The sequence below is a fragment of the Microbispora sp. NPDC049125 genome (assembly GCF_040802045.1).
Classification (GTDB): domain Bacteria; phylum Actinomycetota; class Actinomycetes; order Streptosporangiales; family Streptosporangiaceae; genus Microbispora.
The window spans coordinates 1-56,508 of the sequence record NZ_JBEZDW010000021.1 but is presented as its reverse complement, the minus strand read 5'-3'; the positions used below and the strand labels follow the sequence as shown (position 1 = coordinate 56,508).

Below are 56,508 nucleotides of genomic sequence, written 5' to 3'. Positions count from 1 at the left end.
TTGCCGCCGCTCGCCGCGAACTTCGTGCTGACGATCTTGTCGAGCAGGTACGGCGGGTAGTCGCACTTGATCTTCTGGGGATCGGCGTCACACCCGATCGCGTACGGCGGAAGGTTGATCTTGACGAGCTTGAGCTGGTTGAACAGCCACTGCGGCTCGTAGAAGTACATGAGCAGCGGCGTCTTCTTCTCCGTCGCCTGGCGTGCCGCCGCGATGAGCGCGTCCTCGCTGCCGGAGTAGACCACCTTGTACGGCAGGCCGAGGTTCTTGATCAACGCCGCGTCGCTGGTCACGAACGACGGGTCACCGGCGAGGAACTGGCCCAGGTCACCACTCTTGTCGGTCTTGAACAGGTCCTTGTACTTCTCCAGGTTGGTCCAGTTGGTGATGTCGGGGTACTTCTCGGCCATCCACTCGGGGACGTACCAGCCGATGACGCCCTTGTTGCCGTTCTCCCCGGCGGTGACGGCGACCTTCTTCTGGTCGATGTACTCCCGCTTCAGCTCCGGGTGGGCCCAGTTCTCCAGGACGACGTCGACCGTGCCCTTCTCGAAGCCCTTCCAGGAGTCGGCCTCTCCGCTCTCGACCCGCTGGACCTTGTAGCCGAGCTCGTGCTGCAGCAGGTAGGCCACCACCGCGGCGCTGGCCTCGTACCCGATCCAGGGGTTGATGGCCAGCCTCACCGTGCCGGAGCCGCTCGCGCCCCCCACAGGGGCCTCCTCCGACCCCCCGCCGCTGCAGGCGGTCATGACCATCGCGATCGTCAGCACCCCGGCAAGGAGACGGACCCTCATCATCTGACCTCATCTGATGTCGAACAGGCGGCGCACGCACGCGGCGTGGCCGCGGCGACACCGGGAGAGTATTCCACGTATTCCTGGGACGGAGCGGCGGACGGCCGTGATCTGTGGATCGCGGCCGTCCGCTCGGCTCTACTTGGGCATCCAGGCCTGCCACACGGTCGGGTTGGCCTCGACCCACTTCTTGGCGGCGTCCTCGGCGGACATGCCGTTGTTGGTGATGTCGTCGGCGACCTTGTTCTGGTCGTCGTTGGTCCACGTGAAGTTCTTGACCAGGTCGTACGCCTTGCCGCCGGTGTCGGCGAACTTCTTGCTCACGATCTTGTCGAGCGCGTACGGCGGGTAGTCGCAGGCGATCTTCTTGGGATCGGCGTCACACCCGGCCGTGTACGGCGGAAGGTTGATCTTCACGAGCTTGAGCTGGGAGAACAGCCACTGCGGCTCGTAGAAGTACATGAGCAGCGGCTTCTGCTGGGCGGTGGCCTGCTTCGCCGCCTTGATCAGCGCGGCCTCGCTGCCGGCGTAGACGACCTTGTAGTCCAGCTTCAGGTTCTTGACCAGCGCCTCGTCGTTGGTGACGTACGAGGGGTCGCCGTCGAGAAGCTGTCCCTTGCCGCCCGACTCGGAGGTCTTGAACAGGCTGGCGTACTTGTTCAGGTTCTTGTAGTCGGTGATGTCGGGGTACTTCTGCACCATCCACTCGGGGACGTACCACCCGATGACGCCCTTGTTGCCGTTCTCGCCGGCCGCGACGGCGACCTTCTTCTCGTCGATGTACTTCTTCTTGAGGTCGTCGTGGCCCCAGTTCTCGATGATGACGTCGACGTCACCCGACTCCATGCCCTGCCAGGACGGCTCCTCGTTGAGCGTCACCTTCTCGACCTTGTAGCCGAGCTCGTGCTCGAGCAGGTAGTCCACAACGGCCGCGCTGGCCTCGTACCCCACCCAGCCGTTGATGGCCATCTTGACCGTGCCGCCCGAGGACGCGGCGGCGGAGCCGGCCGCGCTCGCGCTCGGCGCGGCGGCGGAGTCGTCCTCCACCTTGGCGCCGCCACCACAGGCGGCCGCGCTGAGTCCAAGGACGAGAACACCCGTGATCAGGCGTAACTTCTTCATGTGTTCCTCTTCTTGTGGGGACTGCGGCGCCCGTCGGCGCCCTGCGTGATCCGGTCGAGCATGATTCCGAGGAGGACGAGGGCGACGCCGGCGGCGAGACCCTTTCCGTAGTCCTCCTGCTGCGCGATCCCGGCCACGACGTCATATCCGAGGGCGCCGGCGCCCACCAGCGCGCCGATCACCACCATCGCGAGGGTCATGACGATGCCCTGGTTGGCGGCCAGGAGCAGCGAGCTCCTCGCCATCGGCAGCTGGACCTTCCACAGCAGCTGCCGCTCGGTCGACCCCGCCGACCTGGCCGCCTCGACCACGGTCGCCGGGACGTCCCTGATGCCGTCCTCGACGAGGCGCGCCACGACGGGCACCGCGTAGATCAGCGACGCCATGATCGCTGTGAAGCGGGTGGTGCCGAACAGCGCGATGGCGGGCAGCAGGTACGAGAACGACGGCATCGTCTGGGCGGCGTCGAGCAGCGGGCGCAGCACGGCGGCGAACCCGCGGGACCGCGCCGCGCCGACGCCGAGCGCCAGCCCGATCGCGATCGTGATCACCGACGCGACGCCGACGATCGTCAGCGTCTCCATGCCGTGCTCCCACAGGCCGAGAGCGGCGACGCCGAGGAGGCAGCCCGCGGCCACCAGGCCCCTGGCCAGGCCGCTCACCCGCCACGCGAACGCGAGGACCGCGGCCGTGATCAGCCACCACGGTGCACTCGTCAGCACGTCCTGAAGCGGGTTCAGCAGCCCGTACGCCGCGGTGTCGTTGAGGAACCCGGTGAACCCGTACCAGTGGGCCTCGATCCAGTCGACCACGTCGTTGATCGGCCGGACGATCTGGATCTGCCAGTCCTCGGGGAACTGCGCGGAGAGCACCGGGGTGAGCGCCAGGCCGAGCGCGGTGAGCGCGGCGAAACCGCCCCAGCGGACGACCGGCGAGCCGGCGCCGGGCAGCGCGGCGGCCCGGGTGATCCGGTCGAGCACGATCGCGATGAGCACGATGGCGAGGCCGGGGACGAGCGCCGCTCCCACGTTGACCCGGGCGAGCGCCTGGAGCAGGTCCACGCCGAGCCCCGGGGCCGCGATCAGGGCGACCAGCGGCACCATCGACAGCGCGGCGGCGATCGTCTGGTTGACGCCCAGCGTGATCGTTTTGAGCGCCATGGGCAGCCGCACCTTGCGCATCGTCTGCCAGCCCGTGGCCCCCAGCGACTCCGACGCCTCCACCGCCACCGGGGAGACCCGCTGGACGGCGAGCGCGGTGATCCTGATCGCGGGGGGCATCGCGTAGATCATCGTGGCGATCGTGGCGGACGCCGGCCCGATGAGGAACAGCAGGACGATCGGTGAGAGGTACGAGAACGTCGGCATGATCTGCATGACGTCGAGCACCGGCGTCACGATCCCCCGCACCCGGCGGGAGCGCCCTGCCCAGACCCCCAGGGGAATCCCCACGGCCAGGGACAGCAGCACGGCGGTGAGCGTGAGCGCCAGCGTGTCGACGCTCGCGTCCCACATGCCGAGCACGCCGATGCCGCCGAAGCCCGCGACCGACACGAGCGCGATCCGCCATCCGCCGGCGAGCCAGCCGAGGCCTCCGGCGAGCCCGATCAGGCCCGGCCAGCCCAGGGCGACCAGCGTCGTCTGGAACACGGTGTACAGCTGCGCCACGAACAGGCGGACGTAGTTGATGAAGAACAGGAAGAACGGGCTGCTGTTGCGGTTGTCGTCGACCCAGTCGCGGGCGTCGTTCAGCCAGTGGAACAGCGCGGCGTCGTCGTCGTGCGGGAGCACCGCGGTGCCCTTGAACGCCACGTAGAGCACCACGAAGGCGACGACCCCGGTCGCGGCCGGAACCCATCGGGCCGGCCGCCGGGAGCGGGCCGCGGCGGGGACGGGCGGCGCCACGCGCACGGGCGCGCTCACCACTTCGTCTCCCCTGAGCCGGCGGCGACCGGCTCCCCCTCGCCGCGTACGGCGCCGAGCAGGTCCACCCGGTCGACGACGCCGACGAGCTCGCCGCCGGACACGACCCGGATCGGCCGGGCCGACGCCATGGCGGCCGGGACGGCGTCGCGGATGACGGTGCCGACCGGCAGCTCGGGGCCGTCCAGCGGCTCGCCCGGCTCGGGCGGCCGGCAGATCCAGCGCAGCGACAGCACGTGTGACTTGGGGACGTCCCTGACGAAGTCGGCGACGTAGTCGTCCGCGGGCGCCCCCACCAGCTCCTCGGGCGTGCCGACCTGGACGATCGACCCGGCCCGCATGATCGCGATCCGCTCCCCCAGCTTGAGCGCCTCGGACAGGTCGTGGGTGATGAAGACCATCGTCTTGCCGACCTCCCGGTGCAGCCGGACGACCTCGGCCTGCATGTCCCGCCGGATCAGGGGGTCCAGGGCGCTGAACGGCTCGTCGAACAACAGCACCTCGGGGTCGACGGCGAGCGCCCTGGCGAGGCCCACGCGCTGCTGCATCCCGCCGGAGAGCTGGTCGGGATAGGAGTCCTCCTGGCCCTCAAGTCCGACGAGCGAGATGATCTGACGCGCCCTGTCGTGCCGGGCGGCCTTCCCCACTCCCTGGATCTCCAGGCCGTAGGCGACGTTGTCGACCACCCGGCGGTGCGGCAACAGCCCGAAATGCTGGAAGACCATGCTGACCTTGTGGCGGCGCAGCTCGCGCAGCTGGGCGGCGGACATCCCGAGGACGTCCTGCCCCCCGATGCGCACCTCTCCCGCGGTCGGCTCGATCAGCCGGGTGAGGCAGCGGACCAGCGTGGACTTCCCGCTGCCCGACAGGCCCATGACCACGAACACCTCGCCGGGCCGTACCTCGAAGCCGACGTCCCGCACGGCGGCGGTGCATCCGGTCTTGGCCCGGAGCGCTGCGGGGTCAAGATCGGCGTCGGGGCCGGCGAGGATCCGGTCGGCCCGGGGGCCGAAGATCTTCCAGAGCCCGCGAACCTCGATCGCGGCTGTGCCCACTTCGATTCCCCTCACTTGGCGCTCGCCCGCGAGACGGCGTGGACGCCCGGAAACGCCACAGCACGGCGCGGAGCTGCCGCCCGCACACCGTGGATGAAGAGTTGGGGGGCCAACGACTCCTCAGTGGGCATACGCACAGGCGTTGCGCTATGCGCAACACTCATCCTGTTTGACAACAGGAATGAGGCTAGGGCCCCGAAGGGCTACAGATGGTGAAAAAACCCACCTAACCGCCATATCGTGACCGTCCAGTGATCCTTTGGACGCCCACTGGACATCAAGTGATCAGAAAGCCCCCGTCGACCGGGATGACCGCCCCGGTGACGTACGAACCGGCGTCGGAGGCGAGGAAGATCGCGGCCGCGACGAGCTCCTCGGGATCGCCCGATCGCCTCATGAGAACCCGCTGCTCACGTGTGCGGTCGAGGTAACCGTCCGGATACCTCTGCGTCATCTCGGAGTGGAAGAACCCGGGCTCCAGGCAGTTCACCCGGATGCCCCTGCGGGAGGTCCACTGCTGCGCCAGGTCGCGGGTGAGGCCGGTGATCGCCGCCTTGGACGCGCTGTAGGCGGCCTGCGGGAGCCCGGCCGTCGTCTCCCCCAGCACGCTGCCGATGTTGACGATGGACGAGCCCCGGGGCATGACGTGGGCGCACGCCTGGGCCATCCAGTAGCTGCCGTGCAGGTTGATCTCGATCACCCGGCGGAACTCCTCGGGTGTCTCGCGCAGGCCGGGTACGGCGCTGCCGACGCCGGCGTTGTTGATCAGGATGTCGACCCGCCCGAGCCCGGCGACGGCGGCGTCGGCCAGTGCCCGGCAGTCCTCGGGGACCGAGACGTCGGTGGGGACCGCCAGGCACCGCCGCCCGGTCTCCTCCACCAGCCGCCGGGTGCGATCGAGCCCGTCCACGCGGCGGGCTCCGATCGCGACGTCGGCGCCGGCCTCGGCGAGTCCACGCGCGAAGGCGACGCCGAGCCCCGACGACGCCCCCGTCACGATGGCCACCTTGCCGTCCAGCCGGAACCGGTCCAGGATCACGCCGACCTCCTCGGGAAACCGAGCGTGATCCTAGCCCGGCGGGCTCAGAGGCCGTACTCCTTGGAGATCCGCTCGTGCCGCTCCGCCTCGATGCCGACCTCGCGGGCGAGGTCGAGCCAGGCCAGCGGGTGCGACCACTGCTCGGTGACGTCGTCGAGGACGGCGTCGAGCGCGGACGGCTGGACCGTCGGCGGGATCGCGATCCACCCGAAGACGCCGGGGAGCTGCTCCCCGCTCGCCGGGTGGGTGACGCGGTAGTTCTCGTCGCTGTAGACCCACATGGGCCAGCCGCGGTCGGCGAGCACCTCGTTGAACTCGGCCCACTCCTCCTCGGAGGGCGCGGCGCCGTCGAAGAACCAGCTCGTGTAACCGCCGGGACGCAGCATCGTCACCCCGGCGAACGGCACGACGAAGCTCTCCCGCCCCTCCTCGTCCTCGGGGATGGGCTCCAGCGGGCGGGGGTCGATGACGACCACGTCGCCCGCGTTGTACTCCATGCCGCGGGGCTGGGGGATGGCGAGCCGGGCGGTGGCCGGGCCGGTGCGCACGGCGAGCACCTCCCGCTGGCTGCCGTCGGGCGCGGGGAGGATGACGCGGACCAGGTGCCACTCCTCCTCGATCGGCTCGCCGCCCGGCTCGACCGGCATGCCGAGCTTGATGCCCGCGGCCCGCACGGTCGCCCAGTCCTCGATGGCCGTCGACAGCACGATCAGCCGCCAGATGTCCTCCTCCTCGCCCTCCTCGGAGTCGAGCAGAGGGCGGAGGATCTCGGCGGCCTTGGCGTTGTCGCCGAGCTGCTGGGCGGCTCCGGACCACAGGCGCGCCGCCTCCAGGCCGACTCCCGCGCCGGCGGCCCGCTCGGCCGCGGCCGCCGTCTCCTCCCACCGCTCGCGCGCCCGGTACAGGCGGGCCAGCGCGAGGCTGGAACGCCCTTCGGGAAGGGCCGCGGCGAGCCGCTCGACGCGGTCGTCCTGCCCGGCCTCGATCAGCAGGCCGGTGAGGTAGGCGACGTCCTCCTCGCTCGCGGCGGCGGGATCGCCGTCCTCGACGAGGGTCTTCCAGTAGATGTCCGCCCCGGCCGGCGCGTAGCCGAGGAACCCGAGCGTGGTGGCGTGGCGGCGGGTGGCCTCCAGGTCCGTCCCGGCGAGCGGCCACAGCCAGCCCACCCAGCGCTCGGGGTCGGCCGTGCGGCCGTCGGCGGCGTCGAAGTAGGCGACCAGCTCGTCGGCGGGGCCGGGGGCCGGCGGCTCGGTCGCGCCGTCGACCGCCGCGCGCAGCTCGGCGACGCGCGCGGCGAGCTCGTCGCCGGAGGCCAGACCGCCCAGCGCCGCCTCCGCGTAGTCGGCGAGCAGGCGGGCCTGCCACAGGCCCTGACGGCCCACGGCCAGATGCCCGGCGGTCACCGCCAGCTCGGCCCGGGGGCGGTGGCCGCCCATCGTCTCGAAGTACGTGATCCACTGGCGCAGGATCCGCCCGAGCTGCCAGGTGTTGGCGATCGAGCCGCTGGACGCGAGCAGGCGGACGGTGTGCGCCCAGTCGACCCACTCCCGCGGGTGGTCTCCTACGACGTCGAGGTCGGGAAGCGCCTCGACGGCCTCCTCGACGCGGCCGAGGGTCGCCAGGACCATCGACCGGAGCAGGGCCTCCCGGCGGCCCTTGGCCACGGGGTCGTCCGGCTTGAACCCGGTGGAGGCGTCGAGGGCGGTCAGCGCGTCGTCCGCACGGCCGGCGGCGAGGAGCGCGCGCGCCGAGGCGGCGCCCAGCTCCCAGCTCGCCTGACGCTCGGCCCCGCGCAGGCGCTCCACCGCGGTTTCCGCGTAAGCCACCGCCTCGGCCGGCTGGCCCGCGTCGACGAGCGCCGCGACGTACTGCGTGGCCAGCCCGGGAAACGCGAGCGACTCGGGCCCGTTCCCGTCGAGGGCGGAGCCGAGCGCGGCGAGGCGGGTCTCGGCGAAGCCGGGGCCGTCGGTGTTGGACTGGGTGACCACCAGGACCTCGACGGCGGCGGGCGCGGCCGGGCAGTCGCGTACGTCGTCGCGCTGGGCGAACTCCACGAGCGACGCGGCGTCGTCCAGCGCGACCGCGCCGTTCGCCCGGTCGCCCACCCGGCCCATCAGGTGCCAGTAGCGCGCGAAGAGCTCCAGCCACGGCTGTCCGAGCGTCTCGGCGTGCTTGGCGATCGCCGGCGCGACGACGTCGAGCTGGCCGTACCGGCCCTCCAGCGCTTGGGCGGGCACGTCACCCAGCGCCATGGCGAGCCCGGTGTTGCCGCTCTCGTGCAATTCGCGCTGGGTGCCGCCGACCCAGGCCCAGATGTCCACGTCCATGAGGAGCCAGTCTGCCAGGTCGCCGACCATGACCCAAACAAGCACGGAGACCTGAACACCACGGAGACCCGAAACACCACTGGAGACCCGAAACAGCACTGGAGACCCGAAACACCGCCGGCGCGCGGGGCGTCCGTCTGTCAGCGGCCCGCCGCCGCGCCGGACGCGGCCCGGGTGGCCTCCTGGAGCAGCCCGGCCAGCTCGGTGAGCTCCGCCGGGCCGAGCGCCGCGTACGCCCGCGCCATCAGATCGTCGGTCAGCTCCTCCGCCGCCGCCCGGCGCCGCGCCGCCTCAGGTGAGGGCTCGGGGTACGGCCCGGGCCAGGCGAGGAACCGGGCCACGTCGGAGGGGTCGATGTAGGGGACCGGGGTGCCCGCGCCGGAAGCGCCCACCAGCGTGGCGTCCAGCGGATCGACGCCGTGCGCGATCACGGCCGTGACGTGCCGGGCCGCACGCAGCTCGCGGACGACGTGCAGCAGGTGAGCCGTCAGCTCCGGCCCGCCGGCCGGGCGGGGCATGGCCCGCCACCCGGCGAACAGGGGGGCGCCGAGCACGTCCGAGCCGTCCGCGACCACGGCGAGCAGCGCCGACAGGCGGTCCGCCCCGGCGAGCCCGCCGAGCCTGCGCCGCCCCCAGGCGTGGCACGCGGACGCGTAGAGGGCGGCCGCCTCGGCCGCGGGGAGCCTCCGTCCCCCCTCCCACGACTCCCTCACGTGGCCGGACGGGAAGAAGGCCGTGGCCGCCATGACGACATCGGCGTCGACCTCGCCGAGAACGCCGCAGCGCCCGCGGAAATACATCTCCCTGGGGCCCAGCCCGTGGTGCTCGCACAGGCTCTTGACTTCCCGCGAGAGCATGAACCCCCCGCCGAGCGCCCCGATCGCCGCCTTCGTCTCCACCACCGCGTCGCGCGCGTCCATGTGCCAACTCCTCGGTCTGACTGGAGAACTCAGCCTCACCCATCAGAACAAGATTCTGCAACCACCCGGGCCGCGGCGCGTCGATCTCTCAGACGACGGCGGGGAGCTCGCCGGAGGCGACGAGGACGGCGGGCCCGGCCAGATGGCTCGTGTGCTCGTCGAGGGTGACGGTCACCGTGCCGCCCAGGACGTGGACGGTCCAGGTGCCGGTCTCCTCCCCCGCCGCGTGCGCCGCCGCCACCGCCGTCGCGACCGCCCCCGTGCCGCAGGACCGGGTCTCCCCCGAGCCGCGCTCGTGGACCCGCATGTCGACGACGTGGTCACCGGTCGTGTTGACCAGCTCGACGTTGACGCCGTGGGGGTAGACCTCCCGGTCGTACCCGGGCTCCAGGCTCAGGTCGAGCCCGGCCACCGGGTCGCCGATCAGGCAGGCCAGGTGGGGGTTGCCCATGCTGACGTTGAGGCCGCGGTATCGCCGTCCGCCGACGGTCGCCGTGCTCTCGCCGAGCACCGTCGGCCGGCCCATGTCCACGGAGACGTCTCCCGTGGCCCCGAGCCGTACGCGCTTGAGGCCTCCACGGGTGGCCACGGCGAACTCGCCGGGGGCCGCCAGGCCCGCGTCCACCAGGTAGCGGGCGAAGACCCGGGTGCCGTTGCCGCACATCTCGGCGACGCTGCCGTCCGCGTTGCGGTAGTCCATGAACCACTCGGCCTCGCCGGCCTGCTCCGACACCTCGGGGCAGAGCTTGGCGCGCACCACGCGCAGGACGCCGTCCGCGCCGATCCCCGCGCGGCGGTCGCACAGGGCGGACACGGTCGCCGGGGACAGCTCCAGCCGGTCGTCGGCGTCCGGCAGGATGACGAAGTCGTTCTCCGTGCCGTGTCCCTTCACGAACCTCATGACACCGAAGTCTACGGTCGGGGGGCTCCCCCGGCGGCCAGGGCGTACGCGCGATCGGCGAGGCCGGGGGCGTCGAAGGGCAGCCAGACGACGCGGGGATCGCGCCGGAACCACGACTCCTGGCGCCGGGCGAAGCGGCGGGTGGCCCGCACGGTCTCCTCGCGGGCCCGCTCCTCGGTCCATTCGCCGGAAAGGAAACGGATCACCTGCGCGTATCCGAGCGCGCGGCTCGCCGTCCTGCCCTCGGCCAGGCCGCGCTCCAGCAGGGCGCGGACCTCCCCGACCAGCCCGGCCTCCCACATGCGGTCCACCCGCAGCTCGATGCGCCGGTCGAGCTCCGGCCTCGGCACCTCCACGCCGATCTGCACGCTGTCGTAGACGGCGTCGTACGACGGCAGGGTCGCGGAGAAGGGCCGCCCGGACAGCTCGATCACTTCGAGCGCGCGGACGATCCTGCGGCCGTTGCTCGGCAGGATGTTCCCCGCGGCCACCGGGTCGAGAGCCGTGAGCCGGTCGTACAACGGGGCGGGGCCGGTCGCGTCCAGCTCCTTCTCCAGCCGGGCCCGCAGGCCGGCATCGGTTCCGGGGAACTCCAGGTCGTCGATGGCGGCCCGGACGTAAAGGCCCGACCCTCCTGCGAGGATCGCGGCCCGGCCCCTCGACCGGAGGTCGTCGATGAGGGGGCGGGCCAGCCGCTGGTACTCCGCGGCGCTGGCGGTGCGGGTGACCGGCCATATGTCGAGCAGGTGGTGCGGCACGCCCCGGCGCTCGGCCTCGGTCAGCTTGGCCGTGCCGATGTCCATGCCCTCGTAGAGCTGCATGGAGTCGGTGTTGAGGACCTCGCCGCCCAGCCGGAGCGCCAGCTCCACGGCGAGGTCGGACTTCCCGGCCGCCGTGGCGCCCACGACGGCGATGACTGGTAGCTGCCCCACACCGTCCAGTCTGGCAGTGCCGTCAGGGTCACAGGTCCCAGTCGAGCGTCGGCGGGAGGTGACCCTCCAGGGTCAGCAGCCAGCGCTTGGACTCCACGCCGTCACCGCCGCTGAACCCGCCGAGCCCGTCGCCCGCCACGACCCGATGGCACGGCACGATGATCGGGATGGGGTTGCCGCCCATGATGGACCCGACGCCCCGGGCCGGCACGCCGGTGCCGCTCCGGGCGGCCAGCTCGCCGTAGGTGACGACCTTGCCGTACGGCACCGTGCCGTGGAGGGTGCCGAGGACCTTCCGCTGAATGGGCGACATGAGCCGCCAGTCGAGGGGCACGGTGAACTCCCGCAGCTCACCCCGGAAGTAGGCGGCCAGCTCGGCGCGGGCGGCAGCCGTACGGGCGGGGTCGTCCGCGACGGCCATGCCGAGCCGTCCGGCGATCCTGGCCCGCACGCGGGGGCCGTCCTGGAACGCGGTGGCGGCGACGCCGTCCTCGGTCACGGCCGCGAGAACGTCCCCGAGCCTGGTCGGCACGCTCCCGAAGGCCACACTTTGCGCCATTCCCCCATTGTGCCCCCGCTGCGGTGGTCACATCTCGTCGCCGATGACGCCGCCCGCGATGAACACGCCGCATGCCAGGGCCAGCTCGAGAAGGATGCCCCACCAGGCGAGGGGATCCCAGAAGATCAGCAGCCAGACGACGAAGAGGATCACGCCGACGACAGCGCCGGTGAAGAACTGGGCGTCACCGCCGCTGGCAGAGCTCTGGCCGGTGACGCCGGAGACGATGCCGGTGACGAACACGCCCGCGAGCACCACCGCCGACCAGATCACGATCGCCCATCCGCCCGGGCCGGAGTCGTCGGAGCTCGACGCGGCGGAGCCGGGCGACACGACCACCGTCTGGGTGATCGTCACCGTCGGACGTGAGCTCGGCGACGCGGACGGCCCCCCTCCGGGGGAGGAATGACCCATGTCCCAGGCGAGTGCGGCGACGGCCACGAGCAACGCGATGATCGCCGCGACCTCGGCCGCTCGCGTCAGCCCGGGACGTTCCATGACTGCATTGTCTGGCTACACGCGGTATGGCCGTAAGCAGATCCTTATCACTTTCCGTAACAACTCAATTACGTACGGCCCTATGCCGTCTTCCTGCACGACCGGAAAGGTCAGGCCGGGGAGGCGTCCTCGAAGGCCCAGCGAGCCACGTGGTAGCCGACGCCGTAGGGGGCGTCGTCGTACAGCACCTCACTGAAGCGCCGCACCGCCACCGGCCCGGGGGCGGCCGCGCGCCGGGGGCGGTCACCCGCCGCCGCCGCGAGGACCTGGAAGGCGGCTCTGCCCGCGACCCACAGCTCCGCGGCCTCGGCGGGGTCCATCGCCGCGAGCCGGTCCACCGCCGCGCTCCCGATCGCGTCGGCGAGCATCCGGTCGTACGGCACGGCGAGGGGATGCAGGTATCCCGGTGAGCTCTCCGTCAGCCTCGCCGACCCGTCGCCCATCGCCAGCACGGCCACCCGGTCGGCCGACCGGGCGATCTCCCGGCCGATGGCGGCGCATTCGGCGGGTGAGGCGTCCGCCGCCACCGCGTGGAACCGGAGCTCCGTTCCGGGTGCGGCCCCTCCCGCGGGCTCACCGGCGACTCCCGCGAGCTCCAGCAGCCACCGGCCGACGGTCAGCGACAGCGGCAGGCACGGATCGCCGTGGCCCACGCGGACGTCGGGGCCCCAGGGCCGCATCGTCCCGGCCGCGTCGCCGGTGTAGCGGGCCGTCTTCTCCGCACCTCCCACGACCACCAGCACGCCGGCCCCGGAGGCGGCGAGGAGGCGGATCGCGCGGACGCACGCCGTACGGAGATCGTCGAGCTCGGGCGCGGCCGTCCCGGCGACCTCCGGCACGATCAGTGGCGGATGCGGGCAGACGGCGGCGGCGACGAGCACCTTCCCAGCCTATCCCGCGTGATCTTGCCGGACGGGCGCGCGCCGGGGGACCGGGACGCGCATGAGGTCGGCGGCCACGACGACGTCCCCCGCGTACGCCTTGCGGGCCTCCTCCACGAAGCGGGGCTCGTCGGCGGCGGTGTACCGCTCGGAGAAGTGGGTGAGCACGAGGCGCCGCACGCCGCAGGCCGCCGCGACCTGGCCCGCCTGGGCGGCCGTCAGGTGGCCGTACTCGGCGGCCAGCGCGGCCTGCCCCGACAGGAAGGTCGACTCGATGACGAGCAGATCCACGCCTTCGGCCAGCGCGAACACCCCGTCGCACAGCCGGGTGTCCATGACGAAGGCCGCGCTCTGACCGGGACGGGGCGCGCTGCACTCGTCCAGCGTCACGAGCGTGCCGTCCGGCGCGGTCAGCGAGCCCCGGCGACGCAGCTCACCGATCATGGGGCCGGTGACACCCCGCCTGGCCAGCTCCGCCGGGAGCATCCGGCGGCCGCCGGGCTCGTCGATGCGGTAGCCGTACGTCTCGACGGAATGGGACAGCGACCGGGCCGTCAGGGTGACGGGCCCGGCGGGCAGGCGCGCGCCGTCCTCCGCGACCGGCCTGGGCGTGATCACGTCCGTGTCCGCGAACACCGCGGCGTGGCGCAGCCGCCGCCAGTAGTGCTCACCGGAGGCGGGGTAGGCGGCCTGTACCTGATGAACCACCCGGTCGCGGGCGACGCGCTGGACCACTCCGGGCACACCGAGGCAGTGGTCGCCGTGGAAGTGGGTGACGCAGATCCAGGTGACGTCGTGCGCGCTCACTCCCGCGTGCAGCATCTGACGCTGCGTCCCCTCCCCCGGGTCGAACAGGAACCCCTGGCCGTCCCACAGCAGCAGATATCCGTTGTGGTTGCGGCGGCGCGTCGGCACCGCGCTCGAGGTGCCGAGGACGACGAGTTCTCGAACGGACACATCCGAGATGCTAGGCGCTCCGGCGGAGTCGCCGCCGCGAGGGGACGTCCGCCCGCCGGGACCCGCGCGGCTATGTGCAACATGAATTGCACAATAGATGTTGCGCAACAGGTATTGCGGATGTCAACGTGGAGGCATGGCCACTGAGGAGATCCGCAAAGTCACCGACTCGCGCGTCCTGGCCGCGCTCGCGCATCCGCTGCGCCGCCGCCTCATCGACGCGCTGAAGCTCGACGGCCCCGCCACGGCCAGCATGCTGGCCGGACGCACCGGTCAGGCGGTGGCCAACGTCAGCCATCACCTACGGGTGCTCGGCACGTGCGACCTGATCGAGGAGGCCCCCGAGCTCGCCCGCGACCGACGGGAACGCTGGTGGCGGCCGGTCTCGGCCGGCCTGCGATGGTCCACGAGGGACTTCGACGAGGACCCCGCCGCCGCGGCCGTCGCGGCGGCCGCGGAGTCGCTCAACCTCGACTACCACATGAACGCGGTCCGCACCTGGTACGCGGCCTCCGAGGAGGAGCGGAAGGCCTGGCCCGAGGGGCCGTTCGCCACCGACAAGTGGCTCCGGCTGACGCCTGGGGAGCTGACCGAGCTGTCGGCCGAGATCATCGCCGTGCTCGACCGGTGGGCGACGCGGGAGCTCCCCCAGGACGGGCGGCGGCGGGAGCCGGTGTACGTCTTCGCCCACGGCGTCCCGGCCCGGCCATGACGGCGCCCGCGCGGTCGCGGACCCCGGCGGGAAGCCCCCTCCGGCGCCGCGACTTCCGCCTGCTGTGGATCGGGCAGACGACCAGCACGCTGGGCAGCATGATCAGCGTGGTGGCCCTCCCGCTGGTGGCCGTCTCGTCGCTGCACGCGAGCACGCTGCAGGTCAGCGCACTGCCCGCCGCCTCGTGGCTGCCGTGGCTGCTGGTCGGCCTGCCCGCAGGCGCGTGGGTGGACCGTCTCCCCCGGCGGCCGGTCATGATCACATGTGATGTGATCTCGCTCCTGCTGTTCCTCAGCGTGCCGGTCGCCGCCTGGTACGGCGCGCTGACCATGGCGCATCTGCTGGCCGTCGCGTTCCTCGGCGGGGTGTCCACCGTCTTCTTCCAGACGGCCTACAACGCCTACCTGCCGGTCATCCTGCCTCCTGAGGAGCTGACCGCGGGCAACGCCATGCTGATGGGCAGCGAGTCCGCCGCGTACGTCGGGGGGCCCGGCCTCGCCGGGCTGATCGCGCAGGCGTTCACGGCCGTCGCCGGACTGCTGGCCGACGCCGCGAGCTTCCTGGTCTCCGCGATCTGCCTGCTCAGGATCGGCGCGAGGGAGACGCGGGAGCCGCGGGCCCGGCCGCGCGACGGGCTGCGGCGGGAGATCGCCGAAGGGCTGCGGTTCGTGGCCCGGGACCCGTACCTGCGGGTCCTCACCGTCTCCGGCGCCGCCGCCAACCTGGCGCTCAACGGCTATCAGGCGCTCCTCGTGGTCTTCCTCCTGCGCGTCGTGGAGATCGGTCCCGGCGCCGCGGGACTGGTGGTCGCGGGCATGAGCCTCGGCGGCCTCGCCGGCGCGGCGGTGGCGGCCCGCTTCGCGCGCCGCGTGGGGACCGCGCGCGCGATGGTGCTGTGCCAGCTCGGCGGCATGCCGTTCGGGCTGCTCATCCCGCTCACCGGGCCTGGCTGGGGGCTGGCCTTCGCCGTGGCGGGCGGGGTCGTCCTGTCCGCGGCGATCACCGTCGGCAACGTCGTCAAGGGCGCCTTCCGTCAGGCGTACGTCCCGGGCCACCTGCTCGGCCGCGTCCTCGTCAGCATGCAGTTCCTCAACTACGGCGCGATCCCGGTCGGGGCGCTTCTCGGCGGCGCGCTCGGAGGCGCGATCGGCGTCCGCACGACGCTGTGGGTGATGATGGCCGCGCTGGTGCCGTCCACCCTGATCCTGCTCATCGGCCCCATGGCGCGCCGCCGGGACCTGCCCGAGCGCGCTCCGGAGCCGGAGATCTTCGAGGACTCTCCTGAGGATCGCGCCGGGAAGGCGCCCTGAACGGCCTGGGGTCACCGGCGGGGAACTCCGGCCCATGACGGCCGGGCGGTCGGCAGACTGGCGGGAATCGAGAACCGTCTAACGGAAGAATCCCACGTTGCCGGACCTTTCCCCCCGTCCGCGGCACCGCCGTCGCGCCCGTACGGCTCTCGCCCTGGCGGGCGCCGCCGGGGCCGCCTCGATCGCGGTGCTCGCCGTCGTCCTCGCCGTGCTGCCCGAGCACCGCGCCGCCTCCGTCCTTCAAGCCGGGCCGTCCGCCGGGCCCTCCGCCTGGCCCCCTAGACGGCCGTCCGGGCAGCCCCCGGCCAGGCCCTCCGCACGGCCTCCCGCCTGGCCCTCAAGCCGGCCGTCCGGGCAGCCCCCGGCCAGGCCCTCCAGACGGCCTTCCGCCTGGCCGTCCGCTCCGTCGGCGCAGCCCTACCGGGAACCGTCCGCGCAGCCCTACCGGGAAACACCGACGGCCAGACCGACGGCCATCGGGGCGGGCGCGCCCCCGGTCAGGGTCCCGCCACCCCCATGGATCGGGACGCCGGCGGATCTCTCGCCGCCCACCGGCGCGCGGGGCGCGCTTCCCGGTGCTCGTCCCGGTGCCCGTTCCGCCCGGCAACGTGTCCCGAGGGCAGGGCGGCCCGCCCCCGGCTCTCCGCTCCATCCGCCCGCGGCGCATCGCCGTACGGCACCTGGGGGGAACGGCGGCGCGGCGCCCGCGCGACCCCGGCCCGAGCGGGCGGCGTCTCCGGCGCCGGGCCAGGCGCAGGACGCCTGCGCACGCTTCGAGGGGCTGCGGCGCGAGTACTGCTCCACCGTGCTGGACGGGCTCAGCCCGCGCCGGTAGTGCTTCACCCCTACGCCGGCGGACGCCGTGGCGGCCACGTCAGACGGCGGAGCAGGCGGGAGGCTCGGCGGAGGCGGGAACGGCGGCGGGACGGCCGATGGACGGCATGCCGAGGCTGACGGCCCGGCCCCGGTCCGGTGACTCCTGGCGTGCCTGCCACGTGTCGCCCGCGCGGGTGCGCCGCACCGACATGACCTTGTCGGCCACCAGGTGGTGCGGCGCGGCGTAGGTCACCTCGACGGTCACCATGTCGCCGGGACGGGCGTCCACGGCGGCCAGGTGCACGAGCCGGTTGTCGGCGGCGCGGCCCGACAGCCGCCGGGTGGCCTCGTCCTTGCGGCCCTCGCCCTCGGCGACCAGGACGTCCACGATCCGGCCGACCTGCGCGCGGTTCTCCGCCCAGGAGATCTCCTCCTGGAGGGCCACCAGCCGCTCGTACCGCTCCTGCACGACCGCCTTCGGCACCTGCCCGTCCATGGTGGCGGCGGGCGTTCCCGGGCGGATCGAGTACTGGAACGTGAAGGCGTTGGCGAACCGGGCCTGCCGTACGACGTCGAGCGTCTGCTGGAAGTCCTCCTCGGTCTCGCCGGGGAAGCCCACGATGATGTCGGTCGAGATGGCGGCGTCCGGCATGGCCGCCCGCACGCGCTCGATGATCCCGAGGTAGCGGTCGGAGCGGTAGGACCGGCGCATGGCCTTGAGCACCCGGTCGGAGCCCGACTGGAGCGGCATGTGGAGCTGGTGCATGACGTTCGGCGTCTCGGCCATCGCCGCGATCACGTCGTCGGTGAAGGCCGCCGGGTGGGGCGAGGTGAAGCGGACCCGCTCCAGCCCCTCGACCTCCCCGCACGCCCGCAGCAGCTTGCCGAAGGCGAGCCTGTCGCCGAACTCGACGCCGTAGGTGTTGACGTTCTGGCCGAGCAGGGTGATCTCCAGGACGCCCTGGCCGACCAGGGTCCGCACCTCGCTGAGCACGTCGCCGGGCCGGCGGTCCTTCTCCTTGCCGCGCAGCGACGGCACGATGCAGAACGTGCAGGTGTTGTTGCAGCCGACCGAGATCGCCACCCACGCGGCGTACGCCGACTCGCGCCTGCTCGGCAGCGTCGAGGGGAAGGTCTCCAGCGACTCCTTGATCTCGACCTGGGCCTCTTCGGCGACGCGGGCGCGCTCCAGGAGCACCGGCAGCGAGCCGATGTTGTGCGTGCCGAACACCACGTCGACCCACGGAGCCCGGCGGACGATCTCGCCCTGGTCCTTCTGGGCCAGGCAGCCGCCGACGGCGATCTGCATGCCCTTGCGGGCCGTCTTCACCGGGCGCAGGTGGCCCAGGTTGCCGTAGAGCCGGTTGTCCGCGTTCTCCCGCACCGCGCAGGTGTTGAAGACCACGACGTCCGCCGTCTCCCCGTCGGGGGCGCGGACGTATCCGGCGTCCTCCAGCAGCCCGGCCAGGCGCTCGGAGTCGTGCACGTTCATCTGGCAGCCGTAGGTCCGCAGCTCGTAGGTGCGGGTCGCGCCCTCGGTGCCCATAGTGGTCGCAGTCATCGCACTACAAGGGTAGGCGCTCCCCCGCCTTCTCCCGTACCACCGCCCGAAGAGCCCGAAGAGCCCGAAGCCGCCCGCCGCCCCTGTTCCGTACGAGTGATGAAGACCTGTGAGCTCTCTCAGCCCATCTCAGCTTCGCCACAGGCTCTCGTACGTAATTTGCGAAACATGACAGACGCACCGAATGTCACGGAACCGCTCCGGCGGTCGGATCATGACTGAGACCGCACCTACGGCGAACGTGCCGGCACCTGGCCGGGGGCCTCGGCGGTCGTCTTGGACCGGGTACGCGGCCTTCGGCTGGGCGGCGGTGTACGGAGGGTTCGGCCTCGTCTGTGCGCTGACCGGAACCGCGGTGTTCTACCGGGCAGCCGAGCCGCTGCCGGTCGGCCTGAACTGGGCCGTCGTGGCCGTGGCCGTCCTGGCGACGATGGCCGCCCTGGCGGTCGTACGGCCCTGGGGCCGGCGGATTCCCCGGCCGGTCGTTCTCGTCACACTGGTCGCGCTGTGCGTGCTGAGCGGCGCGGCCGCGTTCGGCCTGCTGATGGACATGGTCACTTTCGCCGTCAACCAGACCGTCGACAGTTGGACGGCCACTGCCAACCGGGCGCTCGCCGCGGCCGGTGTGGTGCTGCTCGTCGCCACGACCCGCTCGTGGCGTTCGTCCGCGTACGGCACCTGCCCGCGGTGCGGCGCCGTACACGCCTCCTCCGCCGCGCGGAGCAGGCCGGAGCCCACGGCCGCTCCACGGCGCGTCCGCGCGCTGGCCTATGCGGGCGCCCTGGCATTCCTGCCGTACGCGGCCATGAAGACGACGTGGGCGCTGGGAGGGACCTTCGCCGGTGTCAGCGGAGCACAGATGCTGGCGATCAGCGAACGCAACGGCGCCTCGGGGGTGTGGCTCACCATGGCGCATTGGGGCATCGACGCCACGGCGCTGCTGGCCGTGCTCGGAGTGTTCCTCATCCTCAGTCTGGTGCGGCCGTGGGGGCAGGTGTTCCCCCGGTGGACGCTCTCCCTGCGCGGCAGGCGGGTGCCTCGTTGGCTGCCGCTCACTCCCGCGATGATCGGTGCCGCCACGCTCGCACCCTACGGAGGGGCCGGAGCGGTCTATGCCGCGCTCGGCACGCTCGGCGTGGTGACCGTGCCCCGGGGGGACTTGCCCACCCCGGGTGACGCCCTGCTGGTGATCTGGATCGGGCTCGGCGCCTTCGCCGTGTACGGCATCGCACTGGGCGTGGTCGCCTGGTCCTACCTGCGCCGCACACGGTCGGTCTGCACGGGTACCGAGGCGGAGGTCCGGTCATGAAGCGCGCGGCCGGTTGTGCTCGACGCGCGAGAGCACGAGTGCGGCCATCGGCGCCGGGCCCGCCTGGAGGAGCGACCTGACAGCCTGAACGTCGCCTGTGATCGGATCGGTACCGGCGCTTTAGTGACTTGACGAGATTGACCCGCCTACGTTGTTGACCATGACGGAGACCGGTGGATCCACCCCGTTGGTCAGGCTCGAGGGGGTCAACAAGCATTTCGGGCCGCTGCACGTCCTCAAGGACGTCGACCTGAGCGTGGCGCGCGGCGAGGTCGTCGTCGTCATCGGCCCGTCCGGCGGGGGCAAGTCGACGCTGTGCCGGGTGATCAACCGCCTGGAGACGATCGACTCGGGGACCATCACCTTCGACGGCACGCGGCTCCCGGAGGAGGGCAAGGCCCTGGCCCGGCTGCGGTCGGACGTCGGCATGGTCTTCCAGTCGTTCAACCTCTTCTCCCACAAGACGATCCTGGAGAACGTCACCCTCGGGCCGATGAAGGTCCGCGGGGTCTCCCGGCAGGACGCCGAGCGGCGCGGCATGGAGCTGCTCGAACGGGTCGGCATCGCCTCGCAGGCCGCCAAGTACCCCGCCCAGCTGTCCGGCGGCCAGCAGCAGCGCACCGCCATCGCCCGCGCCCTCGCCATGGATCCCAAGATGATCCTTTTCGACGAGCCCACCTCGGCACTCGACCCCGAGATGGTCCAGGAGGTGCTCGACGTGATGGTCGGCCTCGCCGGCGACGGGATGACGATGATGGTCGTCACCCACGAGATGGGCTTCGCCCGCCGGGCGGCCCACCGGGTCGTGTTCATGGCGGAGGGCCGGATCGTCGAGGAGGGCACCCCCTCGGAGTTCTTCACCCAGCCGAGCACCGAGCGGGCTCGGGACTTCCTTTCCAAGATCCTCACGCACTGATTCCCCAGCTCAGAAAGCGAAAGGTGACACAGATGCGCTTCGGAGCCTGCCTTCTGGCGCTCGCGGCCATGGCGACCGGCCTCACCGCCTGCGGCAACTCGGCAGCCGGCTCGATCGTCGACAAGGCCAAGAACGACAAGAAGCTCGTCATCGGCATCAAGATCGACCAGCCCGGCTGGGGTCTGAAGAAGCCCGACGGCGGCTACGCCGGCATGGACGTCGACGTCGCCAAGTACGTCGCGAAGGAGCTCGGCGTCCCGGAGAGCGGCATCACGTTCAAGGAGGCCCAGTCGGCCAACCGCGAGCCGTTCATCCAGCAGGGCCAGGTCGACATGGTGGTGGCCACCTACTCCATCACCGACGAGCGGAAGAAGAAGATCTCCTTCGCCGGGCCGTACCTCGTCACCGGCCAGGACATCCTGGTCCGCGCCGACGACACCACGATCACGGACGTCGAGTCGCTCAAGGACAAGAAGGTCTGCGGCGCGCAGGGCTCCTCCTCCCCCAAGCGCCTGGCCGACAAGTTCGGCACCGAGTGGGAGTCGAAGAACCTCACCCAGCAGCAGGGCTACGGCGCCTGCCTGCCGCTGCTGGAGAACAAGCAGGTCGACGCCATCTCCACCGACGCCACGATCCTCGCCGGCTTCGCCGCGCAGTTCCCCGGCAAGTTCAAGCTGGTCGGCAAGCCGTTCTCGACCGAGAAGTACGGCGTCGGGATCAAGATGGACGACAAGTCCGGGCGCGACGCCATCAACACGGCCATCGAGAAGATGTTCAAGGACGGCACCTGGCGCAAGTCGATCGACGCCAACCTCGGCGAGTTCGGCAAGTTCTTCAGCTCCCCGCCGTCGGTGGAGCGGTACTGACCGGAGCGCGGAGAGGAGAAGGCGGTGGAGGCCGTCGTCGAAGAGCTTCCCGTGATCCTGCAGGCCTTCTGGCTCACGGTGAAGCTCGCGGTGATCAGCGGGCTGATCTCGCTGGTCTGGGGCGTGGTGCTGGCGGCCATGCGGGTGAGCCCGCTGCCGGTGCTCAGGGGCGCCGGCACCGTCTACGTCAACATCCTGCGCAACACGCCCCTGACGCTGATCATCGTCTTCTGCGGCCTCGGGCTCGGCACCGTCATGAACGTCCAGTTCTCCAGTGACGACCTGTCGGTCAACAACTTCTGGCTGTCCACGATCGGGCTGTCGGCCTACACGGCGGCCTTCGTCTGCGAGGTCGTCCGATCCGGCGTCAACACGGTGCCGCTCGGGCAGGCGGAGGCGGCCCGGTCGATCGGGCTGACGTTCCTGCAGACGCTCCGCCTGGTGATCCTGCCCCAAGCCGTCCGCGCGGTCATCGCGCCGCTCGGCACCGTGCTGAACGCGCTCATCAAGAACACGACGGTCGCCGCGGCGATCGGGGTCGCGGAGGCGGCGCTGCGCATGAAGAACATGTTCGACGCACACGGCGACGCCATCATCCCGATCTTCCTGGGCTTCGCGGCCGGGTTCGTGATCCTGACGCTCCCCATCGGCCTGTTGTTCGGCCGGCTCGCCCAGCGGATGGCGGTGGCGCGATGACACAGGCCACCGTCCTCTACGACGCGCCGGGGCCGCGCTCCCGGATGCGCAACAACGTGCTCACGCTGGCCTTCGGCGTCGTCCTGCTGCTCGTGGCGTACGTCGTGTGGGCGAAGTTCGACGCGAAGGGCCAGTGGGACGGCAAGCTGTGGAGGCCGTTCATCCAGGCCGACACCTGGACCGAGCTGATCCTGCCCGGCCTGCGCAACACGTTGTCCGCCGCGGCGGTGGCCGCCGTCCTGGCCCTCGTCTTCGGCGCCGTCTTCGGCATCGCCCGGCTGTCGGACCACCGGTGGGTCCGCGTCCCCGCGGGCGTCGTCGTCGAGTTGTTCCGCGCCATCCCGCTGCTCATGCTGATCTTCTTCGCCCAGTACGGCGGGAGCCTCGCCGGCCTGATCGTGACCGAGTTCACGGCGGTGGTGTTCGGGCTCACGCTGTACAACGGGTCGGTCCTGGCGGAGATCGTCCGGGCCGGCATCCGGGCCGTCCCCCGCGGCCAGTCCGAGGCGGGCTACGCGACCGGCCTGCGGAAGAACCAGGTCATGCGGCTGATCCTGCTGCCACAGGCGGTGACCGCGATGTTGCCGGCGATCATCAGCCAGCTCGTCGTCCTGCTCAAGGACACCGCGCTCGGGTTCGTCGTGGCCTATGCCGATCTCCTCAACGCCGGCGCCCGGGTCGTCCCGGCGAACTTCTTCAACCTCATCCCCTCGGTGATCGTGGTCGCGGCGCTCTACATCGCGATCAACCTGGCGCTCGGCTACCTCGCCACCCGGCTCGAACGGCGGAGCCGGCGCAGCCGCAAGGCGCCGGCCGCCATCGCGGCTCCCGGGATCGCCGGAGACGAGGTCGCGGTCGCCCGCTGACCACCGCGGGTGCCGGCCGGGTCAAGGGACCTTTGCGTGTCGCTGGTGGCGGACCGCCGCGCGCTGCCCCGATATTGATCGCGTGTGGCGTGGCGTTGCCGTGACGAGCGTGGTGAGCTGCCTGGCGGCCGTGTTCCTCACCGGATGCGGGAACGGCGGCTCGCTCGTCGTCGCCGTACGCCCCGGGCAGCCCGGCCTGGTGACCCGCCAGCCCGACGGGAGCTTCACAGGCTTCGACATCGCGGTCGCCCACTACGTCGCGCGCGAGCTCGGCTACCGCGACGACCAGATCGCCTACACCCTCGACCCCGCCGGAGCGGACCTGGTCTTCGGCGCCTCCGGCCAGGCGGCCCGCCCGTACGTCGCCGGCCCCTACCTCGTGACGAGCAGCGACATCCTCGTCCGCGCCGGGGACCTGTCGATCCGCCGGGTCCGCGACCTCGCGCGCAAGCGGGTGTGCGCCACCAGGGCCTCCTCGAAGCCGCTGGTGACCCGGTTCGGCACGCGGTGGAAGGCGTTCTTCCTCGCGGAGGCCAACGTCCCGGCCGCGTGCGCGCCGCTGCTCGCCGACGGCAGGACCGACGCCGTCGTCGCCGACGCCCCGGTCCTCGCCGGGCTGACCTCGCTCTATCCCGGCCGGTTCCGCTTCAGCGGCAGGCCGCTGACCACCGAGAGGTACGGCGTGGCCGCGGAGTCGGCGGCCCTGCGGGACCAGGTCGACGAGGCCCTGCGCCACATGTTCGACGACGGCACGTGGAAACGGGCCGTCATCGACTACCTGGGCGTCCTGGCCACCCGTTACTCCTCACCACCGGCTCTCGACCGGGCCACACGGCAGCCCGGGCGAGGCTAGGTGAGGGTCGCCAGGGCCTCGGTGGGAGTGAGGGCGGCGGCGCGGCGCGCCGGGTAGAGGCCGGAGACGATTCCGACCAGCACGGCCGCGGTGACCCCGAGAACGACGACCTGGGTGGGCAGGGCGAACGGCCAGCCCTGGCCGAAGGCGAACAGCAGACTCACGGCCACGCCCACGACGGTCCCGGTGACGCCTCCGGCGAGGGAGAGGGCCACCGCCTCGACCACAAACTGCAGGCGGATCTGCCCTCGCGTCGCCCCCAGGGAGCGGCGCAGGCCGATCTCCTGGCGGCGCTCCAGCACCGAGATGACCATGATGTTGGCGATGCCGATGCCGCCGACGAGCAGGGCGACCGCGCCGAGCCCGACGAACAGGGTGTTGAACGCCGCACGCGCGGCCAGCTCGGCCGTGAGCGCGTCGGACGGGCGGCTGACCTGGACCTGGTCGGGATGTTCGGGGTCGGCCGTCGCGGCGAGCACCTTCGCGATCGCGCCGACCCGGTCGTCGGCCGACCGTTCGTAGACGATGGTGGGGTGGCCGTCGAAACCGAGTTGCGCCTCCGCGTACGGCCAGCCGACGAGGGCGGCGTTGTCGATGTCGGGGGCGAGCGGGAGCGAGTCGAGTATGCCGATGACCGTCATCCACCGGCCCGCGACGTAGATCTGCCGTCCGGGCCGGTCGATGCCGAACCGGTCGGCGGCGTACGTGCCGAGGACGACGACCGGGTACCGCGCGGTGGCGGCGTTGAGGAACGTGCCGGACTTGACCGTCCCCTTCAGCGTCGCGAGGACGTCGAGCCGGACGGCGGCGACCCCCACTCCGTTGGTGATCGCCGGGTCGATCAGCCTGGTGCGGCGGGCGGTCGCCCCTTTCACGTACGCGATGGCGGTGGCGCCGACGACACCGGGGATGTGGGAGACGCGGGCGACCGACTCGAGCGGCAGCGAGGCCTGGTCCCCGCTGATCGAATGACCCGGCGCCACGGTCAGCACGTTCGTCCCGACACGGGCCAGCTGCTCCTGCAGACCGGCGCCGCTGACCGTGCTGATGCCCATCACGGCGACCATCGACGCGATCCCGATGGCCACTCCGAGGGCCGACAGCACGGCCCTGCCCCGGCGTGCCCGCAGCCCGGCCAGCCCTACGGCGACCAGGTCCCATGCGCTGAGCCGGGCCGGTGCGGGGATTTCGCGAATCTCGGGAATCACAGGAGACACGGAGATCACAGGATCCTCCCGTCCAGGAGGTCCACGCGGCGCGGGAGGGCCTCGGCCAGGTCGGTGTTGTGGGTGATGACCACGACGGTGGTGCCCTCCTCGTGCAGCTTCCACAGGATGTCGACGATGCCCCCGCCGGAGGCCGTGTCCAGGTTGCCGGTGGGCTCGTCGGCGAACAGCACCACCGGCCGGGCGACCAGGGCGCGGGCGATCGCCACCCGCTGGCGTTCGCCGCCCGACAGCTCGTGGGGGCGGTGGGTGAGCCGATCGCCGAGCCCGACGCGTTCGAGCGCCTCGCGCGCGGCCGCGATGCGGCGGCGGCCGGGGACGCCCAGGTAGAGCAGCCTGGTGGCCACGTTCTCCTCGGCCGTCAGGTGGCCCGTGAGGAAGAACTGCTGGAAGACGAACCCGATCCAGTGCGCTCTCACCGCCGACAGCCGCCGGTCGGACAGGGTGGCCATGTCGAAGCCGAGCAGCCTGACGCGGCCCTCGCTCGGCCGGTCGAGCGTCCCCATCAGGTTGAGCATGGTCGACTTGCCCGATCCGGACGGCCCGCAGACGGCCACCAGCTCCCCGGGGCCGATCGTCAGCGTCACGTCCCGCAGGGCCGCCACCCCGCCCGGGTACGTCTTCGACGCGTGCTCCAGCTCGATCACGCTCATGGTTTCGGCACCTGGACCCGCGTGCCCTCGGCCACTCCGGTGACCTCGACGAGCCCACCGGCGAACAGTCCGATCTCGACCGTGACGAGCCTTCCTTCCACCTCGACCGCGAACGTGCCGTCCGCCTGCCCGAGCAGGGCCTCGACGGGCACGGCGAGCACGTCCTTGTGAACGGCGCCGGCGAACCCGGCGGTGACAGGTGCCGCGACGAGACGTCCCGCGGCCTTCGGATGGTCGAGGGTGACCGTGACGGCGATGGTGGCCGTCTCGGTGCCCTGCCCGGTCTGGCCGGTGGCCGCCGCCTTGGCGGAGGTGCCGATGGCGGTGACGTGCCCCGTCGTGGTCTTTCCGCCAGGGAGCGTGACGGTGACCTTCCCGCCTTTGACCGCGAGTTGCTGCCGGTCCACGGGGATGTCGACGACGACCTGACGTTTGAGGCCGGTGACGGTGAGCAGCGGGCCCGAGGCGGGCCCGCCGAGCCGCGCGACACGTGAGGCGACCCTGATCGGGCCGGGTTGGACGACGGCGTCCGGCGCGGCGAGCGTGCCGGTCTGGGGCCGGCCGAGGTGGCGCTGCCACGCCTTGACGGCCACCGCCGTCGCCCAGGTGAACCGGTCGTCCACGTCCAGCGAGTAGCCCAGGGCGGCGAGGTTCCGCTCGACCACCCGCACATCCCGGCCTCGCATCCCGGCCGACAGCGTCCGCCACAGCGGGGTCCGTCCGTAGAGGAGGGGAACGGCGTGCCCGTCGGCCGCGTAGACCCTCTGACCGCGCCTGATGATCCGGCCGTCCGGGGGCAGCCACGTCACGATCCCCGGGCCGCCGGCCACGGTGTCGCGGCCGGCGTAGCCGAGCGTGCCGTCCACGTTGTTCCTGCTGACCAGGTCCGTACGGACGACGGGTGTCGTGGGGAACGACGGGGTGGCCGCCTGTGTCGGAGTGCAGGCGGTCAGCACGAGGGCCAGCACGGGAGGCACGGCGATCAGCCGTCTCACTCCCCCACCTCTTTCTGACAGGCGGCCATGATCGCGTCGACGTCCTTGCCGGGCGGGGGTTCGCCGATATGGATTCCCGGCTCAGCGGCCGTCGGATCGGACGCCTCGACGCCGTTCCTGCGCAGGCAGGCGGCCGTCTTGCGCATCCTGTCGAGGTCCTCCGCGCTCGGCGGCTCCTCCTGTGGGCGGTATTTCTTGCAGGTCTCCAGCGCGGCTTCGAGCTTGTCCTTGGGCACCTTCCGGGCGTCGAGGTTGAAGCTGTCGTCACCGGCCGGGGGGTCGCTCGCGTTGACTCCTTGCTGACGCAGGCACTGGGCGTACTTGACGAGCTGGTCGTGCCTTTTGGCGTCGCCACCGAGCCCCGGGATGGCGCCGCATCCCACGACCAGGAACGCCAGGACGAAAACGAGTCTTCTCATGCCGGAGACGATCACGGAGGGGACGTTTCCCGGCCGTCACCGCGCTCGTTAACACTCAGGTAACCCCTGACCGGGTATGACTTGGGTCATGCGGGTGCTTGTGGCCGAAGACGAGAAGGCTCTCGCGGATCTGGTCGCCGAAGGGCTGCGCAGGTACGCGATGGCGGTCGACGTCGCCTACGACGGAACGGCGGCGGCCGAACGGCTGAGCGTCAACGACTACGACGTGCTCGTGCTCGACCGCGACCTGCCCGGGACGCCCGGCGACGCCATCTGCCGTGACCTCGCCCAGGCGGGCGCCCGGACGAGGATCCTGATGCTGACGGCGGCGGCGTCGGTCCGCGATCGGGTCGCCGGGCTGGGCCTCGGCGCCGACGACTACCTGCCCAAGCCGTTCGATTACGCGGAGCTCGTGGCGCGGGTCCAGGCGCTCGGACGCCGCAGCCAGGCTCCCGTCCCGCCACTGCTGACCCATGGGGACATCGTCCTCGACACACCCCGCATGCAGGCGTTCCGGGACGGCCGCTATCTGGCGCTGTCGCGCAAGGAGTTCGCCCTGCTGGAGGTCCTGATGCGGGCCGACGGCACGATCGTGAGCGCGGAGGAGCTGCTGGAGCGGGCCTGGGACGAGCACACCGACCCGTTCAGCGGGGTCGTCCGGGTCACCATGAGCAAGCTGCGGGCCAAGCTCGGCGACCCTCCGGTCATCGAGACGGTCGCCGGCAGCGGATACCGCCTGCCATGACGCTCAGGGTCCGGCTCGCCGCGCTCTACAGCGTCCTGTTCATCGCCACGTCCACGGCCGTGCTGGCCGCCGTCAACGTCTTCGTCACCTACGGCGTCATATACGGGGCGAGGAGCGAGTCGGGCGCCGTCCGTGTCACCCCCGACGGCACGGTCATCATGCACGTCGCCAGCAGCGGCACCGGCGTCTCGATCGTCACACTGGCCGTGGGGGTCGTGCTGATCGGGGTCTCGATCTGTGCCGGATGGTGGCTGGCCGGGCGCACGCTGCGGCCGTTGGGGCGGATCACGGCGACCGCCCGGCGGTTGTCGCTGACGAACCTGGACGAACGGATCGCGCTCACGGGGCCGAAGGACGAGTTGAAAGAGCTGGCCGACACCTTCGACGCCATGCTCGACCGCCTCGAACGCGCGGTGACCGCACAGAGCAGGTTCATCGCGAACGCCTCACATGAGCTGCGGACTCCGCTCGCCATTCAGCGGGCGGCCATCCAGATCGGCCTGGCCGATCCCACGCCTGAGCGGGTCGAGCGGTTCAGGACGGAACTCCTGGAGGCCAACCGGCGGACAGAGCGCCTGATCGACGGACTGCTGATGCTGGCACGCGGCGACCACGGCCTCGACGACGTCGAGACCGTCCGGTTCGACCGGGTCGCCGCGGACGTCGTCTCCGGATTCCCCGGGGTCACGCTGTGGTCCCAGCCCACCACCGTGACGGGGGACTCCGTACTGCTCACGCAGCTGGTGACCAATCTGGTGGAAAACGGGGTCCGGCACAACGTGCCGGGAGGAAGCGTGGACGTGCGAGTGACACCGGATGACGGGCTGGTCGTGTCCAACACCGGTCCCGAGGTCCCGGCGGAGCGCATCCCCGATCTGTTCGAGCCCTTCCGCCGGATGACTCCGGACCGCACGGGGAGCGCCGGAGGCTCCGGGCTGGGCCTGTCCATCGTCACTTCCATAGCCAGAGCCCACGCGATGACGGTCACGGCACGACCGAATCCAGGCGGCGGGCTGACCGTCCGCTGCGGCCATGCCGGGGATCACGCCACCCCGGGCATCCACCCCGGAGGCGCCGGCGCGGCGTGATCCGCTGGTTTCAGGGCCCCCGGGTTCACCTGGTTCACCTGGTTCACCGGGCGAACTCGGTGGAGCGTGACTCGCGGACCACGGTGATCCTGATCTGGCCCGGGTAGGTCAGCTCCTCCTCGACCTGCTTGGCGACGTCCCTGGCGATCACCTGCGCCTGGATGTCGTCCACGGAGTCGGGCCGCACCATGACGCGGATCTCCCGGCCGGCCTGCATGGCGAACACCTTGTCCACGCCCTCGTACGACTGGGCGATCTCCTCCAGCCGCTCCAGGCGCTTGACGTACGCCTCCAGCGACTCCCTGCGGGCACCGGGGCGGCTGCCGCTGATGGAGTCCGCCGCCTGGGTGAGGACGGCCTCGACCGTGCGGACCTCCACCTCGTTGTGGTGCGCCTCGATCGCGTGGACGATGTCCTCGTGCTCGCCGTACCGGCGGGCGATCTCCGCGCCGATCAGCGCGTGGCTGCCCTCGACCTCGTGGGTGAGGGCCTTGCCGATGTCGTGCAGCAGCGCGCAGCGCTTCACCACGTCCCGGTTGAGACGCAGCTCCGACGCCATGATCCCGGCGATGTGCGCCGACTCGATGAGGTGCCTGAGCACGTTCTGCCCGTAGGAGGTGCGGTAGCGGAGCTGGCCGAGCAGGGTGATCAGCTCGGGGTGCATCTCGGTGATGCCGAGCTCGACCAGCGCGTCCTCCCCGGCCCGGACGCACAGGTCCCGCACCTCGGCCTTGCTGCGCTCGTGCGCCTCCTCGATGCGCTGGGGATGAATGCGGCCGTCCAGGACGAGCTTCTCCAGCGTCAGCCTGGCGGTCTCGCGGCGAACGGGGTCGAAACACGACAGCAGGACGGCCTCGGGGGTGTCGTCGATGATCAGGTTGACCCCGGTCGTGGACTCGAAGGCGCGGATGTTGCGGCCTTCACGCCCGATGATGCGGCCCTTCATCTCGTCGCCGGGAAGGTGGAGCACGCTCACCACCGACTCGGCGGTCTGCTCGGTCGCCACCCGCTGCACCGCCAGCGTCACGATCTTGCAGGCGCGCTTCTCGCCCTCCTTGCGGGCCTCACCCTCGATCTCCCTGACGATCAGCGCCGCCTCGCGCTTCGCCTGATTCTCGATCTCCCTGACCAGCTCGCTCTTGGCCTGGTCGGCGGTGAGCCCGGCGACCCGCTCCAGGATCTCCCTGCGCCGCTCGCCGATGCGCTCAAGGTCGGCGCGGCGGTCGGCGAGCTCGGTCTCGGTCTCGGCCAGCTTGCGGGCCCGCTCGGTCTGCCGGCGGGCCTCCTCGTCGAGCCGCTCCTCCCGCTCGGCCAGCCGGTTCTCCCTGCGTTCGAGATCGGAGCGAAGCTCCTTGAGCTCCGTCTTGAGGAGACGGGCCTCCTCCTCGACCTCCTTGCGCATGAGCGCGGCGCTCTCGGACAGGGACTCGGACTTCTTGAGGATCTCCCCCGCGTCCTGCTCGGCCCTGGTGCGGATCTCCTCGGCCTCGCGCCTGGCCCGCTCAAGCTCCTCGTTGACGCCCGCCTTGACCTCGGCGAGCTGCTCGGGTGAGGGACCGGCGGGTGTGACGACGCCGCTCGTGCGGCGCATGACCATGACAAGGGCGGCGATCACAACGAGAGCCAGCAGCACCACCGCGACCGCCAGAACGATCACGATTGTGTTGTCCATGCGCCCACCCCTCTCGCCTCGGCGACATCTCCAGCCGAGGGGTCACGCGCGCAGCACAGCAAGGCCCGGTGGCGTCACCAGGACAAATATCGTCGCAATGTCCGGATACCCCAGAAGGGTGGCCGGAAGGCCCGAGGGCCGTCAGTGTCTCTCGTCCGTCGTACTTCACCGTTATGGCAATCCGCGCTGCGCGGAGTAACTCCTCACTGCGGTCGAGATTAAGCGTCAAAGAGGTAACGAGCAAGCAAAGGTGACCTGTCAAGCCACTTTTGCCCGGTGCTCTCGGTCACGTAGAGCCCTCCGGAAGGTCATCCACGTCCACACCTTCGGCCTCCAGAGCCTCCCGGACGACGCGGAAGGCCAGGCCGGGCGGGTAGCCCTTGCGGGCGAGCATGCCGACCAGACGGCGGGTGCGGGCCTGGGGCTCGGCCCCACGCGTCGCCCCCAGCTTCCGCGCCACCAGCGCGCGGGCGGTCTCGACCTCCTGGTCGGGGTCGAGCTGCTCCACGGCCTCCTTGACCGTCTCCTCGTCCACGCCCCGGTGCCGCAGCTCCTGGGCGAGCGCGCGGCGGGCGAGTCCGCGGCCGGTGTGCCGGGAGGTGACCCAGGCCGCCGCGAACGCCTCGTCGTCGATGAGCCCGACGTCGGAGAAGCGCTCGAGCACGGCGTCGGCCACCTCCTCGGGGACCTCCCGCTTGCGCAGCGCGTCCGCCAGCTGTGCCCGCGTCCTCGGGGCCATGGTGAGCAGCCGCAGGCAGATGGCGCGTGCCACCGCCTCGGGGTCGGCGTCCGGCCCCTGACTGGCCGCCGAGCCCTCCTGGGGCCCGTCGGGCAGCCATCCCTCGCGTCCTCCCCGGCGCCCGCGGCCCCGGCCCGCGCCGCCCTCACGACCCCGGCCGCCGTCGCGGTCCACGCCCTCACGACTCAGGCCGTCGCGGTCCACGCCCTCCCCGTCGTCGGGGAACGGCTGAGCCTCGTCGGTCGGGCGGCCACGCCCTCGCCGGCCGCCCGCGCCGCGCCGGCCCGCGCCTTTCGTGCCTCGACCGCCGGACGTGCGCGCCGGCTCACCGCCGGAGGAGCCGACGTCAAACGCGGCGACGTCAAACGCCGGAGCGCCAGCCGAGCCGGCGTCAACCGAGGCGGCGCTGGAGGAGGCGGCGCGGAAAGGGGCGCCTCGGCGGGCGGCGCCCGCTGAGCGGCCGGCCTCGCGGCTTCGGATCTGCTCGCGCAGCGCGTCGATGGCGGCCGCCCTCGGCGAGTCGCCATCGGCCTGCCCCCAGGGACCGGAGGCCCAGTCCCCCGGGCCCATCTCGTCACCGGAGGGGCCGGGGGTCTCGTCGCTCCTCATGCCTGGGCTCAGACGTCACCCGGCTTGGGCGCCGCCGACTTGCCCGCCCGGGTGGACGCCGCTGGGGCGGGGGCGGGAACGGCGGGGGCCGCCTCGCTGGGAGTGTCGAGGCGCGGCCCGATCCCCAGCTTCTCCTTGATCTTCTTCTCGATCTCGTTGGCGATGTCGGGGTTGTTCTTCAGATAGTTGCGGGCGTTCTCCTTGCCCTGCCCGAGCTGGTCGCCCTCGTAGGTGTACCAGGCGCCGGCCTTGCGCACGAAGCCGTGCTCGACGCCCATGTCGATAAGGCCGCCCTCACGGGAGATGCCGAACCCGTAGAGGATGTCGAAGTCGGCCTGGCGGAACGGCGGGGCCATCTTGTTCTTCACGACCTTGACACGGGTCCGGTTGCCGACCGGCTCGGTGCCGTCCTTGAGCGTCTCGATCCGCCGCACGTCCAGCCGTACGGACGCGTAGAACTTCAGCGCCTTGCCGCCCGTCGTGGTCTCGGGCGAGCCGAACATGACACCGATCTTCTCGCGGAGCTGGTTGATGAAGATGGCGGTCGTACGGGTCTGGTTGAGGGCGCCGGCCACCTTACGAAGGGCCTGCGACATCAGGCGGGCCTGGAGGCCGACGTGGCTGTCGCCCATCTCGCCCTCGATCTCGGCCTTGGGCACGAGGGCCGCCACCGAGTCGATGACGATGATGTCGACCGCGCCGGAGCGGATCAGCATGTCCGTGATCTCCAGGGCCTGCTCACCGGTGTCCGGCTGCGACACCAGCAGGGCGTCGACGTCGACACCCAGCTTCTTCGCGTACTCGGGGTCGAGGGCGTGCTCGGCGTCGATGAAGGCGGCGATCCCTCCGGCCCGCTGGGCGTTGGCCACCGCGTGCAGGGCCACCGTGGTCTTACCGGAGGACTCCGGGCCGTAGACCTCCACGATCCGCCCGCGGGGGTAGCCGCCGATGCCGAGGGCGACGTCGAGCGCGATCGCGCCGGTCGGGATGACCTCGACCGGTGCGCGCGCGTCGTCGCCGAGGCGCATGACGGAGCCCTTGCCGAACTGCCGCTCGATCTGCGCGAGGGCGGTGTCAAGGGCCTTCTCGCGGTCGTTGATTGCCATTGGGTGCCCCCTGGAAGGGTCGTCGTCTGCTAGTCACCGAAAAGCTACGGGGTGCCACTGACATTTTCCGGAGCTTCCCGCATCCCCGCCTGGCGAGGCGCCCGGAGCGTGCGACGGCTCCGCGGCGACCACTTCAATATAGCCGAACGACTGTTCGATCACCTACGGAACGGGGCGACACGGCGGGGCGATCGGCACCCCAACCGCCGCGCTACATTCCCGGGCGTTACCCAGTCATGGTTGCCAGCCCGCTGACCTGCGGCGATCCTGGTACCAAAGCCGGATCTCCTCTTGAAGGCGGCGACGTGACGGGGACCAGCACGTACGGCCGGCAGCGCCGCACCCACCTGGAGGCGCTCGCCGAGCGGCTCCCCGAGCGCGGCCTGGGCGGCAGGATGCTCGGCGACGACGACCCGGTGCTGTGGATCTGGCATCCGCACACCGGCAAGCAGACGATCGTGTTCGCCACGCCCGCCAACGAGGGGTGGATGTTCCTGTGGTCCCCGGACGGCCAGGAGAGCGCCGAAGACCCCGGCCTGGCGGCCGACACGATCGGCAAGCTGCTCGGATAGCGGTGTCCTGCCCCGACGGCCGGCGAACCGGCGAGCCGCTCCATCGGCCCCGCCCGTCACCCCGTCGTCAGGCGGCGACCGGAATGTGACACAGCCCACAGCGACTTCCCGAAATATCCGGGGACGACTTCCCGGTTTGCTCCTACATCCACGAAGTGGGGACTCATTCCCCGATTCGTACGACGGATGACAGAAAGGAGCGCCGCTGTGGGCACCATGAGCACGACCGCCGAGCGGCGCCACGGCCCTCGGCTGCGGGCGGACGCGTCGCGCAACCGGGAACGGATCGTGGCGGCCGCGCGTGAGGCGTTCGTGGAGCATGGGGCCGACGTGACACTCGACGAGATCGCCCGGCGGGCCGGGGTGGGCAACGCCACCATCTACCGGCACTTCGCCGACCGCTCGGAACTCATTCGCCAGGTGACCCTTGAGGTCATGAACCGGACCATCGAGCTCGCCGAGTCGGCGCTCGCCGACGAGGAGGACGCGTTCGAGGCGCTGCGGCGCTTCGCGTACGGCGCGACCGAGGAGCGGATCGGCGCCCTCTGCCCGATCCTTTCCGAAGACTGCGAGGCCCTCGCCGCGCAGCTCGCCGAGAAACGCGCTCGCCTTGAGCGGGCCCTGCAGGGCATCATGGACCGGGCGCGCGACTCGGGCCTGCTGAGGCCCGACGTGGCCTCCGGCGACGTCATGATCGCGATCGCGCAGCTCACCCGCCCGCTCCCGGGCACCACCCGCGTGAGCCTGGACAGGTTCGTCCACCGCCACCTCCAGCTCTTCCTCGACGGCCTTCGCGCTCCGGCGCGCTCGGCCCTGCCCGGAGCCGCGGCGACCTTCGAGGACCTCCGTAACGACCACTGATCACACCGGCGAGCGCCTGAGCCCCCCAGCTCTCCATTTCCACCTCGCTCTTGCCAGTTGCTTCTCTCCACACCGTTAGTGAGTAAATCCATGCCTGAAACAGCCCAGGTCCAACCGGACCCCCGGCGCTGGAAAGCCCTCGCCTTCATCGCAATGGCCCAGCTGATGGTCGTGCTCGACGCCACGATCGTGAACATCGCCCTGCCCTCCGCCCAGGCCGACCTGGGGGTCTCCGACGCCAACCGCCAGTGGGTGATCACGGCCTACGCCCTGGCGTTCGGCGGGCTGCTCCTGTTCGGCGGGCGGATCGCGGACCTGTGGGGCCGCAAGCGCGCCTTCATCACCGGCCTGATCGGCTTCGCGGCGGCCTCCGCGCTCGGCGGCGCCGCGGTCAACGAGGGGATGCTGCTCGGTGCCCGCGCGCTGCAGGGCGCGTTCGGCGCGCTGCTGGCGCCGGCCGCGCTGTCACTGCTCGCGGTGACGTTCACCGAGGCCAGGGAGCGTGCCAAGGCGTTCGGCATCTTCGGCGCCATCGCGGGCGGCGGCGGCGCCGTCGGCCTGATCCTCGGCGGCCTCCTGACCGAGTACCTGGATTGGCGCTGGACGTTCTTCGTCAACATCCCCTTCGCCGTCGTCGCCGCCACCGGCGCCGTGCTCGTCGTCCGCGAGCCGGTCGGCAGCCGCAACGCCAACCACCTGGACATCCCCGGCGTCGTCCTGGCCACCCTGGGCCTCGTCTCCCTCGTCTACGGCTTCACCCGCGCGGAGTCCGACGGCTGGACCGCCGGCGCGACCATCGGCCTGTTCGTCGCCGCGGTGGTGCTCCTCGCCGCGTTCGTGCTGGTCGAGAGCAAGGTGCGCGCTCCGCTTCTGCCGCTGCGCGTGGTGATGAACCGCAACCGCGCCGGCGTGTACATGTCGCTCGGCCTGGCCGTCATCGCGATGTTCGGCCTGTTCCTGTTCCTGACCTACTACCTGCAGGTCATCAAGGGGTACACGCCGATCCAGACCGGCTTCGCCTTCCTGCCGATGATCGTCGGCATGATCGCCGGCTCGACGCAGATCGGCGCCCGCCTGATGACCCGCGTCTCGCCGAGGCTGCTGATGGGACCGGGATTCCTGGTCGCGGCGGCCGGCATGCTGATCCTGACCCAGATGGAGACCGGAAGCTCGTACGTGGGCCTGGTGCTTCCGGCGCAGATCCTGCTGGGCCTCGGCATGGGCACGGCCTTCATGCCGGGGATGAGCCTGGCGACGTACGGCGTCGAGTCGCGTGACGCGGGCGTCGCCTCCGCGATGATCAACACCTCGCAGCAGGTCGGCGGCGCCATCGGCACCGCGCTGCTCAACACCATCGCCGCCAGCGCCGCCACGGGGTGGATCACCTCGCATGCCGCGCAGGCGCCCGTCATCGGGAAGGTCGCGTTCGTCAACCAGGCGGCGGTGCACGGCTACGCCACCGCGATCTGGTGGGCGGTCGGCATCCTCGTGCTGTCCGCGCTCATCGTGACCGCCTTCGTCAACACCGGCCACCAGGGCGGATCCCCGGTGACGGCGTCGAGCGAGGACGACGACGCTCCCGCGATCCCGGTGCTCGCGCACTGATCTTCCCGGGACCGCGTTCCACGCGCGATCACGAGCACGCCTGAGGGGCCCGGCCTGAGCCGGGCCCCTCTTGCGCGTCGGGTCGTCAGCGGACGACGTCGCCCAGCTTGACCCGCGCGCCGGTCCGCAGCACGGCCCGCTCGTAGACCCGGGCGCCGAACAGGAGCACGGCCACCACGGCGACGACCATGAGCGCCGCCGCGAGCCCGATCTCCACCAGCGGCACGTCGGAGGCGGCCGTGCGCACGGGCATGACCATCGAGGAGAACGGCGGGATCAGCGACAGGACCCGCGCCAGGGTTCCGGTGGGCTCGCCGGCGGCGAGGTAGGCCACCACGTAGGTGAGCATCATCAGCGTGTTCATCGGCGTCAGCACGCTGTTGAGCTCCTCCTGCCGGGACACCAGCGAGCCGAAGGCGGCGGCGAGGGCGGAGAAGAAGGCGTAGCCGAGCAGGAACCAGACGACCGTGCTCACCACGATGCCGCCCATCCCCGGCGGGAGGTCCGCCGCGAAGCCGGACGCGAAGGACGCGGAGAGGCCGGCTGCGATGATCGCCACGAGGTTGATCAGCCCCAGTGAGCCCAGCCCGAGGATCTTGCCGCCCAGCAGCTGCCAGGGCCGTACGGAGGTGAGGAGGATCTCCACGATGCGGCTGCCCTTCTCCTCGACCACACCCATCGCGACGTACATCGCGGAGTAGATGAGCAGGAAGAACAGCACAAAGACCAGCAGTGTGGCGATCCCCGTGCGTACGCCCTGGTAGCGCGCGTCGGCCCCGATCGACTCGACCTGGAGCGGCGTGATCGTGAGGCCCGCCGCCTTGATCTGCGCCTCGCGGTGCGCGCTGTCCAGGATGAGCCCGAGCCGCTGGTCGAGCTCGCCGTCGGCGAGCACCCTGCGGTCGCCGATCAGCGCGGCGTCGACGTCTCCGCCGGTCACCGCCTTTCGTACGGCCGCCTCGTCTGGATATTTCGTGAAGTGCACCTGACTGACGGCCGCGGGGGCCGCCCCCACCACGCCCACGTCGAACGTGTCGTCGCCGCCGAAGACCTTCGGGGCGAACGCGAGCCCCGCCACGAGGATCGCGCTGATCGCGAGGCTGATCAGGAACGACTTCGTCCTGATCCGCGTGCGGACCTCGCGCTGGGCCACCAGCAACAGGCCGTTCATGCCACCGCCTCCCTGAAGATCTCCGCCAGCGTCGGCTGCTGCCAGCCGAAGTGCTCCACGCGACCCGCCCGTACGGCGGACTGGAGGATGGCCTGGTCGTCGCCGCCCTCGCTGAGCAGCACGTCGCACTCACCGTCGCGGGTCACCTCGCCGGGCAGGCCGTCCGCCCAGCCCGGCGCCGCGTCGCGCACCACGACCCGCAGGACGCGGCGGCCCTCCCTGTCCTTGACCTCGCCGACCGGGCCGCAGGCGACCATCCGCCCGGACGAGATGATGCCGACCGAGTCGCAGAGCCGTTCGACCAGGTCGAGCTGGTGGCTGGAGAAGATCACCGGCACTCCGGCGGCGGCCCGGTCCTTCAGCACCTCCGCGAGCGCGTCCACGGCCAGCGGATCGAGACCCGAGAACGGCTCGTCGAGGACCAGCACCGCCGGGTCGTGCACGAGCGCGACCGCGAGCTGGACGCGCTGCTGGTTTCCCAGGGAGAGCGCGTCGACCGCGTCGTCGCGCCGCTCGACCAGGCCGAGGCGTTCGAGCAGATCCGCCGCGGCCCGGCGGGCGGCGGCGGGGGCGAGCCCGCGGAGCCTGCCGAAGTACTCCACCTGGTCGGCGACCTTCATCTTCTGGTACAAGCCCCGCTCCTCCGGCATGTAGCCGAACGTGCGGCGGTCCTCGTACGTCAGAGCGCGCCCCGCGTTGCGCACCTCTCCGGAGTCCGCCCGGAGCACGCCCATGACGATCCGCATGGTGGTCGTATTGCCCGCGCCGTTCGCGCCGACGAAGCCGAACGTCTCGCCCGGCCGCACGGCGAAGCTCACGCCGTCGAGGGCGACCGTGTCTCCGTAGCGTTTGCGCACGTCGTCGATCTCAAGCAAGGGGGGTCCTCTCAGTTATCCGTCGCAGGACGTCCATGTACGTCTCGAACGCGGCACGCCCCCGCGCGGTCAGCGAGAGCCAGGTGCGCCCCCGCTTCCCGACGAAGGTCTTCTCCACCCGGACGTACCCGGCCTCTTCGAGCGTGAGGATGTGCTTGGAGAGCAGCGAGTCGCTGACCTCGATGGTGTCGCGCAGGAAGCGGAAGTCGGCCTTGTCCGCCGCGGCCAGGGCCGCCATGATCGACAGCCGGACCGGCGCGTGGATGACCTCGTCCAGCTCGTGCCTGGGGTGGGTGCTCATCGGTCGGTCAGCACCCGCCAGCCGGCGTACAGCAGAGGCAGCGCGGCCACCACCGACACGATGACGAGCGCGGCCACCCAGCCGGGGGCGGGCCGCTCCGGCATGACGAACACGCAGAAGGCGAACGCCGCGAGCATGGTCACCACGTACGCCCCGGTGATCGGGCCGTTGAGCCGCCTGACCAGCGGGTTGTGCACCCTCCGGCGCACCCAGTAGACGGTGGACACGACCGTGAGGACCACCCATCCGACCGCGGCGACGTCGGGCACCGGGTCGTCACCCAGGAACATGGCAGGCCAGTACGCGATCGTGGCCAGCCCCGTGATCACGAAGTACCAGCCCGCCCCTCGCGACGAGTGGCGGACTCTCCGGTCAACCCTGTCTATCTCGGACAAGGCTTGATCGGGAGACATCCCATCCCCAGCGTTCATACGCTTCCTCCAGGCTCATCTGCTCAACAAGCTAGCAAGCACTCAACTGACATTCAAGTGGGTGAGCACAGGTAAGGAAGGAGTGGAGGAGGGGAAAGGTCAGCGGAGCCTGGGGTCCACGTCGACCGTCTGGCAGACGGCGTGCCAGACCTGCTTGGCCGGCAGGCCGTCGGCGAGCGCCTGCTCGACCGTCCGGCCCCCGAGGCCGGACAGGACGAAGTCCTTGGCCCACGACTCGGCGTATGCCTCGCCGAAGTGGCGGTGCATCCGGTTCCAGAAGTCCGTGAAGCGCATGCGTTCAGTATGGCCCCGCCCCGGGGAGAGACGTTCCCCGAGGCGGGACGCGGGCACGCGGGCGCCGATCACATCACGCGCGTGCCGTACATCTCCCCGAGGGGGTCGGCCAGCAACTCCAGGCGCGCGCCGTCGGGGTCGCGGAAGTAGACGGAGCTGCCGCTCTCCACCTGGTACGGCACGCCCGCGGAGTCGAGCTTGCCCCGCAGCCGCTCCCAGTTCTCCCTGTCGACGGAGATCGCGATGTGGTGCAGCCCCCCGAGGACCTCCTTGTACGGCTCCAGGTCCAGCCCGGGGAGGTCGAAGAACGCCAGCAGGTTGCCGTTGCCGATGTCGAAGAAGAAGTGGTTGGAGCCCGGGTAGTCCCGGTTCTCGAAGATCTCGGTGAGCGGGAACTCGAGGAGGTCGTGGTAGAAGCCGATGGTGCGCTGTACGTCGGACGAGATCAGCGCGAAGTGGTGGAGACCCCTCGCGCTGCTGTCCGCACGGCGCTCGGACAGATAACGCTCGCGGATGCGTGCGCGCTCCGACTCGATGGCCGCGTAGTCGATTTCCATACTTCACCACATTGTCAGGGAAGCCCGATGTCAAGCCGGGCGGCCCCGGGGAAAGTGAGCAGGATGCCGATGAGTGAGATACAGGAACACATTCAGCGTCGCATCGATTCGCTGGTCGATATCGGCGCGGAGACCGGTGTGCAGGTCGCCGTCTATCAGGATGGCGCGCCGATCGTCGATGCGGTGGCCGGCACGGCCGACCAGGCCATCGGGCGACCACTCACCTCCGGCACGCCGATCTTCAGCTTCTCCACTGGCAAGAACGTGGCGGCCACGCTCGCGCACCTGCTCGTCGCGCGCGGTTTCCTCGATTACGACAGCCCTGTCACGGACCTGTGGCCCGAGTTCGGTGTGCACGGCAAGGCCACGGCGACACTGCGGCACGTGCTGACCCACACGGCCGGTCTTCCGGCCATGCCGCGCGAGATCACCCCGGGTGAGCTTCCCGACTGGTCCAGGGTGTGTGAGTCGCTGGCCGCCGCCGAGCCGCTCTGGCGGCCGGGCTCGGCCATGGGCTATCACTCCTACACCTTCGGCTATCTCGTCGGCGAGCTGGCCCGCCGCGCGACCGGGCGGTCCATGTCCGAGCTGCTGCGTGAGTGGATCACCGCGCCGCTCGGGATCGAGGGGCAGCTCTACTTCGCCGCTCCGAAGGAGTCGCTGCCGGGGTTGGCGCGCCTGGAGCAACGGGCGCGGCAATGGCCTGCCGGCCCGGACGACGGTGATGCGATCTACGCGCCGTGGGAAAGCCGGCCGAGTGCCGATTTCGGCAACGACAGCGAGATCCTGCGCGCCGATATACCGTCGGTGTGTATCGCCACCGCGCACGGCCTTGCCGCGATGTACAACGCCGTTCTGCAGGGCAAGCTCGTGGACTCCGCGCGGCTGGCGGAGCTGTCCGCGCTCGCGTTCGAGGGTGCGGATCAGGTCTCCGGTAACCCGGCGCGGATGGCGCTGGGCTTCCCGATCGGCAGGTTGGGCGCCCCTGCCGAGGAGAACTCCGTGGCCTTCGGATGGCCGGGCGGGGGCGGAAGCTACGCCTACGCGGACCCCGCACGGGGGGTCGCCTTCGCGCTGACGAAAACCCGGCTCGTCCCGGACTTCGACACCGTGCTGTCGGTCACCACGATCCTGGCCGACCATCTCGCCGGGACCCGCTGAGCTTTCCCCGCGGATGCGCCGGGACGGAATTCGCGACGATCACAAGGAGAAGATCATGTCCACTCATACGACCGAAGGCCCGACCACGCCGCAGACCAGCCTCAGTCCGTTCTCCTCACCAGGCGCCGGCCCGACGCCGTGGGAGGCGACGGAGGGGGCACTGCGCCGGATTCAGAAATTCCAGCTGTGCACGGTGCGCCGGGACGGCCGCCCCCACGTGACACCGTTGCTGGCGATCTGGGAGTTCGGCGCGATGTGGTTCACCACCGGCGACAACGAGCAGAAAGCCAGGAATCTCAGCGCCAACCAGCACTGCGCGCTGACAACCGGAACCGACACCCTGACCGGCATGGACTACGTCATCGAAGGCACTGCGAGCCTGGTCACCGACCAGGCGACCAGGGAAGCCGTGGCGACCGCGTTCGAACAGGCCTATGGCTGGCATCTCACCCGCGAGGACGGAACCTGGTATCAGCTGGGCGACGCCGTTCGGACCGGCGATGTTCAGCTCTACCGGGTCCAGCCGGACAAGGGATTCGCCTTCGCCGCCGGGAACGAGTCGTCCCAGACTCGCTACCGGTGGAGCTGAGGGCGCGGCGGTCGAAGGCCGGCACCCGCCGGATGCTCAACCTCGCGCCATCAAGATTCCCGGCGCCCATCATCATCGTCGCCGTCGGCTCGCCTTGGCCCTGAAAGAGAGCTGAACGGACCCTCAAGGCGCGGCCGGCTGGACGGCATGGCGTCTTCTGTCGGTGGGCCGATGCATGATGGGCGGGTGAGCGCGCTCGACGGCTTCAGCCCGGTGACCCGGCAGTGGTTCACCGGTGCGTTCGCCGCGCCCACGGCGGCGCAGGAGGGCGCGTGGTCGTCGATCGCCCGCGGCGACAACACCCTGGTGGTCGCCCCCACCGGCTCGGGCAAGACGCTGGCGGCGTTCCTGTGGGCGATCGACCGCCTCGCCGTGGAGCGCGCCGCCGCACCGGAGGCGCGTGAGACGCCGGAGACGACCGGGGCGCGGGCGGGCGGGCGGCGCGGCCGGGGCAAGGCCGCCGGACCTGAGCGGCTGTGCCGGGTGGTGTACGTCTCGCCCCTCAAGGCGCTCGCCGTCGACGTCGAGCGCAACCTGCGCGCCCCGCTCACCGGCATCAGGCAGACGGCGCTGCGGACGGGCGCCCCCGTCCCGGAGATCTCCGTGGCCATCCGGTCCGGCGACACCGCCGCCGAGGACCGCCGCCGCTTCGCCGCCCACCCGTCCGACATCCTGATCACGACGCCTGAGTCGCTGTTCCTGATCCTCACCTCGCAGGCGCGGGAGGCGCTGCGCGGCGTGGAGACGGTGATCGTCGACGAGGTCCACGCGGTGGCCGCCACCAAGCGGGGCGCGCACCTCGCGCTGACGCTGGAGCGGCTCGACGCGCTGCTGCCCGCCCCGGCCCAGCGCATCGGCCTGTCCGCGACCGTGCGGCCGGTCGCCGAGGTGGCGACGTTCCTGGGCGGGGCGCGCCCCGCCACCGTGGTTCAGCCGCCCTCGGACAAGGTGATCGAGGTCGACGTCGTCGTCCCGGTGGAGGACATGACGGAGCTGGCCCCGCCGCCGCCGGGCGCGGACGGCGACGCGCCGGAGCATCGGCGCAGCATCTGGCCGCACGTGGAGGAGCGCCTCCTCGACCTCATCGACGCCCACCGGTCCACGATCATCTTCGCCAATTCGCGGCGGCTGTCCGAGCGCCTGTGCACCCGGCTGAACGAGCTGGCCTGGGAGCGGAGCCAGGTGCCCGCCGCCGGGGAAATCGGGGATGAGGGCGCCGGCGGAGCGGACCCGGCTCACTGGTCCGCCGGCTTCGAGGAGCTGCGCGACCAGTGGTCACAGGGCCGGCCTGCCGCGCCGGCCGAGATGATGGCGCAGGCCGGAGCCTCCGGCGGGGCGATCCCCGAGGTGGTCCGGGCCCATCACGGGTCGGTCTCCAAGGAGGAGCGCTCCCAGATCGAGGAGGCGCTGAAGTCCGGGCGCCTGCCCGCCGTCGTGGCCACCTCCAGCCTGGAGCTGGGCATCGACATGGGCTCCGTCGACCTGGTCGCCTGCGTCGAGTCGCCGCCCAGCGTGGCGAGCGGCCTGCAGCGGATCGGCCGGGCGGGCCACCAGGTCGGCGCGGTCTCCCGCGGCGTCATCTTCCCGAAGTACCGCGGCGACCTCGTCCAGACAGCGGTGGTCGCCGAGCGGATGCGGGCGGGCCGGATCGAGGAGATGCGCTATCCCCGCAACCCCCTCGATGTGCTGGCCCAGCAGATCGTGGCGATGACCTCGCTCGACGAGTGGACGGTCGACTCGCTGGAGGAGCTGGTCCGCCGGGCCGCGCCGTACGCGACGCTGCCGCGCAGTGCGCTGGAGGCGACTCTCGACATGCTCGCCGGGCGCTATCCCAGCGAGGAGTTCGCCGAGCTGCGTCCCCGCATCGTGTGGGACCGCGTGACGGGCACGCTGCAGGGCCGCCCGGGTGCGCAGCGGCTGGCCGTGACCAACGGCGGGACGATCCCCGACCGCGGCCTGTTCGGCGTGTTCCTCGTGGGAGACAAGGCTTCCCGCGTGGGCGAACTGGACGAGGAGATGGTCTACGAGTCCCGCGTGGGCGATGTCTTCGTGCTGGGGGCCACCTCATGGCGGATCGAGGACATCACGGCCGACCGCGTGCTCGTGTCCCCCGCCCCAGGGCAGCCGGGCAAGCTGCCGTTCTGGCACGGCGACACGGCCGGCCGTCCCGCCGAGCTGGGCAGGGCCGTCGGCGCGTTCCTGCGGGAGCTGTCGGCCGCCGGGGCGGGCGCCAAGGGCGACACCGCGGCGGCCGGCCGCCGGGTCCGTGAGGCCGGCCTGGACGAGTTCGCCACCGCCAACCTGCTGTCCTACCTGGCCGAGCAGCGCGAGGCGACCGGTTACGTGCCCGACGACCGCACGCTCGTCGTCGAGCGCTTCCACGACGAGCTCGGCGACTGGCGGGTGGTGATCCACTCGCCGTACGGCGCGCGGGTGCACGCCCCCTGGGCCCTGGCCATCGGGCGGCGCCTGCGCGAGCGGTACGGCGTCGACGTGCAGGCCATTCACTCGGACGACGGGATCGTGCTGCGCATCCCGGACACCCTCGACGAGGCGCCGACCGACCTCGCGGCGTTCGACGCCGAGGAGATCGAGCAGATCGTGACCGAGGAGCTCGGCGCCTCCGCGCTGTTCGCTGCGCGGTTCCGGGAGTGCGCCGGGCGGTCGCTGCTCCTGCCCCGCCGCACTCCCGGCCGCCGGACGCCGCTGTGGCAGCAGCGCCAGCGGGCGGCGCACCTGCTCGGCGTCGCCAGCAGGTACGCCGCGTTCCCTGTGGTGCTGGAGACCATGCGCGAGTGTCTCCAGGACGTCTTCGACGTGCCGGGCCTGCTCCGGCTCATGCGCGACGTGGCGGCCCGCCGGGTGCGGATCGTCGAGGTGGAGACCGCGCAGCCGTCCCCCTTCGCGGCCTCGCTGCTGTTCTCCTACATCGGCGCGTTCATGTACGAGGGCGACGCGCCGCTGGCCGAGCGCCGGGCGCAGGCGCTGACCCTCGACACGGCGCTCCTCGCGGAGCTGCTGGGCCAGGCGGACCTGCGCGAGCTGCTCGATCCCGACGTCGTCGCCGAGGCCGAGCGGGAGCTGGCCCGGCTGGACCGGCCGCTCCGCGACGCGGAGGACCTCGCCGACCTGCTGCGTTCGCACGGCCCCCTGCTCGCGGAGGACGTGGCGATCCGGGAGGGCGACCCCGGCTGGCTGGCCGGGCTGGAGGAGGCGCGCCGGGCGATCCGCGTCCGCGTGGCGGGCCAGGAGCAGTGGGCCGCCGTGGAGGACGCCTGGCGGCTGCGCGACGCGCTGGGGGCGCCCCTTCCGGTCGGGGTGCCTCACGAGTTCCTGGAGCCCCCGCTGATGGCGAGCTCTGCGCGGGACGCCGCTCCCGACCCGCTCGGAGATCTGGTCGCCCGGCACGCCCGCACCCGCGGGCCGTTCTCGTCCGGCACGGCGGCCGCCCGCTTCGGCGTCGGTGTGGCCGTCGTCGACGACGCGCTGCGCCGCCTCGCGGCTGCCGGGAGGGTGGTCTCCGGCGAGTTCAGGCCGGGCGGCCGGGGCGAGGAGTGGTGCGACGCCGGCGTGTTGCGGCTGCTGCGGCGCCGGTCCCTGGCCCGCCTCCGCAAGGAGGTCGAGCCGGTCCCGCCCGAGGTGCTGGCCGCGTTCCTGCCCGTGTGGCATGGCGTCGCCCCCATCGGCCAGCCGAGCACCGGCCAGGGCGCGAACGCGCACGTGCCGGCCACCCGCTCGATGGACGCGCTGATCAGCGCGATCGAGCGGCTCCAGGGCGCCGCCATCCCGGCGTCGGCGCTGGAGACGCTGGTGCTGCCGGGGCGGGTTCCCGGTTACTCCCCTGCCCTTCTCGACGAGCTGACCTCCTCGGGCGAGGTCATCTGGGTCGGCCAGGGCTCCCTGCCCGGCGGGGACGGCTGGGTCTCGCTCTACTTCGCCGACACCGCCCCTCTGTTGCTCCAGGCGCCGGCGGAGATCACCATGACTCCGCTGCACGAGCAGGTGCTGGAGATCCTCGGCGGCGGCGGAGCGCTGTTCTTCCGGGAGCTGTCCAACCGGATCGCCGCGCTGACTCTCGGCGGCGCGGGGGCCGCGTCATCCCCCGCCGACGCGGCCCGCGCCCGCCGGGCGCGCATCCTCGGCCACAGCTCCGGCCTCGGCGCTCCCCGTCCCGGCCCCGGCACACCCCATCCCGACGTCGCCCCCGGCGCCGCGGACGCAGGCGTCCTCCCCGACTCTCGTCAGGACACAGGCGCGGTCCCTGTCCCGGCGCGTACGGCGGTGCCGGACGACCAGGTCCTCGCGGCGGCCCTGTGGGATCTCGTCTGGGCCGGCCGCGTCACCGGCGACACGCTCGCCCCGCTCCGCTCCACGCTGGGAGCAGGACGCCCCGCCCACCGGCCTGCGGTGAACCGGCGGCGCCGGGCCGTGCTGCCCACCAGGAGCGGGCCTCCCACGGTGAGCGGGCGATGGTGGCTGCTCCCGCCGCCCGCCGCCGAAGGCACCCAGCGCGCCCACGCCCAGGCCGAGGTGCTGCTCGAACGGCACGGCGTCATCACCAGGGGCGGCATCGCCGCCGAACGGCTCCCCGGCGGCTTCTCCGCCGTCTACCAGGTGCTCAGGGCGTTCGAGGAGGGCGGCCGATGCCGTCGCGGCTACTTCGTCGAGGGCCTGGGGGGCGCCCAGTTCGCCCTGCCTGGGGCGGTCGACCGGATGCGGGCGACGACGTCCACGAGCCCGCCCCAGCCGGAGGACCCATGGGCGTCGCCCCCGCCGCCGGCCCCCCGCCGGGTCGTCGTGCTCGCCGCGACCGACCCCGCCAACCCGTACGGCGCGGCACTGCCGTGGCCGGAACGGACGGACGACGTGACCCACAAGCCCGGACGCAAAGCGGGCGCGCTGGTGGTGCTCGTGGAGGGCGTGCTCGCTCTCTACGTGGAACGGGGCGGCAAGACCCTGCTCTCCTTCGGCGACTCCGGCGACCTCAGGCCCGCGGTCGAGGCTCTGGCGGTCTCCGTCCGGAGGGGAGCGCTCGGGAAGCTCACCGTCGAGCGGGCCGACGGGACGGCGATCACCGACTCCCCCCTCGCCGCCGCACTGGAAGCGGCCGGCTTCCACCCCACCCCCCGGGGCCTGCGCATCCGCGGCTGACCGATGACCGGGCGCCGGCGGCCCGAGCCCGCCGTGCGCCGGTCCGCGGGCCGGCCTGCCGTAACGGCGTGATCCGCCGTCACATGCTCGGCTCCGCGACGATCTCGGGCCGCTCTTCCTTCTCCTCCTGGACCGGGCGGCGTCCCCGGTTGATCCTCAGGTACAGCAGGGCGGCGCCGGCGACCGCCAGCGGCCACAGCAGGTAGGGGCCGGACATGACCAGCAGCGCGACCACCGCGACGAGGGCCGCCACCGCCGCGGCCCAGCCCTTGCTGCGCGCGGGCAGCAGCTTGAGCGCGGCGGCCACGCCGAGCGCGTAGACCGCCACGAAGGAGCCGGTGGTGAGCAGCAGCATGGGCCGGGAGCCGACCCCTGTCGCGACCACGACGGCCAGCGCGGCGAACGACAGCGCCGAGTTGACGGTCAGGCTGCGGCGCGGCACCTCGCCCGCCATGCTGCCCCCGGCGAGCGCCCGGGGCAGCGCCCCGTCCCGGCCGAGGGCGGCGCCCAGTTTGGCGGCCCCGGCGTAGTAGGCGTTCATGGCGCCGAGCGTCAACAGCACCGCCGCCCCGGCGGCCAGCCAGCGGGCGTTGCCGCCCAGCCCGATGGCCATGAGTTCCCCCAGCGGCGCGTCGGTCCCGGCCGCGCCGGGCCCGAGGACGGTGACGGTGGCGAAGGCCACCAGCAGATACAGCGCGCCCACGACGACGACCGCCACCGCGGTCGCCCTTGGCAGGTCGCGCTGCGGGCGGCGGAACTCGCCGGCGAGATGGGTGATCGCCTCCCATCCCGCGAAGCTCCACACGAGGAGCGCCCCGGCCGAGCCGACCGCGGCCCAGCCGTGCGGGGCGAACGGCTGGAGGTTGTCCATGTCGGCGTGCGGCAGCGACAGCCCGACCGACACCACCAGCAAAAGGACGAGCAGCCCGGCCAGCACGAGCTGCAACCTGCTGCTGACCTGGAGCCCGACGGCGTTGGCCGCGGTGACCACGACCATCAGCACCGCCGCGGTCACGGTGGTGGCCGTCGTCCCGCCCCCGGCCGCGGCGGAGACGTACGCCGCGCCGAACAGCGCCGCGGGTACGGCGCCCAGCGGCACCGCCAGGTAGAACCACCAGCCGACCACCGCTGCGGCGTGTTTCCCGAAGGCCAGCCGGACGTAGGTGGACACTCCGCCCGCGTCGGGATATCGCGCGCCGAGCGCGGCGAAGGTCCCGGCCAGCGGCGCCGACAGCAGGACGAGCGCCAGCCAGGCCAGCAGCGACGCCGGCCCCGCCTGCTCCGCGGCCAGGGCGGGCAGCGCGATGACCCCGGTTCCGAGGACGGCTCCCACGTACATGGCGGTGCCGTGGCCGAAGGTCATCCCGCCCTTGTTCGTCGCGTCGTTCATGGGGATCAGCATCGGGCTCCGCGGCGGCGAACAACCAGTGGCAGAAACGACAATATGCGTTAAATTCCAGCCATGGGGAGGCACATCATCGGTCTCGCGGTCACCGACGGCGCACCCGTGTTCGAGCTCGCGGTGCCGTGCGAGGTCTTCGGCGTCGACCGCCGCGATCTGGCCGACCCGTGGTACGACCTGCGGCTGTGCGCCGCCGGGGCCGGGCCGCTGCGCACCACCTCCGGCCTCCGGATCGACACCGCGTACGGGCTGGACGAGCTGGCCCGGGCCGACACCGTCGTCGTGGCGGCCGTCGCCCGCGCCGTTCAGCTCGATCCTCCGCGCGGCCTGGTCGAGGCGCTGCGCGACGCGCACGAGCGGGGCAGGCGCATCGTGTCGATCTGCACGGGCGCCTACATGCTGGCCGCCGCCGGGCTGCTGAACGGCCGGCGGGCCACCACGCACTGGCTGAACGGCGGCGACTTCGCGCATCGCTTCCCCGAGGTCGACTTCGACCCCGTACCGCTCTACATCGACGAAGGCGACATCATGACCTCCGCCGGCACCGGTTCGGCCATCGACGTCTGCCTGCACATCGTCCGCAAGGACCACGGCGTCGCGATCGCCAACGAGGTCGCCAGGCGCATGGTGGTGCCGCCGCAACGGGAGGGCGGCCAGGCCCAGTACCAGGCACGGCACCCGCGGCTCCCCGCCCGCCCGAGCGGGAAGAACGCCCTGACGCCCGTGCTGGACTGGGCTCGCGACCACCTGCACGAGCCGTTGCCCGTGCCCCGGCTCGCCCAGGTGGCGCATATGAGCGAACGCACCTTCTCCCGCCGGTTCCGCGAGGCGCTGGGGATCACCCCCCTGCAGTGGCTGCTGCTTCAGCGGGTGCGGCTGGCGCAGGAGCTCCTGGAGACCACGGACGTGACCGTCGAGGACGTCGCACGCCGGGCCGGCTTCGGCACCGCGCCGACCCTCCGCTACCACTTCGGCCGGGTCACCGGCGTCTCCCCGCAGTCCTACCGACACGTGTTCCGCTATCGCGCCGAGCCGGGACGACGCGCCCCTGCCGGGTGAGCCGGGAGACGCGACGACGAGGGAGGAGGCGTCCCTACAGGTCGACGGGGCCGTACAGGGCGGCGGGAGCGCGGCGGGTCATGGCCCAGTAGCGGTCGCCGTACGACCAGTGCCACCACTCGGTGGGGTAGTTGACGAGCCCGGCGGGCTCCAGCACGGCGCGCAGGAGGTCACGGTTGCGCCGGGCCTCGTGCCCGACGGGGGCCGCCATGTAGCACGCCCCGCCGCTCTCCTCGGGGTTCGCGTTGACGGCGGTGCCCATGTCGAGCTCCATCCCGTCGTCGTCGCAGAGCGTGAGGTCCACGGCCGCGCCCGCGGTGTGCGGCGCGACCTCGATCGGCGAGACGTACCGGCTGGCGGCCGCGTGCAGCTCTCCGGCCGGCAGATCGGGAAACGTGGCGCGCAGGCCCTCCCGGTACTCCTCGAAGTACCGGATCTGCAGCGAGGGAGGCCGGTACCCCTCGACCACCACCAGGTGGCGGCCCTCCGGGAGGCGGCGCTGCGCCTCCTCCAGCCGGGCCAGCAGCCCTTCACGCAGGTGCGCGTACGCGCCCTCGGGGTCGGCCAGCCGCCCGTCCACCCGCAGCCGTCCCCGCACGTCGCTCAGCTTCTCCCCGCACTCCTTGACCGGGATGGACGTCACACGGGGATCGGAGATCAGCACGACCTCGCCGTTCCACGCCCTCTCCTCTCCTGCGCCGGCGACGGCCGCGGCGGCGCCGAGTTCGGAACGGTGGGGCTCGGAGGGCGCAGAACGGCGATCGCGGGGAAATCCAGGCATGAGCAGCAACATATCGTCAGACCGTGTCGGAGAAGACCTCGTCACGGGCTCGTGCGAGGGCGGCGACGATCGCGCCCCGCAGCACCGGGTTGCCGTCGACGCCGGTGACGGCGACCGCCGGCCGGCTGGGGCAGACGCGGGCGACCGCCTCCTCCACCCGGGCGGCCAGTGCGCTCCCCCCTGCGCGGCCGATGTCGCCGCTGAGGACGACCAGGCCGGGGTCGAGCACCACGGACACCGCCGCCACACCGACCGCGAGCCGCTCCGCGAGGTCGTCGACGAATCCGTGGTTGCCGGTGGCGAGAGCCGTACGGACCAGGCCCGCGACACCATCGCCATCGGCCGCGCCGTGAGCGGGCGGACCCGCGGAGCCGCGAAAATCCGGGCCGACCGGCACGGAACCGACCGGGCCGGAGCCCACCGGCGCGGAGCGGACGCCGTGCAGCCGGGCGAGCCCCTCCAGCGCCTCTCCTCCGACGAGGCGCTGGAACGACCCGGTCTGCGGCGCGGTGACGTCGCTCGGCAGCGGCTGGCCGGGGACCGGCAGCCACCCGATCTCGCCGGCCGCCCCGGCGATGCCCCGGTGCAGCCTGCCGCCGAGCATGACCCCGAGCCCCTGCCCGACGCCCGTCCACAAGATGACGAAGTCGTCCACCCCACGCGCGGCGCCGTACGCCTGCTCGGCGAGCGCGGCGAGGTTCACGTCGTTCTCGATGATGACGCAGTCGCCGAGGAGGCGCCGCAGGCCGGCCAGGATGCCGACGTGCCAGGCGGGCAGGTCGACCGAGTAGCGAACCTCGCCGCTGCCGGGGTCGACCACGCCCCTGGTGCCGATCACGAGGCACCGGAGCCGGGAGATCTCCACGCTCGCCGTCTCGCAGGCCCGCAGGACGGCCTCGTGGACCATGCGGACCGGGTCGCCCGCGTCGGTCGGGTCCACGGTGACCTCGGCGGCGACCGTTCCCGTGATGTCGGCCACCGCGGCGGTCACGCTGCCGGGAAGCACCTCCAGCCCGGCGACGTACGCGCTCGACGGGTTGACTCCGTACAGGGCGGCGTTGGGCCCCCGCCCACCTGGGCGCTCGCCCGCCGCCCTGACCAGCCCGCGGGTCTCCAGCCGGGACAGCAGCTGGCCCGAGGTCACCTTGGAGAGCCCGGTAAGCTCTCCCAACTCGGCTCTGGTCAGCGGGCCGTCGGAGAGGAGGAGCTCCAGCGCGGCGCGGTCGTTGATCTGCCGCAGCAGGCGAGGTGTTCCTGGTCGTTGAGGCACCGGCTGGTTCCCCTCTCGTCACGATCCGCTAACGCATGTTTCTTTAAGGAAAGTTTCTTGTTAGTTTAGCGGCAGCCACCCCGGAGGCAACCGATCAGCCTCGGGACGCCATGAGCGCCGACCGAAAGGAGAGCGCCTTCGACCAGGTGAGCGGCCCGCCGACACCCCCCAAGAGGCGCACCCCCGACGCGAAGCCGGGAAGGGAGAGGACCCACCGTGAAGATCGTCAAGATCGCGGTCGCGACCACCGCGACCGCCGCCCTGGCCCTGGGACTCGCCGCTTGCGGAAGCGACGACTCCACGAACACCGCGCCGACCGCCGCGGCGTCGGCCGGAGGTCCCAAGTTCGCCGGCCAGACCCTCAACGTATGGCGTCTCGGTGCCCCCACCGACGTCGCCAACAAATACATGGACGAGCTCAACGCGAAGTTCAAGGAGAAGACGGGCGCCGACGCCAAGGTCCAGTGGGTCCCGTGGCCGGACGCCCAGAAGAAGTGGACCGCCGCACTCGCCGGCGGCGAGGGCCCCGACGTCACCGAGTTCGGCAACGACCAGGTGGCGGCGTGGGTGGCGCAGGACGCGCTCACGGACATCACCGACGTCGTGAAGGGCGACCCCGAGCTCCAGCAGATCCCGCAGAACCTGTGGAGCTACGAGACCATCGACGGCAAGGTCTACGCGGCTCCGTGGGGCGGCGGCACCCGCGCCGTGCTGTACCGCAAGGACTGGTTCGACAAGCTCGGCATCGAGGTCCCGAAGACCTGGGACGACCTGGTCGCGGCCGCCAAGAAGATCGTCGACAAGCAGGGCAAGGACGTGGACGGCTTCGCCTTCAACGGCGGCTCCGACGCGAACATGTCCCTGTCCCCCTTCGTCTGGTCCGCGGGCGGCGACTTCGCCAAGTTCGAGGGCGGCAAGTGGGTCGGCGAGCTCACCCAGCCCGCCTTCAAGGAGGGCTTCCAGTTCTACACGGACCTGGTCGCCAAGGACGGCGTGTCCGGCAAGGGCCGCCTGACGCAGAACTCGGTCGACATCGCGCAGCGCTTCGCCGCCGGCAAGGTCGGCATGTACGTCACCGGCGGCTGGGACATCGCGGCCATCAAGGAGCAGAGCAAGGGCAAGGTCGACGAGTCGAAGATGGCCTTCTTCTCGCTTCCGTCCAAGGACGGCAGCGGCCCGGCCCCGGCCTTCCAGGGCGGCAACGACATCGCCATCTGGAAGGACACCAAGAACGCCGAGCTCGCCGCCGAGTACCTGAAGCTCGCCGCGGGCAAGGAGTTCGGCGTGCGGTACGCCAAGGAGGGCGGCCTGCTGCCCCTGTACCCCGACGCGCTGGAGGAGCTCGGCTCCGACCCGGCGCAGAAGCCGTTCACGGACACGTTCAAGGTCGCCAAGGGCTTCCCGGCCAGCCCGAACTGGGCGGAGGCCAACGACACCAAGGCCGTGCTGCAGAACGCGGCCCGCTCGGTCATCGACGGCAAGAAGACCGTCGACCAGGCTCTGACGGACGCGAACACCGAGCTTGAGACGATCCTCAACCAGTAGGGATCATGACCCAGACGTCAACGATCGCCCGGGGCGGAGACGACACCTCCGCCCCGTCAGGGCGCGAGTCACGGCGGGCGCGCGGATCGGGCCTCCCCGAATGGGTGGTGCCCTACGTCCTGCTCCTGCCCGGCCTGCTGGTCATCGGGGCGCTGCTGCTCTATCCGCTGTACCAGATGGTCGACATGTCGTTCCACAAGGTCGGTCTGCGGCAGATCAAGGCGGTCAACCCGGCCCCGGCCGACTTCGTGGGCACGGACAACTACCAGGCCATCTTCAGCTCCGACCTGTTCTGGTCGTCCCTGCGCAACACGGTGGTCTTCGCCGTCGTCACCGTGGCGCTGACCCTGCTGATCGGCACGCTGGTCGGGCTGCTGCTGAACAAGCTCGGCAAGAAGATGTCGGCGTTCGTGATCGTCGGCATCATGGCCGCGTGGGCCACCCCGCCCACCGCGCAGGCCGTCGTCTGGAAGTGGCTGTTCGACTCCGACGCCGGCGTCGTCAACTGGGCGCTGAACCTGCTGCCCGACGGGTTGTCGAGCCTGCTGTTCGGCCGGTCGGACTGGAGCGGGCAGCCGTGGCTCAACGACACCGTGACGCTCTACTTCGTGCTGGTCGTGGCCGTGGTGTGGGCGTCGTTCCCGTTCATCGCTGTGTCGGTGCTCGCCGGGCTCAAGACCATCTCAGCCGAGCTCTACGAGGCGGCGCGCATCGACGGCGCCGGCGCCCTCACCACCTTCCGGCGGATCACCTTCCCGCTGCTCAAGCCGGTGTTCTCGGTGCTGGTGGTGCTGTCGATCATCTGGGACTTCAAGGTCTTCACCCAGCTCTATCTTCTGGCCGGGGGCACCGTGAACCGTGACGTGTTCAACCTGTCGCTGTGGAGCTACGCCGAGGCGTTCGGAGGCTCGCCGAAGCTGGGCCTGGGCGCCGCCATCGCGGTCGTGCTGACGGGCGTCCTGCTGGTGATCACCTTCGTCTACGTCCGGCAGATCGTGAAGACGGAGGGCGTCCGATGAGCCCGCTGGCCCGCAGGAGGCTGGGAAGGGGAGCGCTCAACGCGGCCGGCGTCGCGGTCTTCCTCTTCGCGGTCTTCCCCGTCTACTGGATGGTCGCCACCGCCTTCAAGCCGGACGACCAGATCTTCACCACGCGCTTCATCCCGTTCCCGAGCCCGCCCACGATGGACCACGTCTCACGGGTCTTCACCAAGGGCGTCGGCGGGCACTCCATCTGGCAGTACCTGCTCAACAGCACGATCGTGGCCCTCAGCGCCGTCGTGATCGGCGCGGTCTTCGCGCTGCTCGCGGCGACGGCCGTGGCGAGGTTCCGCTTCCGCTTCCGCACCTCGTTCCTGATCCTGCTGCTGATCGTGCAGATGGTCCCGGCCGAGGCGCTGCTGATCCCGCTGTTCACCATGGTCAAGCGGCTCGGCCTGTACGACCAGCTCCTCGGCCTCGTCGTCATCAACGTCGGCCTCACGCTGCCGTTCTCCGTCTGGATGCTCCGCACGTTCGTCGCCGCCGTCCCCAAGGAGCTGGAGGAGGCGTCCTGGATCGACGGCGCCAGCCGGTTCACCACCTTCTGGCGGGTGCTGTTCCCCCTGGTCGCGCCGGGTCTCGTGGCCACCAGCATCTTCTCGTTCATCACCACGTGGAACGAGTTCGTCTACGCCCTGACGCTCATCGGCGACCAGGGCAAGTACACGATGCCGGTCGCCCTGCAGTTCTTCGTCGGGCAGCGGTCGACCGACTGGGGCGGCATCATGGCCGCCTCCACCCTGATGACCGTCCCGGTCCTCGCGTTCTTCCTCCTCGTCCAGCGGCGCATGGTCTCCGGCCTGGTCGCGGGCGCGGTCAAGGGGTAACCCGGGCGCCGGTACGGCCACCGCCACGGGCGTGGCCGTACCGCCGTGCCCGCGAGACGCGGGCCGCACCGCCGACACGTGAGCAGTCACCCATCCACCTGTCATGAAGGAGCCCGACCGGCATGTCCGCGACCCGCGATCCCCTGGCCGCACCGGGAATCGGCCTGCCCGTGAACACCGGCGATCGGGGTCTGCTCCGTCTCGCGGCGGGCACGCTGCTCGCCGCCTTCCAGGGCACCACCGTCCCCGACTGGGTCATGCGCGGCCTGGAGGACGGCCTCGGCGGCGTCACGCTGTTCGGCTTCAACGTCCGTGACGCCGAGCAGCTCGGCGCCCTCACCGCGCGGCTGGGCGGCGCGGGACGGCCGGTCATCTCGCTCGACGAGGAGGGCGGCGACGTCACCCGGCTCGCGTACCACACCGGCAGCCCGTACCCGGGCAACGCGGCGCTGGGGGCGGTCGACGACGTCGACCTGACCCGGCGGGTCTACCGCTCCATGGCCGCCGACCTCGCCCGCTGCGGGGTGAACCTCGACATGGGCCCGGTCGCCGACGTGAACACCGTGGACGACAACCCCGTGATCGGCACCCGGTCGTTCGGCCCGGGGGCGGAGCTGGTGGCGCGCCACACGGTGGCGGCCGTGCACGGCCTGCAGTCGCTCGGCGTCGCCGCCTGCGTCAAGCACTTCCCCGGCCACGGGGCCACCCGGCAGGACTCCCACCTGGAGATCCCCGTGGTGGACGCCTCGCGTGAGCTGCTCGCGGAGCGGGAGCTCGTCCCCTTCCGCGCGGCCATCGAAGCCGGCACCAAGGCGATCATGACGGCCCACGTGATGGTCCCCGACCTGACGGGAAGCCTGCCCGCCACGCTCAGCGCCGAGGCGCTGACCGGCCTCCTGCGGCGGGACATGGGCTACGACGGCGTCGTGATCTCCGACGCGCTCGACATGCGCGCGATCACCGATAGCGTCGGCCTGGGCGGCGGCGCCGTCCTCTCCCTCGCCGCGGGCTCCGACCTGCTCTGCCTCGGGCCGCTGCCCACCCCTGAGGAGATCGGTCAGGTGCTCACGGCCATCCTCGACGCGGTCGCCGACGGGCGGCTGCCCGTAGAACGGCTCGAAGAGGCCGCCGGACGGGTCGACCGGTTGCGCGCGTGGTTCGCCTCGTCCCGCTCCGCCGAAGGCCAAAGCGCCGACCAGAGCGCCGATCAGGGCGCCGACCTTGTCGGGCTCGCCGCCGCACGCCGTGCCGTACGGCTCACCGGGGCGGCGGCGCCGCTGGTCCGGCCCTTCGTCGTCGAGATCGACACCCCGCCGACGATCGCGGTGGGCGACGTGCCGTGGGGGGTCGCGCCCTGGCTGCCGGAGGCGGAGATCGTCCGGGTCAAGCCGGGTGACGCCGACACCGGCGCGCTGCTCGGCCGGGCCCGGGGCCGCTCGCTGATCGTGGTGGTGAAGGACGCCCACCGGCACCCGCGCAGCAGGGCGATGGTCTCCGCCCTCCTCGCCGCACGCCCCGACGCCGTCGTGGTGGAGATGGGCCTGCCGATCTGGCGGCCCGACGCCGGCGCCTACATCGCGACGTACGGCGCGGCCCGCGCCAACGCCCGGGCCGCGGTGGAGCTGCTGAGCGACGGCCCCTCGGTGGCGGGGCTGTAGAGGGCGGGGCCGACCGGCCCATCGGCCGGTCGGCCCCTGTTCACTACGGTGGCGTCACCGGTACACAGACCGTGATCGCCACGCAGCCCCGGTCAGCCGCAGCTGGTCGCGGTGTAGTCGCTCTCGTAGGACGTGGTGACCTTCTCGCCGTCGACGAACGAGGCGCCCGTGACGGTGGCCTTGCCCGCGCCGATCTGCATGGCCCGCGCGTTGAAGGACTGGTAGGCCTGCTTGCCCGGGGCCACGTCGGCCACGGTCCTGGAGCCGTACGGGGTGGTCAGCGTCACGGTCGCC

Annotated in this window: 52 protein-coding genes (1 of these 52 only partly in view); 21 read left to right on the top strand and 31 right to left on the bottom strand. The window is 71.8% G+C overall.

What is annotated here, in order from left to right; translation table 11 throughout:
• The 13 genes from AB0B72_RS23605 to AB0B72_RS23545 form a co-directional block, all read right to left on the bottom strand.
• Positions 1-797, bottom strand: the 5' portion of a protein-coding gene (locus tag AB0B72_RS23605; RefSeq protein ID WP_367741074.1) for an ABC transporter substrate-binding protein. The gene continues 154 nt to the left of window position 1, outside the view; the window shows 797 of its 951 coding nt (coding positions 1-797); its start codon is at positions 795-797; its stop codon lies beyond the left edge, outside the window.
• A 135-nt stretch (positions 798-932) separates the two neighbouring features.
• Entirely contained in the window at positions 933-1,916 is a 984-nt protein-coding gene (locus tag AB0B72_RS23600) for an ABC transporter substrate-binding protein (RefSeq protein WP_367741073.1), read from the bottom strand.
• Positions 1,913-3,838, bottom strand: a complete 1,926-nt coding sequence (locus AB0B72_RS23595) for an ABC transporter permease (protein WP_367741072.1) — start codon at positions 3,836-3,838, stop codon at positions 1,913-1,915. The genes AB0B72_RS23600 and AB0B72_RS23595 overlap by 4 nt, the downstream gene beginning before the upstream one ends.
• A complete protein-coding gene (locus AB0B72_RS23590) occupies positions 3,835-4,893 on the bottom strand; it encodes a glycine betaine/L-proline ABC transporter ATP-binding protein (RefSeq protein ID WP_367741071.1) in 1,059 nt (352 codons plus the stop codon). The genes AB0B72_RS23595 and AB0B72_RS23590 overlap by 4 nt, the downstream gene beginning before the upstream one ends.
• Positions 4,894-5,170: 277 nt before the next feature.
• A complete protein-coding gene (locus AB0B72_RS23585) occupies positions 5,171-5,932 on the bottom strand; it encodes an SDR family NAD(P)-dependent oxidoreductase (protein ID WP_367741070.1) in 762 nt (253 codons plus the stop codon).
• A gap of 44 nt (positions 5,933-5,976) precedes the next feature.
• Positions 5,977-8,304, bottom strand: coding sequence for a tetratricopeptide repeat protein (locus AB0B72_RS23580; RefSeq protein WP_367741069.1), 2,328 nt, complete (start codon positions 8,302-8,304; stop codon positions 5,977-5,979).
• Between the two features lie 95 nt (positions 8,305-8,399).
• The gene (locus AB0B72_RS23575) at positions 8,400-9,179 is read right to left on the bottom strand and encodes a hypothetical protein (RefSeq protein WP_367741068.1); all 780 of its coding nucleotides are present in this window, start codon (positions 9,177-9,179) and stop codon (positions 8,400-8,402) included.
• An 88-nt stretch (positions 9,180-9,267) separates the two neighbouring features.
• Complete coding sequence (dapF, locus tag AB0B72_RS23570; protein ID WP_367741067.1) at positions 9,268-10,080, bottom strand: diaminopimelate epimerase; 813 nt, start codon at positions 10,078-10,080, stop codon at positions 9,268-9,270.
• A gap of 11 nt (positions 10,081-10,091) precedes the next feature.
• Positions 10,092-11,012 carry a tRNA (adenosine(37)-N6)-dimethylallyltransferase MiaA gene (gene miaA, locus AB0B72_RS23565; protein WP_367741066.1) on the bottom strand — a complete coding sequence of 307 codons (921 nt, stop codon included), beginning with the start codon at positions 11,010-11,012 and terminating at the stop codon, positions 10,092-10,094.
• Positions 11,013-11,040: 28 nt separating this feature from the next.
• Complete coding sequence (locus AB0B72_RS23560; protein WP_367741065.1) at positions 11,041-11,571, bottom strand: methylated-DNA--[protein]-cysteine S-methyltransferase; 531 nt, start codon at positions 11,569-11,571, stop codon at positions 11,041-11,043.
• 27 nt (positions 11,572-11,598) lie between these two features.
• Positions 11,599-12,069 (bottom strand): hypothetical protein, encoded by a 471-nt coding sequence (locus AB0B72_RS23555; protein WP_367741064.1) that lies wholly within the window; start codon positions 12,067-12,069, stop codon positions 11,599-11,601.
• A gap of 110 nt (positions 12,070-12,179) precedes the next feature.
• Positions 12,180-12,950, bottom strand: coding sequence for a hypothetical protein (locus tag AB0B72_RS23550; protein ID WP_367741063.1), 771 nt, complete (start codon positions 12,948-12,950; stop codon positions 12,180-12,182).
• Positions 12,951-12,959: 9 nt separating this feature from the next.
• Positions 12,960-13,907 carry a ribonuclease Z gene (locus AB0B72_RS23545; RefSeq protein WP_367741062.1) on the bottom strand — a complete coding sequence of 316 codons (948 nt, stop codon included), beginning with the start codon at positions 13,905-13,907 and terminating at the stop codon, positions 12,960-12,962.
• Between the two features lie 136 nt (positions 13,908-14,043).
• On the opposite strand from AB0B72_RS23545, the gene AB0B72_RS23540 reads away from it, so the two are divergent.
• Positions 14,044-14,619 carry a helix-turn-helix domain-containing protein gene (locus AB0B72_RS23540; protein WP_367741061.1) on the top strand — a complete coding sequence of 192 codons (576 nt, stop codon included), beginning with the start codon at positions 14,044-14,046 and terminating at the stop codon, positions 14,617-14,619.
• Positions 14,616-15,929, top strand: coding sequence for an MFS transporter (locus tag AB0B72_RS23535; protein WP_367741060.1), 1,314 nt, complete (start codon positions 14,616-14,618; stop codon positions 15,927-15,929). The genes AB0B72_RS23540 and AB0B72_RS23535 overlap by 4 nt, the downstream gene beginning before the upstream one ends.
• 874 nt (positions 15,930-16,803) lie before the next feature.
• Here the strand turns inward: AB0B72_RS23535 and miaB are convergent.
• Positions 16,804-18,306 (bottom strand): tRNA (N6-isopentenyl adenosine(37)-C2)-methylthiotransferase MiaB, encoded by a 1,503-nt coding sequence (gene miaB, locus AB0B72_RS23530; RefSeq protein WP_367741059.1) that lies wholly within the window; start codon positions 18,304-18,306, stop codon positions 16,804-16,806.
• Between the two features lie 214 nt (positions 18,307-18,520).
• Between miaB and AB0B72_RS23525 the strand changes: the two genes are divergently transcribed.
• From AB0B72_RS23525 to AB0B72_RS23500, 6 genes are all read left to right on the top strand, one after another.
• On the top strand, positions 18,521-19,615 hold the full coding sequence (locus tag AB0B72_RS23525; RefSeq protein ID WP_367741058.1) for a hypothetical protein: 1,095 nt from the start codon (positions 18,521-18,523) through the stop codon (positions 19,613-19,615).
• A 160-nt stretch (positions 19,616-19,775) separates the two neighbouring features.
• Positions 19,776-20,531: an amino acid ABC transporter ATP-binding protein gene (locus AB0B72_RS23520; RefSeq protein WP_367741057.1), complete on the top strand. Its 756-nt coding sequence runs from the start codon at positions 19,776-19,778 to the stop codon at positions 20,529-20,531.
• 32 nt (positions 20,532-20,563) lie between these two features.
• The gene (locus tag AB0B72_RS23515; RefSeq protein ID WP_367741056.1) at positions 20,564-21,397 is read left to right on the top strand and encodes a glutamate ABC transporter substrate-binding protein; all 834 of its coding nucleotides are present in this window, start codon (positions 20,564-20,566) and stop codon (positions 21,395-21,397) included.
• A 24-nt stretch (positions 21,398-21,421) separates the two neighbouring features.
• On the top strand, positions 21,422-22,093 hold the full coding sequence (locus tag AB0B72_RS23510) for an amino acid ABC transporter permease (RefSeq protein ID WP_367741055.1): 672 nt from the start codon (positions 21,422-21,424) through the stop codon (positions 22,091-22,093).
• Positions 22,090-22,959, top strand: a complete 870-nt coding sequence (locus AB0B72_RS23505; protein WP_367741054.1) for an amino acid ABC transporter permease — start codon at positions 22,090-22,092, stop codon at positions 22,957-22,959. Before AB0B72_RS23510 ends, AB0B72_RS23505 begins: the two co-directional genes overlap by 4 nt.
• A 100-nt stretch (positions 22,960-23,059) precedes the next feature.
• Complete coding sequence (locus AB0B72_RS23500) at positions 23,060-23,812, top strand: transporter substrate-binding domain-containing protein (protein ID WP_367741052.1); 753 nt, start codon at positions 23,060-23,062, stop codon at positions 23,810-23,812.
• Here AB0B72_RS23500 and AB0B72_RS23495 read toward each other — a convergent pair.
• From AB0B72_RS23495 to AB0B72_RS23480, 4 genes are read right to left on the bottom strand one after another with little or no spacing between them, the layout of a single operon-like run.
• The gene (locus AB0B72_RS23495) at positions 23,809-25,029 is read right to left on the bottom strand and encodes an ABC transporter permease (RefSeq protein ID WP_367741051.1); all 1,221 of its coding nucleotides are present in this window, start codon (positions 25,027-25,029) and stop codon (positions 23,809-23,811) included. The genes AB0B72_RS23500 and AB0B72_RS23495 overlap by 4 nt on opposite strands.
• 5 nt (positions 25,030-25,034) lie before the next feature.
• Complete coding sequence (locus AB0B72_RS23490) at positions 25,035-25,691, bottom strand: ABC transporter ATP-binding protein (protein WP_367741050.1); 657 nt, start codon at positions 25,689-25,691, stop codon at positions 25,035-25,037.
• Positions 25,688-26,686, bottom strand: a complete 999-nt coding sequence (locus AB0B72_RS23485; protein WP_367741049.1) for a peptidoglycan-binding protein — start codon at positions 26,684-26,686, stop codon at positions 25,688-25,690. The genes AB0B72_RS23490 and AB0B72_RS23485 overlap by 4 nt, the downstream gene beginning before the upstream one ends.
• The gene (locus tag AB0B72_RS23480; RefSeq protein ID WP_367741048.1) at positions 26,683-27,105 is read right to left on the bottom strand and encodes a hypothetical protein; all 423 of its coding nucleotides are present in this window, start codon (positions 27,103-27,105) and stop codon (positions 26,683-26,685) included. The genes AB0B72_RS23485 and AB0B72_RS23480 overlap by 4 nt, the downstream gene beginning before the upstream one ends.
• Positions 27,106-27,193: 88 nt before the next feature.
• On the opposite strand from AB0B72_RS23480, the gene AB0B72_RS23475 reads away from it, so the two are divergent.
• Together AB0B72_RS23475 and AB0B72_RS23470 are read left to right on the top strand one after the other, a co-directional pair.
• Positions 27,194-27,850 (top strand): response regulator transcription factor, encoded by a 657-nt coding sequence (locus AB0B72_RS23475; RefSeq protein WP_367741047.1) that lies wholly within the window; start codon positions 27,194-27,196, stop codon positions 27,848-27,850.
• The gene (locus AB0B72_RS23470; protein ID WP_367741046.1) at positions 27,847-28,938 is read left to right on the top strand and encodes an ATP-binding protein; all 1,092 of its coding nucleotides are present in this window, start codon (positions 27,847-27,849) and stop codon (positions 28,936-28,938) included. Before AB0B72_RS23475 ends, AB0B72_RS23470 begins: the two co-directional genes overlap by 4 nt.
• Positions 28,939-28,981: 43 nt before the next feature.
• On the opposite strand, the gene rny is transcribed toward AB0B72_RS23470, so the two are convergent.
• From rny to recA, 3 genes are all read right to left on the bottom strand, one after another.
• Complete coding sequence (gene rny / locus AB0B72_RS23465; RefSeq protein WP_367741045.1) at positions 28,982-30,610, bottom strand: ribonuclease Y; 1,629 nt, start codon at positions 30,608-30,610, stop codon at positions 28,982-28,984.
• A 286-nt stretch (positions 30,611-30,896) separates the two neighbouring features.
• Complete coding sequence (gene recX, locus AB0B72_RS23460; protein WP_367741151.1) at positions 30,897-31,919, bottom strand: recombination regulator RecX; 1,023 nt, start codon at positions 31,917-31,919, stop codon at positions 30,897-30,899.
• 47 nt (positions 31,920-31,966) lie between these two features.
• The gene (recA, locus tag AB0B72_RS23455) at positions 31,967-33,064 is read right to left on the bottom strand and encodes a recombinase RecA (protein ID WP_367741044.1); all 1,098 of its coding nucleotides are present in this window, start codon (positions 33,062-33,064) and stop codon (positions 31,967-31,969) included.
• Between the two features lie 305 nt (positions 33,065-33,369).
• Here recA and AB0B72_RS23450 point away from each other — a divergent pair, with 305 nt between their 5' ends.
• The 3 genes from AB0B72_RS23450 to AB0B72_RS23440 all read left to right on the top strand — a co-directional run bounded on the left by AB0B72_RS23450 (position 33,370) and on the right by AB0B72_RS23440 (position 36,102).
• Positions 33,370-33,636: a hypothetical protein gene (locus AB0B72_RS23450; protein WP_367741042.1), complete on the top strand. Its 267-nt coding sequence runs from the start codon at positions 33,370-33,372 to the stop codon at positions 33,634-33,636.
• A gap of 216 nt (positions 33,637-33,852) precedes the next feature.
• Positions 33,853-34,497, top strand: coding sequence for a TetR/AcrR family transcriptional regulator (locus AB0B72_RS23445; protein WP_367741150.1), 645 nt, complete (start codon positions 33,853-33,855; stop codon positions 34,495-34,497).
• Between the two features lie 90 nt (positions 34,498-34,587).
• Positions 34,588-36,102 (top strand): MFS transporter, encoded by a 1,515-nt coding sequence (locus tag AB0B72_RS23440; protein WP_367741040.1) that lies wholly within the window; start codon positions 34,588-34,590, stop codon positions 36,100-36,102.
• Between the two features lie 85 nt (positions 36,103-36,187).
• Here AB0B72_RS23440 and AB0B72_RS23435 read toward each other — a convergent pair whose 3' ends face one another.
• The 6 genes from AB0B72_RS23435 to AB0B72_RS23410 form a co-directional block, all read right to left on the bottom strand.
• Positions 36,188-37,273, bottom strand: a complete 1,086-nt coding sequence (locus AB0B72_RS23435) for an ABC transporter permease (RefSeq protein WP_367741039.1) — start codon at positions 37,271-37,273, stop codon at positions 36,188-36,190.
• A complete protein-coding gene (locus AB0B72_RS23430) occupies positions 37,270-38,148 on the bottom strand; it encodes an ABC transporter ATP-binding protein (protein WP_367741038.1) in 879 nt (292 codons plus the stop codon). Before AB0B72_RS23430 ends, AB0B72_RS23435 begins: the two co-directional genes overlap by 4 nt.
• The gene (locus tag AB0B72_RS23425) at positions 38,141-38,449 is read right to left on the bottom strand and encodes a winged helix-turn-helix domain-containing protein (RefSeq protein ID WP_367741037.1); all 309 of its coding nucleotides are present in this window, start codon (positions 38,447-38,449) and stop codon (positions 38,141-38,143) included. Before AB0B72_RS23425 ends, AB0B72_RS23430 begins: the two co-directional genes overlap by 8 nt.
• Positions 38,446-38,844: a hypothetical protein gene (locus AB0B72_RS23420; RefSeq protein WP_367741036.1), complete on the bottom strand. Its 399-nt coding sequence runs from the start codon at positions 38,842-38,844 to the stop codon at positions 38,446-38,448. The genes AB0B72_RS23425 and AB0B72_RS23420 overlap by 4 nt, the downstream gene beginning before the upstream one ends.
• Positions 38,845-38,979: 135 nt before the next feature.
• On the bottom strand, positions 38,980-39,174 hold the full coding sequence (locus tag AB0B72_RS23415; protein ID WP_367741035.1) for a DUF3046 domain-containing protein: 195 nt from the start codon (positions 39,172-39,174) through the stop codon (positions 38,980-38,982).
• A 68-nt stretch (positions 39,175-39,242) separates the two neighbouring features.
• On the bottom strand, positions 39,243-39,731 hold the full coding sequence (locus tag AB0B72_RS23410; RefSeq protein ID WP_367741034.1) for a VOC family protein: 489 nt from the start codon (positions 39,729-39,731) through the stop codon (positions 39,243-39,245).
• Positions 39,732-39,800: 69 nt separating this feature from the next.
• On the opposite strand from AB0B72_RS23410, the gene AB0B72_RS23405 reads away from it, so the two are divergent.
• The 3 genes from AB0B72_RS23405 (at position 39,801) to AB0B72_RS23395 (ending at position 46,632) form a co-directional block, all read left to right on the top strand.
• Positions 39,801-40,892 carry a serine hydrolase domain-containing protein gene (locus AB0B72_RS23405; protein WP_367741033.1) on the top strand — a complete coding sequence of 364 codons (1,092 nt, stop codon included), beginning with the start codon at positions 39,801-39,803 and terminating at the stop codon, positions 40,890-40,892.
• Positions 40,893-40,947: 55 nt separating this feature from the next.
• The gene (locus AB0B72_RS23400; protein ID WP_367741032.1) at positions 40,948-41,481 is read left to right on the top strand and encodes a pyridoxamine 5'-phosphate oxidase family protein; all 534 of its coding nucleotides are present in this window, start codon (positions 40,948-40,950) and stop codon (positions 41,479-41,481) included.
• A 171-nt stretch (positions 41,482-41,652) separates the two neighbouring features.
• Positions 41,653-46,632, top strand: a complete 4,980-nt coding sequence (locus AB0B72_RS23395) for an ATP-dependent helicase (protein WP_367741031.1) — start codon at positions 41,653-41,655, stop codon at positions 46,630-46,632.
• A gap of 79 nt (positions 46,633-46,711) precedes the next feature.
• On the opposite strand, the gene AB0B72_RS23390 is transcribed toward AB0B72_RS23395, so the two are convergent.
• Complete coding sequence (locus AB0B72_RS23390; RefSeq protein ID WP_367741030.1) at positions 46,712-48,022, bottom strand: APC family permease; 1,311 nt, start codon at positions 48,020-48,022, stop codon at positions 46,712-46,714.
• Between the two features lie 72 nt (positions 48,023-48,094).
• Between AB0B72_RS23390 and AB0B72_RS23385 the strand changes: the two genes are divergently transcribed.
• On the top strand, positions 48,095-49,093 hold the full coding sequence (locus tag AB0B72_RS23385) for a GlxA family transcriptional regulator (protein ID WP_367741029.1): 999 nt from the start codon (positions 48,095-48,097) through the stop codon (positions 49,091-49,093).
• A 34-nt stretch (positions 49,094-49,127) separates the two neighbouring features.
• Here the strand turns inward: AB0B72_RS23385 and AB0B72_RS23380 are convergent, their stop codons facing one another.
• A complete protein-coding gene (locus tag AB0B72_RS23380) occupies positions 49,128-49,874 on the bottom strand; it encodes a M15 family metallopeptidase (protein ID WP_367741028.1) in 747 nt (248 codons plus the stop codon).
• A gap of 16 nt (positions 49,875-49,890) precedes the next feature.
• A complete protein-coding gene (locus AB0B72_RS23375) occupies positions 49,891-51,144 on the bottom strand; it encodes an ROK family protein (RefSeq protein WP_367741027.1) in 1,254 nt (417 codons plus the stop codon).
• Positions 51,145-51,360: 216 nt separating this feature from the next.
• On the opposite strand from AB0B72_RS23375, the gene AB0B72_RS23370 reads away from it, so the two are divergent.
• From AB0B72_RS23370 to AB0B72_RS23355, 4 genes are all read left to right on the top strand, one after another.
• On the top strand, positions 51,361-52,689 hold the full coding sequence (locus AB0B72_RS23370) for a sugar ABC transporter substrate-binding protein (RefSeq protein ID WP_367741026.1): 1,329 nt from the start codon (positions 51,361-51,363) through the stop codon (positions 52,687-52,689).
• A gap of 5 nt (positions 52,690-52,694) precedes the next feature.
• Complete coding sequence (locus tag AB0B72_RS23365; protein ID WP_367741025.1) at positions 52,695-53,708, top strand: carbohydrate ABC transporter permease; 1,014 nt, start codon at positions 52,695-52,697, stop codon at positions 53,706-53,708.
• On the top strand, positions 53,705-54,556 hold the full coding sequence (locus tag AB0B72_RS23360; RefSeq protein WP_367741024.1) for a carbohydrate ABC transporter permease: 852 nt from the start codon (positions 53,705-53,707) through the stop codon (positions 54,554-54,556). Before AB0B72_RS23365 ends, AB0B72_RS23360 begins: the two co-directional genes overlap by 4 nt.
• 122 nt (positions 54,557-54,678) lie before the next feature.
• Entirely contained in the window at positions 54,679-56,214 is a 1,536-nt protein-coding gene (locus AB0B72_RS23355; protein WP_367741023.1) for a glycoside hydrolase family 3 protein, read from the top strand.
• A 92-nt stretch (positions 56,215-56,306) separates the two neighbouring features.
• Here the strand turns inward: AB0B72_RS23355 and AB0B72_RS23350 are convergent.
• Positions 56,307-56,508: hypothetical protein (locus AB0B72_RS23350; RefSeq protein ID WP_367741022.1), on the bottom strand; the 202-nt coding region annotated here is incomplete at its 5' end.

Coding starts and splice junctions, on each gene's coding strand:
- AB0B72_RS23600 (WP_367741073.1), bottom strand. CDS start 1,916: ATGAAGAAGTTACGCCTGATCACGGGTGTTCTCGTCCTTGGACTCAGC.
- AB0B72_RS23575 (WP_367741068.1), bottom strand. CDS start 9,179: ATGGACGCGCGCGACGCGGTGGTGGAGACGAAGGCGGCGATCGGGGCG.
- dapF (WP_367741067.1), bottom strand. CDS start 10,080: ATGAGGTTCGTGAAGGGACACGGCACGGAGAACGACTTCGTCATCCTG.
- AB0B72_RS23560 (WP_367741065.1), bottom strand. CDS start 11,571: ATGGCGCAAAGTGTGGCCTTCGGGAGCGTGCCGACCAGGCTCGGGGAC.
- AB0B72_RS23555 (WP_367741064.1), bottom strand. CDS start 12,069: ATGGAACGTCCCGGGCTGACGCGAGCGGCCGAGGTCGCGGCGATCATC.
- AB0B72_RS23540 (WP_367741061.1), top strand. CDS start 14,044: ATGGCCACTGAGGAGATCCGCAAAGTCACCGACTCGCGCGTCCTGGCC.
- AB0B72_RS23535 (WP_367741060.1), top strand. CDS start 14,616: ATGACGGCGCCCGCGCGGTCGCGGACCCCGGCGGGAAGCCCCCTCCGG.
- miaB (WP_367741059.1), bottom strand. CDS start 18,306: ATGACTGCGACCACTATGGGCACCGAGGGCGCGACCCGCACCTACGAG.
- AB0B72_RS23525 (WP_367741058.1), top strand. CDS start 18,521: ATGACTGAGACCGCACCTACGGCGAACGTGCCGGCACCTGGCCGGGGG.
- AB0B72_RS23520 (WP_367741057.1), top strand. CDS start 19,776: ATGACGGAGACCGGTGGATCCACCCCGTTGGTCAGGCTCGAGGGGGTC.
- AB0B72_RS23515 (WP_367741056.1), top strand. CDS start 20,564: ATGCGCTTCGGAGCCTGCCTTCTGGCGCTCGCGGCCATGGCGACCGGC.
- AB0B72_RS23505 (WP_367741054.1), top strand. CDS start 22,090: ATGACACAGGCCACCGTCCTCTACGACGCGCCGGGGCCGCGCTCCCGG.
- AB0B72_RS23490 (WP_367741050.1), bottom strand. CDS start 25,691: ATGAGCGTGATCGAGCTGGAGCACGCGTCGAAGACGTACCCGGGCGGG.
- AB0B72_RS23480 (WP_367741048.1), bottom strand. CDS start 27,105: ATGAGAAGACTCGTTTTCGTCCTGGCGTTCCTGGTCGTGGGATGCGGC.
- AB0B72_RS23475 (WP_367741047.1), top strand. CDS start 27,194: ATGCGGGTGCTTGTGGCCGAAGACGAGAAGGCTCTCGCGGATCTGGTC.
- AB0B72_RS23470 (WP_367741046.1), top strand. CDS start 27,847: ATGACGCTCAGGGTCCGGCTCGCCGCGCTCTACAGCGTCCTGTTCATC.
- rny (WP_367741045.1), bottom strand. CDS start 30,610: ATGGACAACACAATCGTGATCGTTCTGGCGGTCGCGGTGGTGCTGCTG.
- recX (WP_367741151.1), bottom strand. CDS start 31,919: ATGGGCCCGGGGGACTGGGCCTCCGGTCCCTGGGGGCAGGCCGATGGC.
- recA (WP_367741044.1), bottom strand. CDS start 33,064: ATGGCAATCAACGACCGCGAGAAGGCCCTTGACACCGCCCTCGCGCAG.
- AB0B72_RS23445 (WP_367741150.1), top strand. CDS start 33,853: ATGAGCACGACCGCCGAGCGGCGCCACGGCCCTCGGCTGCGGGCGGAC.
- AB0B72_RS23440 (WP_367741040.1), top strand. CDS start 34,588: ATGCCTGAAACAGCCCAGGTCCAACCGGACCCCCGGCGCTGGAAAGCC.
- AB0B72_RS23435 (WP_367741039.1), bottom strand. CDS start 37,273: ATGAACGGCCTGTTGCTGGTGGCCCAGCGCGAGGTCCGCACGCGGATC.
- AB0B72_RS23425 (WP_367741037.1), bottom strand. CDS start 38,449: ATGAGCACCCACCCCAGGCACGAGCTGGACGAGGTCATCCACGCGCCG.
- AB0B72_RS23415 (WP_367741035.1), bottom strand. CDS start 39,174: ATGCGCTTCACGGACTTCTGGAACCGGATGCACCGCCACTTCGGCGAG.
- AB0B72_RS23410 (WP_367741034.1), bottom strand. CDS start 39,731: ATGGAAATCGACTACGCGGCCATCGAGTCGGAGCGCGCACGCATCCGC.
- AB0B72_RS23405 (WP_367741033.1), top strand. CDS start 39,801: ATGAGTGAGATACAGGAACACATTCAGCGTCGCATCGATTCGCTGGTC.
- AB0B72_RS23400 (WP_367741032.1), top strand. CDS start 40,948: ATGTCCACTCATACGACCGAAGGCCCGACCACGCCGCAGACCAGCCTC.
- AB0B72_RS23395 (WP_367741031.1), top strand. CDS start 41,653: ATGCATGATGGGCGGGTGAGCGCGCTCGACGGCTTCAGCCCGGTGACC.
- AB0B72_RS23390 (WP_367741030.1), bottom strand. CDS start 48,022: ATGAACGACGCGACGAACAAGGGCGGGATGACCTTCGGCCACGGCACC.
- AB0B72_RS23385 (WP_367741029.1), top strand. CDS start 48,095: ATGGGGAGGCACATCATCGGTCTCGCGGTCACCGACGGCGCACCCGTG.
- AB0B72_RS23380 (WP_367741028.1), bottom strand. CDS start 49,874: ATGCCTGGATTTCCCCGCGATCGCCGTTCTGCGCCCTCCGAGCCCCAC.
- AB0B72_RS23365 (WP_367741025.1), top strand. CDS start 52,695: ATGACCCAGACGTCAACGATCGCCCGGGGCGGAGACGACACCTCCGCC.
- AB0B72_RS23360 (WP_367741024.1), top strand. CDS start 53,705: ATGAGCCCGCTGGCCCGCAGGAGGCTGGGAAGGGGAGCGCTCAACGCG.
- AB0B72_RS23355 (WP_367741023.1), top strand. CDS start 54,679: ATGTCCGCGACCCGCGATCCCCTGGCCGCACCGGGAATCGGCCTGCCC.